The 56,435-nt window shown below is 70.7% G+C and carries 51 protein-coding genes, 7 tRNA genes and 1 pseudogene (1 of these 59 running past the window's edge); 43 read left to right on the plus strand and 16 right to left on the minus strand.

Annotated features, from left to right (window positions below):
- The first annotated feature begins 89 nt into the window (after positions 1-89).
- From cobT to ACFC96_RS24250, 3 genes are all read left to right on the plus strand, one after another.
- Positions 90-3,584, plus strand: coding sequence for a nicotinate-nucleotide--dimethylbenzimidazole phosphoribosyltransferase (cobT, locus tag ACFC96_RS24240; RefSeq protein WP_376614063.1), 3,495 nt, complete (start codon positions 90-92; stop codon positions 3,582-3,584).
- A gap of 167 nt (positions 3,585-3,751) precedes the next feature.
- A complete protein-coding gene (gene cobA, locus ACFC96_RS24245) occupies positions 3,752-4,987 on the plus strand; it encodes a uroporphyrinogen-III C-methyltransferase (RefSeq protein ID WP_376614065.1) in 1,236 nt (411 codons plus the stop codon).
- Between the two features lie 88 nt (positions 4,988-5,075).
- Complete coding sequence (locus ACFC96_RS24250; protein ID WP_266566453.1) at positions 5,076-5,903, plus strand: RNA methyltransferase; 828 nt, start codon at positions 5,076-5,078, stop codon at positions 5,901-5,903.
- A 7-nt stretch (positions 5,904-5,910) separates the two neighbouring features.
- Here ACFC96_RS24250 and ACFC96_RS24255 read toward each other — a convergent pair whose 3' ends face one another.
- The gene (locus ACFC96_RS24255) at positions 5,911-7,176 is read right to left on the minus strand and encodes a serine/threonine-protein kinase (RefSeq protein WP_376614067.1); all 1,266 of its coding nucleotides are present in this window, start codon (positions 7,174-7,176) and stop codon (positions 5,911-5,913) included.
- A gap of 196 nt (positions 7,177-7,372) precedes the next feature.
- On the opposite strand from ACFC96_RS24255, the gene ACFC96_RS24260 reads away from it, so the two are divergent.
- From ACFC96_RS24260 to ACFC96_RS24275, 4 genes are all read left to right on the plus strand, one after another.
- Complete coding sequence (locus ACFC96_RS24260; RefSeq protein WP_376614069.1) at positions 7,373-7,648, plus strand: hypothetical protein; 276 nt, start codon at positions 7,373-7,375, stop codon at positions 7,646-7,648.
- 208 nt (positions 7,649-7,856) lie between these two features.
- Positions 7,857-8,063: a hypothetical protein gene (locus tag ACFC96_RS24265; RefSeq protein WP_376614071.1), complete on the plus strand. Its 207-nt coding sequence runs from the start codon at positions 7,857-7,859 to the stop codon at positions 8,061-8,063.
- Positions 8,064-8,262: 199 nt separating this feature from the next.
- On the plus strand, positions 8,263-9,210 hold the full coding sequence (locus tag ACFC96_RS24270) for a phosphotransferase family protein (protein WP_376614072.1): 948 nt from the start codon (positions 8,263-8,265) through the stop codon (positions 9,208-9,210).
- Positions 9,211-9,279: 69 nt separating this feature from the next.
- On the plus strand, positions 9,280-9,564 hold the full coding sequence (locus ACFC96_RS24275) for a zf-TFIIB domain-containing protein (protein ID WP_116503309.1): 285 nt from the start codon (positions 9,280-9,282) through the stop codon (positions 9,562-9,564).
- A gap of 54 nt (positions 9,565-9,618) precedes the next feature.
- Here ACFC96_RS24275 and ACFC96_RS24280 read toward each other — a convergent pair.
- The 5 genes from ACFC96_RS24280 to ACFC96_RS24300 form a co-directional block, all read right to left on the minus strand.
- Positions 9,619-9,690, minus strand: a tRNA-Val gene (locus ACFC96_RS24280).
- 42 nt (positions 9,691-9,732) lie between these two features.
- A tRNA-Val gene (locus tag ACFC96_RS24285) sits at positions 9,733-9,804 on the minus strand.
- A 42-nt stretch (positions 9,805-9,846) separates the two neighbouring features.
- A tRNA-Val gene (locus tag ACFC96_RS24290) sits at positions 9,847-9,918 on the minus strand.
- Position 9,919: 1 nt separating this feature from the next.
- A tRNA-Cys gene (locus ACFC96_RS24295) sits at positions 9,920-9,993 on the minus strand.
- 37 nt (positions 9,994-10,030) lie between these two features.
- A tRNA-Gly gene (locus ACFC96_RS24300) sits at positions 10,031-10,103 on the minus strand.
- 145 nt (positions 10,104-10,248) lie between these two features.
- On the opposite strand from ACFC96_RS24300, the gene ACFC96_RS24305 reads away from it, so the two are divergent.
- From ACFC96_RS24305 to ACFC96_RS24315, 3 genes are read left to right on the plus strand one after another with little or no spacing between them, the layout of a single operon-like run.
- A complete protein-coding gene (locus ACFC96_RS24305; RefSeq protein WP_376257373.1) occupies positions 10,249-11,304 on the plus strand; it encodes a chorismate-binding protein in 1,056 nt (351 codons plus the stop codon).
- The gene (locus ACFC96_RS24310) at positions 11,301-12,122 is read left to right on the plus strand and encodes an aminotransferase class IV (RefSeq protein WP_376257375.1); all 822 of its coding nucleotides are present in this window, start codon (positions 11,301-11,303) and stop codon (positions 12,120-12,122) included. Before ACFC96_RS24305 ends, ACFC96_RS24310 begins: the two co-directional genes overlap by 4 nt.
- A gap of 58 nt (positions 12,123-12,180) precedes the next feature.
- Positions 12,181-13,005: a GNAT family N-acetyltransferase gene (locus tag ACFC96_RS24315; protein WP_376257377.1), complete on the plus strand. Its 825-nt coding sequence runs from the start codon at positions 12,181-12,183 to the stop codon at positions 13,003-13,005.
- Positions 13,006-13,024: 19 nt separating this feature from the next.
- Here the strand turns inward: ACFC96_RS24315 and ACFC96_RS24320 are convergent, their stop codons facing one another.
- Positions 13,025-13,546 (minus strand): DsbA family protein, encoded by a 522-nt coding sequence (locus ACFC96_RS24320; protein WP_376614074.1) that lies wholly within the window; start codon positions 13,544-13,546, stop codon positions 13,025-13,027.
- Positions 13,547-13,777: 231 nt separating this feature from the next.
- On the opposite strand from ACFC96_RS24320, the gene ACFC96_RS24325 reads away from it, so the two are divergent.
- Together ACFC96_RS24325 and ACFC96_RS24330 are read left to right on the plus strand one after the other, a co-directional pair.
- Positions 13,778-14,215: a hypothetical protein gene (locus ACFC96_RS24325; RefSeq protein ID WP_376614076.1), complete on the plus strand. Its 438-nt coding sequence runs from the start codon at positions 13,778-13,780 to the stop codon at positions 14,213-14,215.
- A 167-nt stretch (positions 14,216-14,382) separates the two neighbouring features.
- Complete coding sequence (locus ACFC96_RS24330; protein ID WP_376257383.1) at positions 14,383-14,562, plus strand: hypothetical protein; 180 nt, start codon at positions 14,383-14,385, stop codon at positions 14,560-14,562.
- A 13-nt stretch (positions 14,563-14,575) separates the two neighbouring features.
- On the opposite strand, the gene ACFC96_RS24335 is transcribed toward ACFC96_RS24330, so the two are convergent.
- Both ACFC96_RS24335 and ACFC96_RS24340 read right to left on the minus strand, forming a co-directional pair.
- On the minus strand, positions 14,576-15,136 hold the full coding sequence (locus tag ACFC96_RS24335; RefSeq protein ID WP_116503331.1) for a CGNR zinc finger domain-containing protein: 561 nt from the start codon (positions 15,134-15,136) through the stop codon (positions 14,576-14,578).
- A 252-nt stretch (positions 15,137-15,388) separates the two neighbouring features.
- Entirely contained in the window at positions 15,389-15,802 is a 414-nt protein-coding gene (locus ACFC96_RS24340; protein ID WP_003959770.1) for an SsgA family sporulation/cell division regulator, read from the minus strand.
- A gap of 190 nt (positions 15,803-15,992) precedes the next feature.
- Here ACFC96_RS24340 and ACFC96_RS24345 point away from each other — a divergent pair, with 190 nt between their 5' ends.
- From ACFC96_RS24345 to ACFC96_RS24360, 4 genes are all read left to right on the plus strand, one after another.
- Complete coding sequence (locus ACFC96_RS24345) at positions 15,993-16,439, plus strand: TIGR02611 family protein (RefSeq protein ID WP_376257385.1); 447 nt, start codon at positions 15,993-15,995, stop codon at positions 16,437-16,439.
- 85 nt (positions 16,440-16,524) lie between these two features.
- Positions 16,525-16,596, plus strand: a tRNA-Val gene (locus ACFC96_RS24350).
- A 325-nt stretch (positions 16,597-16,921) separates the two neighbouring features.
- Positions 16,922-17,368: an SRPBCC family protein gene (locus ACFC96_RS24355; protein WP_376257387.1), complete on the plus strand. Its 447-nt coding sequence runs from the start codon at positions 16,922-16,924 to the stop codon at positions 17,366-17,368.
- 53 nt (positions 17,369-17,421) lie between these two features.
- A tRNA-Val gene (locus ACFC96_RS24360) sits at positions 17,422-17,493 on the plus strand.
- A gap of 75 nt (positions 17,494-17,568) precedes the next feature.
- On the opposite strand, the gene ACFC96_RS24365 is transcribed toward ACFC96_RS24360, so the two are convergent.
- Positions 17,569-18,294, minus strand: coding sequence for a 3'-5' exonuclease (locus tag ACFC96_RS24365; RefSeq protein ID WP_376614078.1), 726 nt, complete (start codon positions 18,292-18,294; stop codon positions 17,569-17,571).
- Positions 18,295-18,463: 169 nt separating this feature from the next.
- Between ACFC96_RS24365 and ACFC96_RS24370 the strand changes: the two genes are divergently transcribed.
- The 3 genes from ACFC96_RS24370 (at position 18,464) to thrS (ending at position 22,451) form a co-directional block, all read left to right on the plus strand.
- The gene (locus tag ACFC96_RS24370; RefSeq protein WP_376257391.1) at positions 18,464-19,030 is read left to right on the plus strand and encodes a DUF4365 domain-containing protein; all 567 of its coding nucleotides are present in this window, start codon (positions 18,464-18,466) and stop codon (positions 19,028-19,030) included.
- A 63-nt stretch (positions 19,031-19,093) separates the two neighbouring features.
- Positions 19,094-20,311, plus strand: coding sequence for a hypothetical protein (locus ACFC96_RS24375; protein WP_376257393.1), 1,218 nt, complete (start codon positions 19,094-19,096; stop codon positions 20,309-20,311).
- A gap of 163 nt (positions 20,312-20,474) precedes the next feature.
- Positions 20,475-22,451 (plus strand): threonine--tRNA ligase, encoded by a 1,977-nt coding sequence (gene thrS, locus ACFC96_RS24380; protein WP_376257395.1) that lies wholly within the window; start codon positions 20,475-20,477, stop codon positions 22,449-22,451.
- Positions 22,452-22,482: 31 nt separating this feature from the next.
- On the opposite strand, the gene ACFC96_RS24385 is transcribed toward thrS, so the two are convergent.
- Positions 22,483-23,148, minus strand: a complete 666-nt coding sequence (locus ACFC96_RS24385; RefSeq protein WP_340459687.1) for an ion channel — start codon at positions 23,146-23,148, stop codon at positions 22,483-22,485.
- Positions 23,149-23,214: 66 nt separating this feature from the next.
- Here ACFC96_RS24385 and ACFC96_RS24390 point away from each other — a divergent pair, with 66 nt between their 5' ends.
- Positions 23,215-23,781, plus strand: a complete 567-nt coding sequence (locus tag ACFC96_RS24390) for an HIT domain-containing protein (RefSeq protein ID WP_116503347.1) — start codon at positions 23,215-23,217, stop codon at positions 23,779-23,781.
- Positions 23,782-23,836: 55 nt separating this feature from the next.
- Here the strand turns inward: ACFC96_RS24390 and ACFC96_RS24395 are convergent, their stop codons facing one another.
- Together ACFC96_RS24395 and ACFC96_RS24400 are read right to left on the minus strand one after the other, a co-directional pair.
- On the minus strand, positions 23,837-25,504 hold the full coding sequence (locus ACFC96_RS24395) for a hypothetical protein (protein ID WP_376257398.1): 1,668 nt from the start codon (positions 25,502-25,504) through the stop codon (positions 23,837-23,839).
- A gap of 190 nt (positions 25,505-25,694) precedes the next feature.
- Positions 25,695-27,902, minus strand: a complete 2,208-nt coding sequence (locus ACFC96_RS24400; protein ID WP_376614080.1) for an elongation factor G-like protein EF-G2 — start codon at positions 27,900-27,902, stop codon at positions 25,695-25,697.
- A 269-nt stretch (positions 27,903-28,171) separates the two neighbouring features.
- Between ACFC96_RS24400 and pgsA the strand changes: the two genes are divergently transcribed.
- The 15 genes and pseudogenes from pgsA to ACFC96_RS24475 form a co-directional block, all read left to right on the plus strand.
- Positions 28,172-28,846 carry a phosphatidylinositol phosphate synthase gene (gene pgsA / locus ACFC96_RS24405; protein WP_376257402.1) on the plus strand — a complete coding sequence of 225 codons (675 nt, stop codon included), beginning with the start codon at positions 28,172-28,174 and terminating at the stop codon, positions 28,844-28,846.
- Positions 28,843-29,748 (plus strand): phosphatidylinositol mannoside acyltransferase, encoded by a 906-nt coding sequence (locus ACFC96_RS24410; protein ID WP_376614082.1) that lies wholly within the window; start codon positions 28,843-28,845, stop codon positions 29,746-29,748. The genes pgsA and ACFC96_RS24410 overlap by 4 nt, the downstream gene beginning before the upstream one ends.
- Entirely contained in the window at positions 29,745-30,905 is a 1,161-nt protein-coding gene (locus tag ACFC96_RS24415) for a glycosyltransferase family 4 protein (RefSeq protein ID WP_376257406.1), read from the plus strand. Before ACFC96_RS24410 ends, ACFC96_RS24415 begins: the two co-directional genes overlap by 4 nt.
- 99 nt (positions 30,906-31,004) lie before the next feature.
- The gene (locus ACFC96_RS24420; protein ID WP_376257408.1) at positions 31,005-31,550 is read left to right on the plus strand and encodes a hypothetical protein; all 546 of its coding nucleotides are present in this window, start codon (positions 31,005-31,007) and stop codon (positions 31,548-31,550) included.
- 153 nt (positions 31,551-31,703) lie between these two features.
- Positions 31,704-32,609 (plus strand): pyridoxal 5'-phosphate synthase lyase subunit PdxS, encoded by a 906-nt coding sequence (pdxS, locus tag ACFC96_RS24425; RefSeq protein WP_116503359.1) that lies wholly within the window; start codon positions 31,704-31,706, stop codon positions 32,607-32,609.
- Positions 32,609-33,214: a pyridoxal 5'-phosphate synthase glutaminase subunit PdxT gene (gene pdxT / locus ACFC96_RS24430; protein ID WP_376614084.1), complete on the plus strand. Its 606-nt coding sequence runs from the start codon at positions 32,609-32,611 to the stop codon at positions 33,212-33,214. The genes pdxS and pdxT overlap by 1 nt, the downstream gene beginning before the upstream one ends.
- A 75-nt stretch (positions 33,215-33,289) precedes the next feature.
- Positions 33,290-34,042: a YebC/PmpR family DNA-binding transcriptional regulator gene (locus ACFC96_RS24435; protein WP_116503363.1), complete on the plus strand. Its 753-nt coding sequence runs from the start codon at positions 33,290-33,292 to the stop codon at positions 34,040-34,042.
- A gap of 105 nt (positions 34,043-34,147) precedes the next feature.
- Positions 34,148-34,696 carry a crossover junction endodeoxyribonuclease RuvC gene (gene ruvC / locus ACFC96_RS24440; protein WP_376614085.1) on the plus strand — a complete coding sequence of 183 codons (549 nt, stop codon included), beginning with the start codon at positions 34,148-34,150 and terminating at the stop codon, positions 34,694-34,696.
- On the plus strand, positions 34,693-35,301 hold the full coding sequence (ruvA, locus tag ACFC96_RS24445; protein ID WP_376614087.1) for a Holliday junction branch migration protein RuvA: 609 nt from the start codon (positions 34,693-34,695) through the stop codon (positions 35,299-35,301). Before ruvC ends, ruvA begins: the two co-directional genes overlap by 4 nt.
- Before the next feature lie 52 nt (positions 35,302-35,353).
- Positions 35,354-36,427: a Holliday junction branch migration DNA helicase RuvB gene (gene ruvB, locus ACFC96_RS24450; protein ID WP_376257414.1), complete on the plus strand. Its 1,074-nt coding sequence runs from the start codon at positions 35,354-35,356 to the stop codon at positions 36,425-36,427.
- A 165-nt stretch (positions 36,428-36,592) separates the two neighbouring features.
- On the plus strand, positions 36,593-37,093 hold the full coding sequence (gene yajC, locus ACFC96_RS24455; protein WP_376257416.1) for a preprotein translocase subunit YajC: 501 nt from the start codon (positions 36,593-36,595) through the stop codon (positions 37,091-37,093).
- Between the two features lie 139 nt (positions 37,094-37,232).
- On the plus strand, positions 37,233-39,002 hold the full coding sequence (secD, locus tag ACFC96_RS24460) for a protein translocase subunit SecD (RefSeq protein ID WP_376614089.1): 1,770 nt from the start codon (positions 37,233-37,235) through the stop codon (positions 39,000-39,002).
- Position 39,003: 1 nt separating this feature from the next.
- Positions 39,004-40,131 (plus strand): protein translocase subunit SecF, encoded by a 1,128-nt coding sequence (secF, locus tag ACFC96_RS24465; protein ID WP_376257420.1) that lies wholly within the window; start codon positions 39,004-39,006, stop codon positions 40,129-40,131.
- The gene (locus ACFC96_RS24470) at positions 40,128-40,676 is read left to right on the plus strand and encodes an adenine phosphoribosyltransferase (RefSeq protein ID WP_376257422.1); all 549 of its coding nucleotides are present in this window, start codon (positions 40,128-40,130) and stop codon (positions 40,674-40,676) included. The genes secF and ACFC96_RS24470 overlap by 4 nt, the downstream gene beginning before the upstream one ends.
- A 169-nt stretch (positions 40,677-40,845) precedes the next feature.
- Positions 40,846-43,446, plus strand: a pseudogene (locus ACFC96_RS24475) (RelA/SpoT family protein); the annotation flags it as partial.
- Between the two features lie 75 nt (positions 43,447-43,521).
- Here ACFC96_RS24475 and ACFC96_RS24480 read toward each other — a convergent pair.
- Together ACFC96_RS24480 and ACFC96_RS24485 are read right to left on the minus strand one after the other, a co-directional pair.
- Positions 43,522-44,754, minus strand: a complete 1,233-nt coding sequence (locus ACFC96_RS24480) for a DUF349 domain-containing protein (RefSeq protein WP_376614184.1) — start codon at positions 44,752-44,754, stop codon at positions 43,522-43,524.
- Positions 44,755-44,888: 134 nt separating this feature from the next.
- Positions 44,889-45,701 carry a peptidylprolyl isomerase gene (locus ACFC96_RS24485; protein WP_376614091.1) on the minus strand — a complete coding sequence of 271 codons (813 nt, stop codon included), beginning with the start codon at positions 45,699-45,701 and terminating at the stop codon, positions 44,889-44,891.
- A gap of 216 nt (positions 45,702-45,917) precedes the next feature.
- Between ACFC96_RS24485 and ACFC96_RS24490 the strand changes: the two genes are divergently transcribed.
- The 5 genes from ACFC96_RS24490 (at position 45,918) to rpsD (ending at position 51,214) form a co-directional block, all read left to right on the plus strand.
- The gene (locus ACFC96_RS24490; RefSeq protein WP_376257430.1) at positions 45,918-46,628 is read left to right on the plus strand and encodes an MBL fold metallo-hydrolase; all 711 of its coding nucleotides are present in this window, start codon (positions 45,918-45,920) and stop codon (positions 46,626-46,628) included.
- A 12-nt stretch (positions 46,629-46,640) separates the two neighbouring features.
- Entirely contained in the window at positions 46,641-47,903 is a 1,263-nt protein-coding gene (gene hisS / locus ACFC96_RS24495; protein ID WP_376614092.1) for a histidine--tRNA ligase, read from the plus strand.
- 218 nt (positions 47,904-48,121) lie between these two features.
- The gene (locus ACFC96_RS24500) at positions 48,122-48,766 is read left to right on the plus strand and encodes a vitamin K epoxide reductase family protein (RefSeq protein WP_376257434.1); all 645 of its coding nucleotides are present in this window, start codon (positions 48,122-48,124) and stop codon (positions 48,764-48,766) included.
- A gap of 69 nt (positions 48,767-48,835) precedes the next feature.
- Positions 48,836-50,221: a replication-associated recombination protein A gene (locus ACFC96_RS24505; RefSeq protein ID WP_376614094.1), complete on the plus strand. Its 1,386-nt coding sequence runs from the start codon at positions 48,836-48,838 to the stop codon at positions 50,219-50,221.
- A 378-nt stretch (positions 50,222-50,599) separates the two neighbouring features.
- Complete coding sequence (gene rpsD / locus ACFC96_RS24510; protein ID WP_100597404.1) at positions 50,600-51,214, plus strand: 30S ribosomal protein S4; 615 nt, start codon at positions 50,600-50,602, stop codon at positions 51,212-51,214.
- A gap of 30 nt (positions 51,215-51,244) precedes the next feature.
- Here the strand turns inward: rpsD and ACFC96_RS24515 are convergent, their stop codons facing one another.
- On the minus strand, positions 51,245-53,449 hold the full coding sequence (locus ACFC96_RS24515) for a regulator (protein WP_376614096.1): 2,205 nt from the start codon (positions 53,447-53,449) through the stop codon (positions 51,245-51,247).
- 147 nt (positions 53,450-53,596) lie between these two features.
- On the opposite strand from ACFC96_RS24515, the gene ACFC96_RS24520 reads away from it, so the two are divergent.
- The 3 genes in view from ACFC96_RS24520 to alaS are tightly spaced (at most 7 nt apart) and all read left to right on the plus strand, a layout consistent with a single transcriptional unit that may run on beyond the window.
- Entirely contained in the window at positions 53,597-54,067 is a 471-nt protein-coding gene (locus tag ACFC96_RS24520; protein ID WP_376257438.1) for a DUF948 domain-containing protein, read from the plus strand.
- A 7-nt stretch (positions 54,068-54,074) separates the two neighbouring features.
- Positions 54,075-54,434: a DUF6167 family protein gene (locus ACFC96_RS24525; RefSeq protein ID WP_227293643.1), complete on the plus strand. Its 360-nt coding sequence runs from the start codon at positions 54,075-54,077 to the stop codon at positions 54,432-54,434.
- Positions 54,434-56,435, plus strand: the 5' portion of a protein-coding gene (alaS, locus tag ACFC96_RS24530) for an alanine--tRNA ligase (protein WP_376257440.1). The gene runs 668 nt beyond the window's last position; the window shows 2,002 of its 2,670 coding nt (coding positions 1-2,002); it begins with the start codon at positions 54,434-54,436; its stop codon lies off the right edge, out of view. The genes ACFC96_RS24525 and alaS overlap by 1 nt, the downstream gene beginning before the upstream one ends.

The following is a 56,435-nucleotide window of genomic DNA, read 5'->3' on the forward strand; positions in this document are numbered from 1 at the left end:
CGGTGCGCCGCTCCGGTCACTGGGGTCGCATCCCCGGCCGACGGCCGGGGGCTGCCGAAGAAGCACTAACCGATGGGCGAGGGGTACGCATGACCGACACCGGCCAGGTTCCGGGCGAGGGGCTGCCGGAGAACGCAGGCACGGTGGAACAGCCGGGCGTCCCCGCCCCGGGTGCGTACACCTTCCTCGACCCCTCCGAAACCCCCACCGAAGACGACGATCTGCTGCTGATGCCGGGTTCGCAGGGCGCCTGGGGCGAGCCGCAGGCCGCCCCGATGCCCGCTCCGCACGAGCCGGGCCCGCACGAGACGGCGGGCCGGGACAGCGGCCAGGTGGACCTGAACGGCGTCCGAGTGCCGGGGCCCTCGCCCGCCCCGCACGCCGGGCCCGCGCGTCGCCCGCTGCACATGGGCCCGCCGGTGCCGGACGGCACGGGCAGCCCGGTCCGTTCGCTCGCCGACCGCGGCCCCGCGCACACACCGCCGAACCCCACGCCGGTACCTCAGGCGGGCCCGCCCGCCACGGAGCCCGAGTACCTCGACATCCCGCGCGACGAGAGCGGCGCCCCGGTGCCGCAGCTCGGTGAGATCCCGCCGCAGGGTGCCGCTCCCTGGGGCGCGCAGGCGCCGCAGCAGGGCTTCGAGGCGCCCGCCGTGGAGGTCGCGCAGGAGCTCGCACCGGACGCCGCAGCAGAAACGGTCGTCCCGGACGCCACTCCCGTCACACCGGCCGCCCCGACGCAGCAGACCGTCGGCGACGCCCCCGTGTTCGCCCAGGCGCCGCAGCACCCGCAGGACCCGCGCGCCGCGCAGGCCCAGCAGACGCCGGAGGGCGCGGTCGCCCCGGAGTTCGCCCTTCCCGAGGAGGTGCCGGTGTACGCGGCGGCTCCCGACGGTGTCCTGTTCGCCGAGGAGCAGGCCGCACCGGCCGAGTACGCCGTCGACTACTCCTCCGCTCCGAACGGTGTGCAGTTCGCGCCGGTCGGGCAGGGACCCGAGAGCGCGCAGTTCGCGGTGCAGCCCGAGCCGGTGGCCGCCTACGCAGGGCATCAGCGGATGGCCGCGCACCCCGGTGAGCTGCCCGTCGACCCGCACTCCGGCCAGTTCGCCATGGCGCCCGAGGCGGTTGAGGGCCAGCACTTCCCGCAGGCTCCCGGCGAGGATCCGGCGGACCGGGCGGCGCAGCCGCTCGGCCAGTTCGTGCCCGTCGAGGGGACGGTCCCCACCACGCCGCACCTGGCGCCGACGCCGCCGCAGCACATGGTCGTGCCACCGCTGCCCGAGCCCGAGGCCGAGTTGCCCGAACCGGCGGCGCCCGAAGCTCCGGCTCCCGTCCTCATCGACGAGACCCCCGAAACGCCCGACGCGGACCAGGTCCCCCCAGCGCAAGAAGCACACGAAGTCCACGTGGTACCCGAGACACACGAAGCACACGCGGTCGACGACGCGGCGCACGCGATGAACGAAACGCACGCGACGAACGAGCCGCAGGCGACGCACGAAGCCTCTGAGATCCCCGAGGTGGCAGAGATCCCGGAGGCGGCAGAGCTCTCCGAGGCGGCAGAGCTCTCCCGGAGCGCCGGGGCGAACGAGGCGCCCGAGTCGTTCGAGGCGGCCGCCGAGGTTCCTCCCGTGCTCCCCGACGCCGTCGTCGAGGCCCCCGCCCCGGCCGACGCGCAGCCGGAGACCGCTCCCGAGGCCGCCGAGCCCGTCGCGGAGACGGAGCAGGCGCTCGTGGAGGCTGAGCAGGAGACCCTCGTCCCCGCCCCCCGCGAGGCCGTCGACCTCGCCCCCCAGGGCGTGCCGGACGTGACCCCCGAGACGCCGCCGGCCCCGGCCGACGACCTCGTGGGCCCGGCCGCTCCCGGCTACGACGAGGCCGAGCGCGAGGCCGTCCTGCGCGTCATGCGCGAGCGCCGCGACATCCGTAACGGCTTCCGCAGCGACCCGATCCCGCACGACGTGCTGCTCCGTGTCCTGGAGGCCGCCCACACGGCGCCGTCCGTCGGCCACTCGCAGCCCTGGGACTTCGTGGTCATCCGCTCCGCGGAGACCCGGCGCACGATGCACGAACTGGCCATGCGTCAGAAGGACGCGTACGCCAAGTCCCTGCCCAAGGGCCGCGCGAAGCAGTTCAAGGAACTGAAGATCGAGGCCATCCTCGACACCCCGGTGAACATCGTCGTCACCGCCGACCCGACGCGCGGCGGCCGCCACACGCTCGGCCGCCACACGCAGCCGCAGATGGCCCCGTACTCCTCCGCGCTCGCCGTCGAGAACCTGTGGCTCGCGGCCCGCGCCGAGGGGCTCGGCGTCGGCTGGGTCAGCTTCTTCGACGAGCGCGAGATGGTCCGCACCCTCGGCCTGCCCGACCACCTCGAGGTCGTCGCCTACCTCTGCGTGGGCTACGTCGACGAGTTCCCGGACGAGCCCGAGCTGATGCAGGCCGGCTGGTCCAAGCGGCGCCCGCTGTCCTGGGTCGTCCACGAGGAGACGTACGGCCGCCGCGCCCTGCCCGGCGAGGACCCGCACGACCTGCTCGCCGAGACCGTCTCCAACATCCGCCCGCTGGACGCCAAGGCGCTCGGCGAGGCGTGGGAGCGCCAGAAGCGGATGACGAAGCCGGCCGGCGCGCTCGGCATGCTGGAGATCATCTCGGCCCAGCTCTCCGGCCTGTCCCGGATGTGCCCGCCGCCGATCCCCGAGCCCGCGGCCGTTGCGATCTTCGCGGGCGACCACGGCGTGCACGCCCAGGGCGTCACCCCGTGGCCGCAGGAGGTCACGGCCCAGATGGTCGCCAACTTCCTGGGCGGCGGCGCGGTCTGCAACGCGTTCGCGAACCAGGTCGGCGCCGAGGTCTGCGTCATCGACGTGGGCGTGGCGAGCGAACTCCCGGCGACCCCGGGCCTGCTGCCTCGCAAGGTCCGGGCGGGCACCGCCGACATGACCACCGGGCCCGCCCTGAGCCGTGAGGACGTCAAGGCGGCCATCGAGGTCGGCATCGAGACGGCCCGCGACCTCGTCGCGGCCGGCAACAAGGCGCTCCTCACCGGCGAGATGGGCATCGCCAACACCACGGCGTCGGCCGCCCTGATCTCGGTCTACACGGGTGTCGACCCGTCCGAGGTGACCGGCCGCGGCACGGGCATCAACGACGAGACCCATGCCCGCAAGGTCGAGGTCGTCCGCCGCGCGCTCGACCTGCACCAGCCGGACCCGGCCGACCCGATCGGCGTCCTGGCCGCGGTCGGTGGCCTGGAGCACGCGGCGATGGTCGGCCTCCTCCTGGGCGGCGCGTCGCTGCGCACCCCGGTGATCCTGGACGGCGTCAGCGCCGGAGCGGCCGCCCTGGTCGCCCGCGCCGTGGCCCCCGAGGTCCTCGCGGCCTGCATCGCCGGCCACCGCAGCGCGGAGCCCGGCCATGTGGCGGCCCTGAACAAGCTGGGCCTGCGCCCCCTGATCGACCTGGACCTCCGCCTCGGCGAGGGCACGGGAGCGCTCCTCGCCCTGCCGATCGTCCAGAGCGCGGCCCGTGCGATGCACGAGGTGGCGACGTTCGACTCGGCGGGCGTCACCGAGAAGTAGCAGGGCCGAGGGCAGCGGCCCTCACTGCCGCAGGGGCGGGCCGGGACATGCGTCCGGCCCGCCCCGTACGCTGAACCCGCACGTCAAAGGCCCGCTCCAGCGCCGAAGCGAGCCTCGTACAGGCATCACCCGTCACACGCGCCACCCGCACGAGGAGCCGCACGCCCATGGCCGCAGAACACCCCGCGTACCCCGTAGGCCTCCGTCTCACCGGCCGCCGCGTAGTCGTGCTCGGCGGCGGCCAGGTCGCCCAGCGCCGCTTGCCGGCCCTGATCGCGGCGGGCGCCGACATCCACCTGGTCTCGCCCAGCGCGACGCCCTCGGTGGAGGCCATGGTGGACGGCGGTGAACTCACCTGGTCGCGGCGCCCGTACGCGGACGGCGACCTGGCCGACGCCTGGTACGCCCTGATCGCCACCGGCGACCGCACCGCGAACGAGGCGGCCTCCGCCGAGGCCGAGCGCCACCGTGTCTGGTGCGTCCGCTCCGACGACGCCGACGCGGCCACCGCCTGGACGCCGGCCACCGGCCGCTCCGAGGGCGTCACCGTCGCCGTCCTGACCACCGACGCCGCCGGCCGCGACCCCCGCCACACGGCGGCCGTGCGCGACGCGATCGTGGAGGGCCTGCGCGACGGCTCGCTGGTCGCCCCGCACCACCGCACCCGTACCACCGGCGTCAGTCTGGTCGGCGGCGGACCCGGCGACCCCGACCTGATCACCGTCCGCGGCCGCCGTCTCCTCGCCGAGGCGGACGTCGTCATCGCGGACCGGCTCGGTCCCCGCGACCTGCTCGACGAACTCCCGCCGCACGTCGAGGTGATCGACGCGGCGAAGATCCCGTACGGCCGCTACATGGCCCAGGAGGCCATCAACAACGCGCTCATCGAGCACGCCAAGCAGGGCAAGGCGGTCGTCCGTCTCAAGGGCGGCGACCCGTACGTCTTCGGCCGCGGCATGGAGGAGGCCATCGCGCTGGAGGCCGAGGGCATTCCGTACACGGTCGTCCCCGGCATCTCCAGCTCGATCTCCGTCCCCGGCGCGGCCGGCATCCCGGTCACCCATCGCGGCGTCGCCCATGAGTTCACCGTGGTCAGCGGCCATGTCGCGCCGGACGACGAGCGCTCTCTCGTCGACTGGCCCGCCCTCGCCAAGCTGCGTGGCACCCTCGTCGTCCTCATGGGCGTCGACAAGATCGGCAGGATCGCCGAGACCCTCGTCGCGCACGGCAAGTCCGCGCAGACGCCGGTCGCCCTGGTCCAGGAGGGCACCACGGCCGCCCAGCGCCGCGTGGACGCGACCCTGGAGACGGTCGAGGAAGCCGTCCGCACCCATGAGGTGAGGCCCCCGGCCGTCATCGTCATCGGCGACGTCGTCGCGGTGGGCCCGCAGCACACCGCGTAACCCCTCACCCGCCCCCACGCGTAACCAGCGGTAACAGAACTCGCTCCGAGCCGTTGGCACCGCACCCAGGACAAGGCAGTATCAACCTGTGGCTGAAGCTCAAGGTCTCATCACCATCGAAGATCCCGACGACCCGCGCCTGCGCGACTACACGGGCCTGACCGACGTCGAGCTCCGCCGCAGGCGCGAGCCCGCCGAGGGCCTCTTCATCGCCGAGGGCGAGAAGGTGATCAGACGGGCCAAGCAGGCCGGGTACGAGATGCGGTCCATGCTGCTCTCCGCCAAGTGGGTCGACGTCATGCGCGACGTCATCGACGAGGTTCCGGCCCCGGTCTACGCCGTGAGCCCGGACCTCGCCGAGCGCGTCACCGGCTACCACGTGCACCGCGGCGCCCTCGCCTCGATGCAGCGCAAGCCGCTTCCGACCGCCGACGAACTCCTCGCCACGCAGCGCCGCGTCGTCGTCATGGAAGCGGTGAACGACCACACGAACATCGGTGCCATCTTCCGCAGCGCGGCAGCGCTCGGCATGGACGCGGTCCTGCTCTCCCCGGACTGCGCCGACCCGCTCTACCGCCGCTCGGTGAAGGTCTCCATGGGCGCCGTCTTCTCGGTCCCGTACGCGCGCCTCGAATCCTGGCCCAAGTCCCTGGAGTCGGTGCGCGAGGCGGGTTTCAGCCTGCTCGCGCTCACCCCCGACGAGAAGGCGAAGAGCCTCGACGAGGTGGCCCCGCACAAGATGGACCGCGTGGCCCTGATGCTCGGCGCCGAGGGCGACGGCCTCTCCACCCAGGCCCTGGTCGCCGCCGACGAATGGGTGCGCATCCCGATGGCCCACGGCGTCGACTCGCTCAACGTGGGAGCGGCGGCCGCGGTCGCGTTCTACGCGGTGGCCACCGGCCGCCCCCGGTCCTGACCGGACCTCAGAGGTAGGGGCGGGGCAGCGTCTCCTGCGCGTGCACGCCGCCGCGCGGCTCACCGAGCCCGCGCGACGGCCCCTGGCAGCCCTGCGCCGCCGCGATCGCGAGTGCCACGAGCAGCGTCACCACCACGAACACGAAGAGCCGCTGGCGCAGCAGCCGCGGATTGGCGGGTCGGCGCTTCCCGGTCCCTGTCGTACGCGGCCCCTGCCGCCCGCCGTTGCTGCGGGGCGCGGGGCGCGCGCCCGGACGCGTCGTGTTGCGGGGCGCGCCCGGCCGTGTGCTGCCGCCGGTCCGCGAGGAACCGTTGCTCGGCCGGGGCGGGGGAGTGCCCTGCGGAGCGCGGCGCTGCGTGCGCTGCTCCGAGTACTGCTCGGCGAGCCGGCCCGTGGGCCGGTCGATCTCCCCGCGCGGCGCGGGCGGCCTGGCGTCGCCGAGGCCCTGCGCCTCACGGGCCGCGATCTCCTTGAGCCGCAGCGACAGTTGGAGCGTGCTGGGCCGCTCCTCGGGGTCCTTGGCGAGGCAGGCCCGGATCAGCGGGGACAGGGCGTCCGGTACGCCGTGCAGCTGGGCCTCCTCGTGCACGACCCGGTACAGCATCACTTCGGAACTGCCTTGCCCGAAGGGTGAGTCGGCCATCGCCGCGTACGCGAGGGTGGCACCGAGCGCGAAGACGTCCGTGGCGGGTGTGACAGCGGCGCCCCGTACCTGCTCGGGGGCGAGGAACCCGGGGGAGCCGACGGCCGTACCGACATGGGTGAGCGTGGAGGCGCCGGTCGCCCAGGCGATGCCGAAGTCGATGATGCGCGGGCCCTTGGGCGACAGCAGGATGTTCGACGGCTTGAGGTCGCGGTGCACGACGCCCGCCTCGTGCACGGCGACGAGCCCCTCGGACAGCGCCGCGCCGACCGCGGCCACGTCGGAGGCGGCCAGCGGCCCCTCCTCGGCGACCTTGTCGTGCAGCGAGGGGCCGGGGACGTACTGGGTGGCGAACCACGGCTTGTCGGTGTCGAGATCGGCCGCCACCAGGCGGGCCGTGCAGCCGCCCCTGATCCTGCGGGCCGCGGAGACCTCGCGCGCGAAGCGTGACCTGAACTCCTGGTCCTCCGCGAGATCGGGCCGGATCACCTTCAGTGCGACCCGCTGCCCACGGCGGTCGGAGCCCAGATAGACGACGCCCATCCCGCCCGCGCCGAGCCGCCGGTGAATCCTGAACGAGCCGACGACACGCGGGTCCTCGCGCCTCAGGCGCATCATCGCCATGTCCATCCCCGCTGCCCGGTCCGTTTGACGAGCGACAGCTTACGTTTCCACGGCCGGGTGCGCGCATAGGCCGCGCCCTCGCGATCCGATCGATTGTCAGTGCCCGGTGGGAAACTTGAGAGGTGGTCAGGGAAAGCGGGAGCGCTGCGGCCCAGGCCTGCCCTGACAGCCAACCGTCCGTCGTAGAAGGGGGATTGGGCCTGTGAAGGGTGATCGAGTGGAGATAGTCGTGGACGCGGGGGACACGACGCGCACGTACGAGGTGGTGGCGAGCCGGGCGGGCCGCCGGGTCGAGACGGCGGTCCGCAGGGGCGTGGTGGAAGTGAGCGAAGTCACCCGCTCCGGCACTGTCGTGCGTACGGCACGATTCATGGCGACCCGGGTGCTCGCCCTGGTCGAGCAGCCGGTACCCAGGGAGGAGCCCTCGGAGGCGGAGGCCCGCGCCGCGCGTCCCCTCCGGGAAGACCCCGAGACCTAGCCCGAGACCTAGGTCCTTTTCTCCACCCAGGGGAGTAGGCGGGACGGCGGCGGTCATCCTCCGGGAGGCCCGGCAATCGGTACGAGGGCATGACGACCGTGGCTCCCGACGCGCCTAGATTTGAGGTCAAGCGGCGGGTGCAAGCACTCGTCCCCCGAGGTCAGGTGCCCGCCGCTGCAAACCGAAGATCTTGACCGGGAGAGGAACCATGGCGGACACGGCACCGCGGACGATGGTCCGCACGCAGGGACGCAGGGCGTTCGCCGCGTTCGGCGGCCGTCGTTCCGAGCGCCGTCACCCCTTGGTGGCGGCGGCCATGGTTCTTCCCCTGGCGGCCCTGCTCGTATTCGTCTTCGGCGGCTGGGAGGCAGTGGTCACACAAGCGTCGTCCGTGGGCGTGATGCTGGGGCGCTGAGCGGCGCCCCAGGCCCGGAAGAGCGGTCCGGGCGGGGACATCCGGCCATGAAACCCCGTGGGGACGGGGGTGCGGCGGACGGCACATGATGGCCGCGCAGCTGGGGAGCTGCGCGGCCATTGTTCTGCCCGCGCACCCGTAAGACCCATGGCCGGTTTCTGCGTACGCTCGCGGTGACACCGTCCGGGGGGAACCACCGATGACCGCACCCGTCCTGCTGCCCGCACTCACCGCCACGGCACATGGCGCGGCGCACCGCACTCAGGGACCCTGCGCCTGCCCGGCCGCGGGAGACGTACTCGCCGACCGGGCGGACGGCACGGTCGTGCGTCACGGGGACATCGTCGCCAAGGCCCACGCCCCCGGCACGGATCCCGCCGAGCTCAACGCCCGCCTTGCCGCGGCTGCGGCGCTCCCCGGCGTCCTGTTGCCGCCCCTCACGCCGGGCGCGGCCCATCTGCACGACCGGCTCGTCACGTTCTGGCCGCACGGCAGTCCCGTGGACCCCGACGCTCCCGGACGCGCGCCGTGGGAGGACGCGGCCACGCTGCTGGCCCGCCTCCACACCGTGCCCACGGCGGAACTCCCGGGCCCGCTCCCGCCGATGCGCGGCCCCGCCAAGGCGGCCCTCGCCGTCGCGCGGCTCTTGGCCGCCGGCCCGCACCCGGCGTCCGTCCCGATCCTGCGCGCCTGGTCGGGTCTGCCGCCGTGGGCCCGCGCCGAGACCCCCGCCCGGCACGCGTCGGCCCTGTGCCACGGTGACCTGCACCTCGGCCAGCTCGTCCGCCGCCCCGCGGACATCGGTCCCTGGCTCCTGATCGACGTGGACGACCTCGGCACCGGAGACCCGGCCTGGGATCTCGCCCGCCCCGCCGCGTGGTTCGCGTGCGGCCTGCTTCCGGCACAGGAGTGGACGAGGTTCCTCACCGCGTACCAGGAGGCGGGCGGCGCTCCGTCGCTCCAGGGCGACCCGTGGTCCGCCCTCGATGCCCCGGCCCGTGCCCTCACCGTCCAGACCGCGGCGCTCGCCGTGGCCAAGGCCGTCGCGGCCGGCCGGGCGCTCGACGAGGCGGAGGAGGCATTGGTCGACGCCTGTGACCGAATGGCAGCAGTACCGGCCGAGTTGGCGCACGGCGTGGCGAAGTAGGGTGCAACGGACCGCTGCCGGGAAGTGTTCCGGCGAAGAAGTGCCCAACGGCGAGGAGTTGAGCCGACGATGCAGTGCCCCAAGTGTCATGCACCGATGCACACGTACAACCGCAATGGCGTCCAGATCGAGCAGTGCAGTGGCTGCCGGGGGATATTCCTCGACTACGGCGAGCTGGAGTCCCTGACGCGCCTCGAGTCCCAGTGGCAGCAGCAGGTGCCGCCGGCGCCGCCGGCCCCGCAGGCGTACCCGTCGGCCCCGGCCCCGGCCTGGGGCGCCCCGCACCACGGCGGGCACCACGGCCACCACGGTCACCACAAGGGCGGCTTCGGCCGGATGCTCTTCTCCTCCTGAGCCGCCCGGTACATGAAGAAGCCCCCGGCCGAAAGGCTGGGGGCTTCTTGACTGTGCGCGATACTGGGATTGAACCAGTGACCTCTTCCGTGTCAGGGAAGCGCTCTCCCGCTGAGCTAATCGCGCGGGACGGACCAGACTGTATCAGGACCCGTGAGTGGTACTGCGTGCGCGATACTGGGATTGAACCAGTGACCTCTTCCGTGTCAGGGAAGCGCTCTCCCGCTGAGCTAATCGCGCGGGTTTCGGACCGTCGAGAAGATGACCTTCGTGATGATCCAGTGGACGATACTGGGATTGAACCAGTGACCTCTTCCGTGTCAGGGAAGCGCTCTCCCGCTGAGCTAATCGTCCTTGGAGGTGGAGACGGGATTTGAACCCGTGTAGACGGCTTTGCAGGCCGTTGCCTCGCCTCTCGGCCACTCCACCAGGAGTGTGGGGGTTCGGGAAGATCCCCCACTTCCTGAGCGGACGACCAGGTTCGAACTGGCGACCTCAACCTTGGCAAGGTTGCGCTCTACCAACTGAGCTACGTCCGCTTGTCGTTTCCGTTTCGCTTGCGCGTCCCGGCGACGTGTTGAACTCTAGCGGATTCCTGGGCCAGTACAAAAACGCGTTTGCGCAGCGTGCTGCGGTGCGACTGCCCCAGGTCACGCGGGGGACACCCGCCATAGACTCGAAGACGTGCGCGACCTCCCTCACGACCTGCCCCCTCTGGCCCGCTTCGGCGCTCTCGTAGCGACCGAGTTGCGCGACGTGACCAGCGATCCCGAGGCTCTGGACTCCGCCGGCTTCTGGGCCGTGTCCGCGGACTTCGAGGGCCGTCTCGTATGTGCCCGCTTCGACTCCGTACGGGAGGAGCCCGTGCCCGCCCCGGTCCCCGGGGCCTGGCAGGGGCCCGCGGCCGAGGACTGGACGTCGTCCCTCGACCGGGCCGCCTACACCGAGGGCGTCCGCAGGATCCGCACCCGCATCGCGGCCGGCGACGTCTACCAGGCCAACCTCTGCCGCGTCCTGTCCGCGCCCCTTCCCCCGCGCGCGGACGTGGACGCCCTCACGGCGCTCCTCGCGCGCGGCAACCCGGCCCCCTACGCGGGGACCATCCGCCTTCCCGAGCACGGTGTGGAGATAGCCACCGCGTCCCCCGAGCTCTTCCTCAGCCGCACCGGGCGGATCGTCGAGTCCGGGCCGATCAAGGGCACGGGCCGCACCGAGGCGGACCTCCTGGAGAAGGACTACGCGGAGAACGTGATGATCGTGGACCTGGTCCGCAACGATCTCGGACGCGTCTGCGCGACCGGTTCCGTGACCGTCCCGGAGCTGTGCGTCGTGGAGAAGCACCCGGGCCTCGTCCACCTCGTCTCCACCGTCCGCGGTGAACTGCGCGACGGCGCGGGCTGGCGCGAACTGCTCGACGCCGCGTTCCCGCCCGGCTCGGTCACCGGAGCGCCCAAGTCCAGCGCCCTGCGCATCATCGAGGCCCTGGAGACGGCGCCCCGCGGGCCGTACTGCGGCGGCATCGGCTGGGTCGACGCCGACCGGGGCACCGGCGAGCTGGCCGTCGGCATCCGCACGTTCTGGGCCGACCGGGCCGAGGGCGTCCTGCGGTTCGGCACCGGCGCCGGCATCACCTGGGGATCGGACCCCGAAGGTGAGTGGCGGGAGACCGAACTGAAGGCTTCTCGGCTGCTCGCGGTAGCGTCGGGTACGTACCAGGAAAGTGGAGGGATCCCTACGTGAAGATCTGGCTCGACGGCACACTGCAGGACCTCGAGGCCGCCCGTGTCTCGGTGTTCGACCATGGCCTGACCGTGGGCGACGGCATTTTCGAGACCGTGAAGTCGGTCGACGGGAAGCCGTTCGCGCCGACCCGCCACCTGGACCGGCTCGCCCGCTCCGCGCGCGGCCTCGGTCTGCCCGAGCCCGACCTCGACGAGGTGCGCCGGGCCTGCGACGCCGTCCTCGAGGCCAACCCGATGCCGCTCGGCCGGCTGCGGATCACGTACACCGGAGGGCTCTCCCCCTTGGGGTCCGACCGCGGTGAGCAGGGGCCGACGCTGGTGGTCGCCCTCGGCGAGGCCGCCCGGCGTCCCGACTCCACCGCGACGGTCACGGTCCCGTGGACACGCAACGAGCGCGGCGCGCTCACCGGCCTGAAGACCACCTCGTACGCGGAGAACGTCGTCGCGCTCGCCCGCGCGCGCGAACAGGGCGCTTCCGAGGCGCTGTTCGCCAACACGGTGGGTCAGCTCTGCGAGGGCACGGGGTCGAACGTCTTCGTCGTCCTCGACGGCGAGATCCACACCCCGCCGGTCGCCTCCGGCTGTCTGGCGGGCATCACCCGCGCGCTGGCCGTCGAGTGGACCGGCGCCAAGGAGACCGATCTGCCGCTGGACGTCCTGGAGCGCGCCGACGAGATCTTCCTGACGTCCACCCTGCGCGACGTGCAGGGTGTGCACCGGGTCGACGGACGCGAGCTGCCCGGCGCGCCTGGTCCCGTCACGGCCAAGGCGATGCGCGTCTTCGACGAGCGCGCGGCGGACGACCTCGACCCGTAGAACGGACGACTGCCAATCCGGGTGACGCGGTGGTCACAGGGCGGGTAGAACACCCCTGATGACCACCACCCTGCGGCCGTCCGAGCCGCTTCAGCGCGATGCCGACGGGACGCGGTCACGCCACTACAAGGTGTGCGTGAACAGCCGCCCCGTCGGCGAGCTGCGTCTGGGCACCCACCCCGTCTACGGCGAGGGAGTGGCCCGGATCCGTGATCTTCGGATCGACGAGGAGGACCGCGGGCGGGGCCGCGGCACCGTCGCCGCGCTCGCCGCCGAGGAGGTGGCGCGCGGCTGGGGCTGCGGCCGGATCGAGGTCTCGATCCCCGCGCCGGCCCAGCGTGCCCTCGCCCTGGCCACCGCCCTCGGCTACGTCGAGCGCAACCGCAACATGGAGAAGGAGCTCCCGGCCGAGCCCCCCACGCTCCCGGCGGGCAGCGCGGGACGGCGCATGACCGGCCCCGAGTACACCGCATGGGAGGCGCACACGCAGGCCGGTTACGTGCGCACCCTGGTCGAGCGGGGCGTCTCGCAGGCGCAGGCACACGCCAAGGCCGAGGCCGATCACGCGGCGACGCTCGCGGAAGGGCTCGCCACACGGGACGCGGTCCTGAGCGTGCTCGAGGCGGACGGCGCGGTCGTGGGCACGTTGTGGGTCGCGCTGCGCGGCGAGAGCGCCTACGTCTACGACGTCGAGGTCGCGGCCGAGCACCGCGGGCACGGCCACGGGCGGTCGCTGATGCTCCTCGCGGAGGCCGAGTCGCACGCCGCGGGCGTCACCCGCCTGGGGCTCAACGTCTTCGCGGGCAACACCCCGGCCGTCCGTCTGTACGAGTCGCTCGGATACCGGGCGACCGAGTTCCACCTGTACAAGCCGCTGCTCTGAGCGGCCCGCGGGCCGTCGGCTACGAGCCGAGCAGTCGGTCGGCGATCTCCTCGACGCGCTCACGCAGGCCGTCCTGGCTCTTGCCGCCGTCGAGCCGCTCGCCGCCGATGACGTACGTGGGTGTGCCCGTGACGCCGATGGCCTTGCCCTCGGCCTGATCCGCGTCGACGATCAGGATGTGCCGGCCGTCGATGAGCGCTGTGTCGAACTCCTCGGCGTCCAGGCCCAGTTCACGCGCGATCTCGACGAGGAACGGCTCGCCCTTGCGGTCGAGCTCCTCGACCCGGCCGAGCACCGCCTCCACGTAAGGCCAGCCCTGTCCCTGCTCGAAGGCCTCCTCCGCGGCCTGCGCGCCGGCGAAGGCGTGCTTGTGCTTCTCCAGCGGGAAGTGCCGCAGACGCAGGTCGATGCGGTCGCCGTAGCGGGCCCGCAGCGCGCGCACGTCGTCGAGAGCGGTGCGGCAGTCGGGGCACTGGAGCTCGCACCAGACGTCGAGGACGGGGCGGCCCTGAGGGGCGGAGGCGGGAGAGGCGTCGTTCATGGGACCAGTCTTCCAGCCGGGCGCCGGGGACCCCAACCGGCACCTGGGGGCAGACCCCCGGGTCGGACCGTGGCAGGACCCCTGACAGGCCCCGGACCGGCACCTGCGGAGGAGGCCGTACCCGGAAATGTCCCTGAGGTCGGCCTGGACCGTGGCCTGCGGGCCCCGGGGCGGTGCACGATGGAGAGGACGGAATGCTCCGTCGCCCGCTGCCCGTGCCAGGAGGACCGGATGATTGCCGAGACCGTCTGTTCCGCCGTTTCCGTGGCCGGGCTGGGCATCGCCGCGGTCACCGCGTACCGGAAGCGTTTCCTCGCGGCGGCGCGCATAGCGGCGTATTCACTGGTGCCGATCGGTCTGGTGATGACCGGCGCGGTCGGCTGGCTGGCGAACACCGCGTTCAGCCCGACGGCGTGGGCCGGATTCGTGGTGCTCGGTGGCGCCTGGCTCCTGTTCATGGTGACCCGCGCGGTGGAGCGCCGCAGAGGTGGCACCCGTAAGGAGCGCAACGCGGCGAAGGCGGCCGCCGAGACCCAGGCCGTGGCACCCGCAGCCTCCGCCCCCTCGCTGGGGCAGACCACCGGGCCCGCGGCGGCCCGCCCCGCCGCGAAGCCCGCTTCCGAGGACTTCAGCGACATCGAGGCGATTCTGAAGAAGCACGGGATCTGACCCGAGGAGACTCCCGGGCGATCGGTCGACCCCGGTCGGAAAGCGGCCGCCGCCGGACCCTCTCGGTCCACCTCGCACCACCCATGTCACGGGATCCGGCGAACTCCCGCTTCTTTTGAGCGTGTTGATCGACTGCGGCGTGTCGGCTGCGTCATCATCGCCGCGAGATGCTGGACACAACACAGGGCGGTTCCGCCCCGCAGGCCGACGAGCGAGACGACGCCCTCACGGCCGACGAACGCCGAGGCTGCCTCTTCGCACTGTCGCAGCCGCCCTTGATGATCTTTCTGGCGGTGATCGGCTGCCTGCTGCTCCTGGCGTCGCTGCACGATCTGTTCCTGCTGTGAGGCGCCGGGCGGGTCAGCCCGCCGCCTCCTTGCGGCGCGCCCGGTACGCCGCCACGTGCAAGCGGTTTCCACAGGTGCGGCTGTCGCAGTACCTGCGGGACCGGTTACGGGAGAGGTCCACGAAGGCCCGCCGGCAGTCCGGGGCCTCGCACCGTCGCAGCCGCTCCTGCTCCCCGGCGACCACGAAGAAGGCGAGCGCCATCCCGCAGTCGGCCGCCAGGTGGTCGGCCACGGACGCGCCGGGCGCGAAGTAGTGCACGTGCCAGTCGTAGCCGTCGTGGTCCGTCAGGCGCGGCGTGGTGCCCGCGGCGGCGACCAGCTCGTTGATGAGCGAGGCGGCGGCGTGCGGATCGGGGGCCGCGAACACGGCGGCGAACCGTCCCCTCACGCTCTGTACACCGTCGAGGTCACGTTCCGTGAGCACCCCGACGTCGCTGATGTCGTTCCTTCGCACGAATTCGCCCAGGGCTGCCACATCGGCCAGCCCGTCGACGGCCTGCTCGTCGTCCGGTGCGGTGTTCACCAGATCGACCACGGTGTCGAGGGCGCACCGGGTGTCGTGGGTGATCAGCACGATTTGCTCCCTGGCCTGGGGGTCGGGCCTGTGCCCGCCGATGCTGGCCGATGTTATAGGGCCGCCCGGCCGTGTGGCGCCTGGCCGTCGGCCCATGGACGCGCCGACGCCACCGCCGTGGGGTCCCACGGCGGCGGCGCCGGTGTATGCCGTATGCAGTTGTTATGGCTCGGTCCGTCTCCCCGAGTGGACGGCATCGAGCGGCTCTCGCGGTGCGTGACTCCGGCGATGCGCCGGCGTCGGCTCCAGGCCTTAGCTTTCGGCCAGGATGTGTGAGAGCTCGGTGTCGAGATCGAAGTGGCGGTGTTCCGTGCCGGGTGGCACGGCCGCGTCGGTCCTCTTCAGGAACGACTCCAGCGCCCGCGCAGGGGCTTCGAGCAGAGCCTCGCCCTCCGGAGAGCTCAGTGCGATGCAGACGACGCCTTGGCCGTGACTACGGGATGGCCAGACTCGGACGTCGCCGGTGCCGGTGGGCCGGTGCAGGCCCTCGGCGAGCAGATCGCGGGCGAACACCCACTCGACCGTCTCTTCTGCTCCGGTGTGGAAGGTGGCGTGCACGGCGTAGGGATCGGCCGTGTCATACCGCAGTCCTGCGGGTACAGGCAGTGAGGACTCGCTCGACACAACGAGGCGCAGGTGCAGCTCGCAGCTGACCGTGGTGTTCATAAGCGCCAGGGCCTTTCGCTCAGTGTGCGCTCGGGGATTCGCACGTCGGCGAAATCGACATGCCACCTACGGTGCCGTTGTAAACCCCTCTGAGTGTTTTGAGTGCCTTTAGGTAGCTCGGACGGCGGAGTGTTTCTCTGTCCGGAGCGTCCATTCCGGTGACGAGATTCCGTCGGGTAGGTTTGGTTGTATGAATACGGGGAGTGACGAGGCGGCCGAGTCCGCATCCGTGGCCGCGACGACGGGGGACGGGGCGAAGGCCGAGCCGGAGCTCGGCTCGCGGGCGCCGGAGTTCATCAAGGCCCGCAGGGCCCTGCATCTGAGCTGGCAGGTCGGCGTCTTCGTGGTCGGGCTCGCCGTGGTGGTGGCGGGCGTGATCATGCTGCCGCTGCCGGGCCCGGGCTGGCTGGTGATCTTCGGTGGCATGGCGATCTGGGCGACCGAGTTCGTCTGGGCGCAGCTGGTGCTCCGCTGGACGAAACGCAAGGTCACCGAAGCCACGCAGCGCGCGCTCGACCCCGCGGTGCGCCGGCGGAACATCATCCTGACGTCGGTCGGCGTGGTGATCATCGCGGTGCTCGTGGCGATCTACGTGTGGAAGTTCGGCTTCGAGATGCCGTGGAAGATCAAGGAGTGAGCCGGGTGGCCCGCGAGGGTCGCGCCGGGGGCGTCAGGGCTGGTCGGAGCACCTGCTGACATGCGGTAATGTTCTCTCTGCGCCCGGGCGATTAGCTCAGTGGGAGAGCGCTTCGTTCACACCGAAGAGGTCACTGGTTCGAACCCAGTATCGCCCACCCCGGACCGAGTGCCCCGGAGGCTTCAAGCCTCCGGGGCACTCGGCGTTTCCGTGTCCGGCCACCGTGATCAGCAAGCGCTTTCTGGCTGCGGCGCGTTCCTGGTGTCCGGCGACCGGAAAAGGAATCCCATAATCCGTACGGATGCCTGGGATATAAAATCCGCGGGCCTCTTCGGAAATTCGACGGGCGGTGAACCTGACCGCGTTTCAGATTTCCCGGACTTCACCGGAAAACCGGAAGTTCTGACGGCGAATCAATAGCCGTCGACATCAGGTCAATTCGCGATCAGATGGGTCACCGGGTAACGGGGGAGACTCGCACCATGGACTGGAACCACTACCGCTTCCGCAGTGTCTGGGACATGCCCGCGGGGCCCGCCGACGTGTTCGCGGCCCTCGAGCGCGCCGAGGACTACCCCCTGTGGTGGCCCCAGGTACGCGAGGCGACCCCCCTTGACGAGCGCCGCGGCACCGCACGTTTCCGCTCGCTCCTCCCGTACGACCTGTTCGTGACGGCCACCGCCCTGCGCCGCGACACCGAGGCCGGGGTCCTGGAGATCGCCATGTCCGGCGACCTGGAGGGCTGGGTGCGGTGGACCGTGGGCGTGTATGGGGACGGGACGCGCGCGCTGTACGAGCAGGAGGTGGAGGTGCGCAAACCCCTGTTGCGGCGGTTCGCCCGCGTCGGCAGGCCGGTGTTCCTCGTCAACCATGCGCTGATGATGCGGGGTGGGCGGCGCGGGCTCGTCGCGCATCTGCGGCGGCGCTGACCGAACCGGTTTGTTGGAAACCCGCCGGGCCCTGTATGGTTCAACCCGTTCCCGGGCGATTAGCTCAGTGGGAGAGCGCTTCGTTCACACCGAAGAGGTCACTGGTTCGAACCCAGTATCGCCCACCCGGAAGAAGGCCGGTCCGTCAGCAGACGGACCGGCTTTTCTGTGCCCGGGGCCCGAGTCCGAACGGGCAACTGTCAGGCGGCCTCCCGCAGTTCCGTGCGCATGGGCCACGCCGGATCCACCGTCTCCGGATTGCCGCTGCGCGCGAACCACGCCTGCAGCCCACGCGCCTGCGCGGCGTGCCACACCGCCTGAAGGGTGTGCAGCTCGGCGGGGGACAGGCGCTCCAGACGGGACGCGAAGCGGCGCCCCACGGCCCGTACGACATCCAGGGACGCCTGCGCGTCCGCGGCCGCGTCGTGCGCGCCCTCCAGCTCCACCTCGTAGTGCGCGCACAGGTCTGTCAGGGTGCGGCGGCCCTTGCGGTAGCGGTCGAGGTGTTTGTCGAGGACGCGCGGATCGAGGACGCACAGCGACGAGCTCTCCATGTAGTGCCCGAGCGCGGAGGCGCGATGTCGCCGCAACTCCCGGTCCAGGAGCGTCAGATCGAACGGCGCGTTCATCACCACGAGTGGGCGGCCCGCCGCGGCCTGCTCGCCCAGCAGCCGGGCTATCTCCTCCATCACGGGAGCCGGCCAGCGGCCGTTGCGCTGGAGGTGCTCGTCCGTCAGGCCGTGCACCTCCGTCGCCCCGGCCGGCACCGGCACACCCGGATTCACGAGCCAGCGTGAGACGCGCGGCCGGCTCCCCGCCGCGTCCTGCACCACGATCGCGGCCGACACGATGCGATCGCTCTCCACGTCCACGCCGGTGGTCTCGGTGTCGAAGGCGGCCAGAGGACCCTCGTACCAGCACGTCATGTCAATGCAACTCCTCGTTCACACCTGGCAGATGGCCCCTCGCTGCTGCCCGTTTCGGTGATACCCGGGCTGTTTGCGTCGTACGCCGACCGGAGACAACACAGATACGGGTCACGGCAGTTCAGCGGCCCGCCCAGGGGATTCGCCTGTCTCGGAAGGTCAGTTGGACATGGCGCTCGCGCAGCCCGAACAGGGTGGGCTGCTGCCCGAGCGGATCGCACCGCCGCGCGGCACACTCGCCACCACCGCCTGCATGGAGACACTCCAGGTGGGCTATCTGCACGCCGTAGCGGCAGCCGCGGGCTGTTCGCTCTCTCAGCCGTTCCCCGACAACGGAATCGACTGGCACGTCAGCCACAGCGCCCCCGGGCACACGGTCGACGACGAGGTCACCATCAAGGTGCAGCTCAAGTGCACGTACCAGCTCCCGCCGAAGCCGCCGGGGCCGTCCTTCTCCTTCACGCTCGACAACGCACATCTGGAGAAGCTCGCCCGCACACCGGTGTCGGTGCACAAGATCCTGGTCGTGATGATCGTGCCGCGCTCACAGGACGACTGGCTGCGGGCCGGTCACGACCGGCTCGACCTGCGGCACTGCTGCTACTGGATCAACCTGGCCGGCCACCCCGTGACAGGTAGGCGCCGCACCACCGTGCGTATCCCGACCTCGCGGATCTTCGACGACCGCGCCCTCTGCGAGATCATGACGCGGATCGGGACGGGTGGAAGGCCCTGAAGGACGCGGGAGGCCCTGAGGGGCGACGCGCGAGGCCCTGACGGACAGGGAGGGAGACCCCTGATGCAGCACCGCCCGACCGACGAGCGCCTTCGCGCCCTGAACACCGCCCGATCCCACCCCGTCGACCTCGAAGGCCCCGGACCTGAGCAGGTCGATCCGGTCGTGCTCAACGCACTGCTCGACCGGCACGGCTGGGAACGCCGCGGCGGCGCCACCGGGCGCTATGTGCGCTGGACGCTGCCCGGCGGCTCCGGGCGCACCAGCCTGCTCGTGCCGGAGACCCGTGCCTTTCCCGACAGCGACGACCTGCTCGGCGAGGCGCTCGAGGCCCTGGAGCGCAGCGGGGCGCCCTCCGCGCGGGAGGTCCTCGTCTCCCTCGCCGTGCCGAGCGACGAGATCCGCTGGTGGCGTGATGTGCCGGCCGGGCCCGCGGGCAGCGCCGCCTGGCCGGTGGAGGAGCACCTGCGTGCCGCCGCCCGCCGGATGCTCCTGGCCGCCGCACTCGCCGCCCGGAGCAGGGCCGGCTACTACGGCGCCCGTCACCGCAGGCCCGCCGCCGCGTCGCTGGAGACCGTCCTCGTCGGTGACGCCCCCGGCGGCCGCAGGCTCACCGCGTTCGTGCCCGTCGCCGCGGGCCGCGCGCTCGCGGTCCGTCTCCACCAGGCGCTGTACGCGGCCCGCGAGGCCATCGACTACCGGCGGGCCACCGGCGGCATGGACGCCTTCGACGGTGCGGTCGAGGCGGGGGTGAGCCACGAACTCGTCGAAGCGCTCGTCGCCCTCGTCCGCGGTACGGAGGGGGCCCGGGTCGGCGTCGAGTGGTCACCGGCGGCCGGGGTGCCCGACGAGTGCACGGCCGGGGACGCGCCCGTCGAGTTCTCGCCCGGCGACCTGGTGGTGCTGCGGGAGGCGAGCGCCCGCTATCTGCAGTCCGAGCCGTCCATCGCCGTACGGATCACCGGGACCGTCGTGCGCATGCGCAGATCGGGACCGCGCGGAGAGGGAACGGTGCGGCTGCATGTCATGGGGGGCGCCGATGTGCCACACGTCCGGATGACGCTGGACGAGGAGGCGTATCGGACGGCGGGCCACGCGCATCTCGTGGGGCTGCCGATCAGGGTGCACGGGCGGCTGGAGAGTCGGGGCGGCTTCCGGCGGCTGACCGGGGCGAGCGAGGTGGTGCCCGTTCAGGTCGAGGAGGCCGAGCGGGACCGGCTGATGAAGTCGCTCCAGGAGAATCTGGACTTCTTCGAGGAGGCGTGCAGCGGGGACGACTGAGCTCACGGGCTCGTGAGCGGGGGGCTCCCGGCGTGTGCACGGGGAACGCGGCGCGGGCCGCGTCGATACCGTTTCGCGAGTCGGGCCCAGGGCTCGGTACGATCCTCTGTGTATTGCGCGCGTGGCCAGATCATCGCGTGCCCCCTTCAGGCAGGAGAGTCCGGTGTCAGACGTCCGTGTGATCATCCAACGCGATTCCGAGCGGGAAGAGCGCGTGGTGACGACGGGCACTACGGCCGCCGAGCTCTTCGCCGGCGAGCGCACCATCGTCGCCGCCCGTGTGGCCGGCGAGCTGAAGGACCTCGCGTACGCCGTGCAGGACGGGGAGGAGGTCGAGCCCGTCGAGATCTCCTCCGAGGACGGCCTCAACATCCTGCGCCACTCCACCGCCCACGTGATGGCCCAGGCCGTGCAGGAGCTGTTCCCCGACGCCAAGCTGGGCATCGGCCCGCCGGTCAAGGACGGCTTCTACTACGACTTCGACGTGGAGAAGCCCTTCACGCCCGAGGATCTCAAGGCCATCGAGAAGAAGATGCAGGAGATCCAGAAGCGCGGGCAGCGTTTCTCGCGCCGTGTCGTCACCGACGAGGACGCCCGCGAGGAGCTGGCCGACGAGCCGTACAAGCTGGAGCTCATCGGCATCAAGGGCTCCGCGTCCACCGACGACGGTGCGAACGTCGAGGTGGGCGGCGGCGAGCTGACCATCTACGACAACCTCGACGCCAAGACCGGCGACCTGTGCTGGAAGGACCTCTGCCGCGGTCCCCACCTGCCCACCACCCGCAACATCCCCGCGTTCAAGCTGATGCGGAACGCGGCGGCGTACTGGCGCGGCAGCGAGAAGAACCCGATGCTCCAGCGCATCTACGGCACCGCCTGGCCGTCGAAGGACGAGCTGAAGGCGCACCTGGAGTTCCTCGCCGAGGCCGAGAAGCGCGACCACCGCAAGCTGGGCAACGAGCTGGACCTGTTCTCCATCCCCGACCAGATCGGTTCCGGTCTGGCCGTCTTCCACCCCAAGGGCGGCATCGTCCGCCGGGTCATGGAGGACTACTCGCGCCGCCGGCACGAGGAGGAGGGCTACGAGTTCGTCTACACCCCCCACGCCACCAAGGGGAAGCTCTTCGAGACCTCGGGCCACCTGGACTGGTACGCCGACGGCATGTACCCGCCCATGCAGCTCGACGAGGGCGTGGACTACTACCTCAAGCCCATGAACTGCCCGATGCACAACCTGATCTTCGACGCGCGCGGCCGTTCGTACCGTGAACTGCCGCTTCGCCTCTTCGAGTTCGGCACCGTGTACCGGTACGAGAAGTCGGGCGTCGTGCACGGCCTCACCCGCGCCCGCGGCTTCACGCAGGACGACGCGCACATCTACTGCACCAAGGAGCAGATGGCGGAGGAGCTCGACAAGACGCTCACCTTCGTCCTCGGTCTGCTGCGCGACTACGGCCTCACCGACTTCTACCTGGAGCTGTCCACCAAGGACCCGGAGAAGTTCGTCGGCTCCGACGAGATCTGGGAAGAGGCCACCGAGACGCTGCGCCAGGTCGCCGAGAAGCAGGGCCTCCCGCTGGTCCCGGACCCGGGCGGCGCCGCGTTCTACGGCCCGAAGATCTCCGTCCAGGCGAAGGACGCCATCGGCCGCACCTGGCAGATGTCGACCGTGCAGCTCGACTTCAACCTGCCGGAGCGCTTCGACCTGGAGTACACCGGCCCCGACGGCACCAAGCAGCGTCCGGTCATGATCCATCGTGCGCTGTTCGGCTCCATCGAGCGGTTCTTCGCGGTGCTCCTCGAGCACTACGCGGGCGCCTTCCCGGCCTGGCTCGCGCCGGTGCAGGCGGTCGGCATCCCGATCGGCGACGCGCACATCCCGTACCTCGAGGAGTTCGCGGCCAAGGCGAAGCGCAAGGGGCTGCGCGTCGACGTGGACTCTTCGTCGGACCGGATGCAGAAGAAGATCAGGAACGCGCAGAAGCAGAAGGTGCCGTTCATGATCATCGCTGGCGACGAGGACATGGCGGCCGGCGCCGTCTCCTTCCGCTACCGCGACGGCTCGCAGGAGAACGGCATCCCGGTCGACGAGGCGATCGAGAAGATCGTCAAGGTCGTCGAGGAGCGCGTGCAGGTCTGACGCCCGCCGCTGACGGCAGCGGCGTACGACATCAAGAGGCCCCCGGGAAGTCCCCCGGGGGCCTCTCGTCGTCGCGCCTGAACACCTGGAACATCCAGGACGAGAACGCACCCGTGATCGCTCCGAGCAGCGCCACACCGCACCCCATCAGAGCCACCGCCACCAGACGCCCGAGCGGGGTCACCGGCACCACGTCCCCGTATCCGACGGTCGCCAGTGTCGAGCAGGCCCACCACACGGAGTCCCCGAACGTACGGATCGTGGCGTGCGGCTGCCCGCGCTCGACCTGGTACACGGCCAGTGCCGCCGCGAATCCGAGCAGCGTGGCGGACATCCCGGCGTAGGTCGCCACGCGCGCGTGCAGGCTGAGCCGCGGTTGTGCGTGCCGCCGCCGCACGGCGTCGTAGGTCCGCACGACCTGCAGCGGGCGCAGCAGCGGCAGTACCGTGACCACCGCGTCCAGCCAGTGGTGGCGCACGAACGAGAGCCCTTTGCCGCTGTGGCGCCACCGGACGGCGAAGTCCAGCGCGAAGACGGCCCAGGCGGCGGAGGTCACCGCCAGACACGCGTCGCGCACCGCGTCCGGAAGCCCGTGCCCCAGGACTCTGACCGCGTACGACGCGAGGAACAGCAGGGACGCCAGCGTCAGTGGGGTCTCCATCCGGTGCTCCCACGGCGTGCGCCGTCTCTCGTCCATCGATCAAGGATCGCGGGCGGGGACCGGGACCTGCCCCGCCGACACGCTCCGAACGGGCGAAGCCATATGCTGCACCTCATGACGAGTGAGCCGGAGCAGCACACGGGGCCGGTGGGTGAGCCGGACGGGTTCGGGCGCCTTTGGACGCCGCACCGGATGGCCTACATCCAGGGGGAGAACAAGCCGACCGGACCGGGAGCCGACGACGGCTGTCCGTTCTGTGCCGCACCCGGCATGACCGACGAGGAAGCGCTGATCGTGGCGCGCGGCGCGAGCGTCTACGCGATCCTCAACCTCTATCCGTACAACGGCGGCCACCTGATGGTGCTGCCGTACCGGCACGTCGCCGACTACACGGATCTGGACGACGGCGAGACCGCCGAGCTGGCCCTCTTCACCAAGCGCGCGATGGCCGCGCTGCGCACCGCTTCCGGGGCGCACGGCTTCAACATCGGCATGAACCAGGGCGCGGTGGCGGGGGCCGGTATCGCCGCGCACCTGCACCAGCACATCGTTCCGCGCTGGGGCGGCGACACCAACTTCATGCCCGTGGTGGGGCACACCAAGGTGCTGCCGCAGCTGCTCGGCGACACCAGGACCGCGCTGGCCAAGGCCTGGCCGGACGCCGACTGAGACGATCGTGACCGGCCGGCCCCGGGCCTGGACGCCCGGGGCCGGCCGCGCCCGGCTACGCGTCGTACACGTCGGCGTTCATGGGCGTCGGGGCCTGGACCAGGTTGCTGAGGAACGACGAGCGCGTACCGAACTTCTCCGTGTCCACGCCGTTCTCCTCGAGCACCTTGATCGCCGCCGCGTGCACCACGCGCAGGACCGGGGTGGCCGTGCGCAGCGCGTCGTCCGCCATGAAGCGGTGCCGCCACGGCTTGTCCGCCCAGGCGTGCCGCAGTCCGAAGGGCTCGGGCAGGACCAGCTTGCCGCCGATGAAGTCCAGGAGCGGCGGGTACCAGGTGAAGGGCGCGCGCACCGCGAGGCGGACCACCTCGTCGGGCTCGATGAGGGGGAGCTTCTTCTCCACCGTCTCCCAGAACTTGATGGCCTTGGCGACTTCCTTCACCTTCGGCTCGGGCTTCGTCGTGAACAGGGAGTGCACCGGGCCGAGCGCATGGCCCGTGATCTCGATGCGCAGCGTCTCGTGCAGCACCGTCACCGTGATCAGCATCGTGATGACCAACTGGCCGTCCCAGAGCGTGAACTGCACGCCCAGGTAGTGACGGTCGCCGCTGCCGAACTGCTGCTCGTTGCAGATCCGCTGTATCTCGTGGTTCTTGATCTGGAAGGCTTCGACGTCGGTGCCGCTGGGCCGGGCCACCTTGTTCGCGTTCTCCCCGATCGGCGAGACGATCCAGTGCTTGATCGACGGCGTCGGGAATCCGCCCGTGTGCAGCGGGCCGCGCTCCAGGAGCCGCAGCTTGTCGTGGATCGCCCGTATGACGTCCCAGCTGCGGAAGGGGTGGATCTCCGCGCCCTCGTCGCGGGGAATCAGCTCCTCGGCGAGCTGCCAGCTGCCCCAGCGGGTGCCCATGCCGAGGATGCCCTTGGGGCCCGCGTAGAACACGGCGTTCGACTGCTGCTCGGCGGTCAGCTTGGCGAGGCTCTGGCGCAGTCGCTCGGCGGCCGTCTCGCCGGGGCTGCCGGGCACGGCCTCCGGGATCTTGGCGCCGATACCGCCGCCCGCGAGCAGGCTGTCCCAGCGCTCCCGCATGTCCTGCGCCGTGCGCTCGCAGATCTGCCGGGCCCACAGCCATCCGACCACGGGCGCCACGATCGCCGCCCGCAGATACCAGGCCCAGAAGCCCGTGAACGGCAGCCGGACCATGAAGATCACGCCGACGGCCGCGACCGCCACCATCAGTGTCGTGAACAGCGCGGCCATGCGCTTGTTCTCGTGGCCGGCGATCATGCGGCGGATCTGGAAGACGAGCAGCCACACGATCAGGCCGGGCAGGAAGAGCAGGCCGCACAGCGCCATCACGGCCGTCAGCCAGCTGTCCCGCTGCTTGCGGATCCGGTTCGCCGCGAGACAGTGCTCGACGACGACCTGCGGCTCGGTGCCGAAGGACTGGATGAGCGGCTTGCGGGCGCCGCCGAGCAGCCGGCCCTGGACGGCCCGCGAGAACGCCTCGCCCAGATTCGGCGCGGCCAGCGACCAAAGGCCCTTCTTCACATCGGACTTGTGCCACTCGCTGTTGGCGGCGAGCAGATCGTCCACCTTCGCGTCCCGGTACGCCGCCGAAGCGAGGGCGTACGTGGCCGCGGTCTGGCCCGCGGAGCCGTGCAACGGCACCTGCGCCCCGGGCCTGAAGTCGAATACGTCGTCCGCCACTGCCGCCCCCATCGCCGCGCGCCTTCGCTCCTGCGGCTTTCCCGACTTCCTTGCCCCGCACACCTGTTGATCAGGTCATCGGCTTGATCAGGTCTTCAGCGTATCCGGGCGCACCGACATCCGTCAGGGGACGGCCGAAGCCGCCCGCCCGGAAGGGGATCGGGCGGGCGGCCCGGCTGTCGATCGGCCGGGGAAGGGTCAACTACGAGACGTCCTGCGCCTGTTCGCGCATCCTGTCGCCCAGCTGCGAAGGCATCGGCTCGTGCCGCGCGTACGCCCGGCTGAACCGCCCCGTGCCGTGCGACAGCGACCGCAGGTCCACCGCGTACCGGCCGATCTCGATCTCCGGGATCTCGGCCCGTACGAGCGTGCGAGACCCCGGCGCCTGTTCCGTGCCGACCACGCGGCCGCGCCGCCCCGACAGGTCGCTCATCACCGAGCCCACATAGTCGTCCGCGACGAGCACCTGCACCTCGGCCACCGGCTCCAGGAGGTGGATCTTCGCGTCCGCCGCCGCCTCCCGCAGAGCCAGCGCGCCCGCCGTCTGGAACGCTGCGTCGGAGGAGTCCACCGAGTGCGCCTTGCCGTCGAGCAGCGTGATCCGCACGTCGATGAGGGGATAGCCCGCGGCCACGCCCTTCGCGGCCTGTGCCCGTATCCCCTTCTCCACGGACGGGATGAACTGCCGAGGCACCGCGCCGCCGACGACCTTGTCCACGAACTCGATGCCGGAGCCGTTCGGCAGCGGCTCCACCTCGATCTCGCAGATCGCGAACTGTCCGTGCCCGCCGGACTGCTTCACGTGGCGTCCGCGCCCCGTCGACCTGCCGGCGAACGTCTCCCGCAGCGAGACCTTGTGCGGGACGACGTCGACCTGGACGCCGTACCGGTTGCGCAGCCGCTCCAGGGCGACGTCGGCGTGCGCCTCACCGAGGCACCACAGGACGACCTGGTGGGTGGCCTGGTTCTGTTCGAGCCGCATCGTCGGGTCCTCGGCGACCAGTCGGGACAGGCCCTGCGAGAGCTTGTCCTCGTCCGGCTTGCTGTGTGCCTGGATCGCCAGCGGCAGCAGTGGGTCCGGCATGTCCCACGGCTCCATGAGGAGCGGGTCGTCCTTGGCGGAGAGAGTGTCGCCGGTCTCCGCCCGGCCGAGCTTGGCCACGCACGCCATGTCACCGGCGATGCAGTGGGAGAGTACGCGCTGCTGTTTCCCGAAGGGTGACGTGAGGGCGCCGATGCGCTCGTCGACGTCGTGGTCCTCGTGCCCGCGGTCGGCGAGGCCGTGCCCCGACACATGCACCGTGTCGTCGGGGCGCAGGGTTCCGGAGAAGACCCGCACCAGCGAGATCCGGCCCACGTACGGATCGGACGCGGTCTTCACGACCTCGGCGACCAGGGGGCCGTCCGGATCGCAGACGTCCACCGTGCGCGCGTCGCCCGACGGGGTGGTGACCACGGGGGCCGCGCGCTCCAGGGGAGTGGGAAAACCGCCCGTGATGAGGTCGAGCAGCTCGACCGTGCCGATGCCCTGCCGGGCGCCCGGAGCAGCGGGGGCCGCGGCGAGCACCGGGTGGAAGACACCGCGTGCGACGGCCCGCTCCAGGTCCCCGACCAGCGTCTTGATGTCGATCTCCTCGCCGCTCAGATAGCGGTCCATGAGGGTCTCGTCCTCGCTCTCGGCGATGATCCCCTCGATCAGGCGGTTGCGTGCCTCCTCGATGAGCGGGAGCTGATCGGGAGCCGGTTCGGACTCCTTGCGCTCGCCCGACGCGTAGTCGAACACGCGCTGCGACAGGAGGCCGACCAGGCCGGTGACCGGCGCGTGGCCGTCGGGCCCCGGCTCCCCGTGCAGGGGCAGGTAGAGCGGGATGACGGCGTCCGGGTCGTCGCCGCCGAAGAACGTCTCGCAGGTCCGCGTCATCTGTTCGAAGTCGGAACGCGCCGCCTCCAGATGCGTCACCACGATGGCGCGCGGCATGCCGACCGCCGCGCACTCGTCCCAGACCATGCGCGTGGCGCCCGCCATGGTCTCGGGCCCGTCGGACGCCGAGACGACGAAGAGGGCCGCGTCCGCCGCCCGCAGACCGGCCCTCAGCTCCCCGACGAAATCCGCGTATCCCGGGGTGTCCAGAAGATTGATCTTGTACCCGTCCCATTCGAGGGGTACCAGGGAGAGCTGCACCGAGCGCTGCTGCCGGTGCTCGATCTCGTCGTAGTCGGAAACGGCGGTCCCGTCCTCCACCCGGCCCGCCCTGTTCACCGCCCCCGCGGTCAGCGCGAGGGCCTCCACCAACGTCGTCTTGCCCGATCCGCTGTGGCCGACCAGCACCACATTCCTCACGGATGCGGGGTGGTCGGCCGCCGTAGCCCTGCCGGCGGCTCCGGTGTGTGTGTTCGCCTTGTCGCCCATGCCTTGCCTCCCGGTTACTTGCACGGTGAGGTGGCACCCCTGCTGAAGAGGGGGTCCCATTGGGCGCGGACACGAGGGACCCGCGATGGCGGCTCCGACGACGCCCGCGGTGTCTTCGAGCTTTCCACTCGCTTCACGGTGCGTCCATACGTCGTGCGTGATCCCCGGGGGCACGCGGGTGCCCGTAGGCCGTCCACGCGCGCGCGTGACTACGATGGGCCAGCCGGTGGCCAGAAGGGCCGCGCGGCCATCCGACCCTCGGGAAGGCCATGCTGAACAAGTACGCGCGTGCATTCTTCACGCGTGTCCTCACACCGTTCGCCGCGTTTCTCATCCGTCGCGGGGTCAGCCCCGACGCGGTCACGCTCCTCGGTACGGCCGGGGTCGTGGCGGGCGCGCTGGTCTTCTTCCCCCGCGGGGAGTTCTTCTGGGGCACGATCGTCATCACGCTGTTCGTGTTCTCGGACCTCGTGGACGGCAACATGGCGCGCCAGCTCGGCCGCACCAGCCGCTGGGGCGCTTTCCTCGACTCCACGCTCGACCGCGTCGCCGACGGCGCGATCTTCGGCGGCCTCGCCCTCTGGTACGCGGGATCCGGCGACGACAACATGCTGTGCGCCGTCTCCATCTTCTGCCTCGCCAGCGGCCAGGTCGTGTCGTACACGAAGGCCCGCGGTGAGGCCATCGGTCTGCCCGTGGCGGTCAACGGCCTGGTGGAGCGCGCCGAGCGGCTCGTGATCACCCTCGTCGCCGCCGGCCTCGCGGGGCTGCACACGTTCGGTGTGCCCGGCATCCAGGTCCTGCTGCCGATCGCGCTGTGGGCCGTCGCCGCGGGCAGCCTCGTGACGCTGATCCAGCGGATGGTGACCGTCCGCAGGGAGTCGGCCGAGGCCGACGCGGAGACCGCCGCCGAGGCGTCCCAGGAGAGCGGGACCGCATCGTGAGCACCGCGCGCGAACGACTCGTCGACGCCCTCTACGGAGCGGGCTGGAGCACGGTCAAGAAGCTCCCCGAGCCCGTCGCCGCCGGCCTGGGCCGCACCATCGCCGACCTCGCGTGGAGGCGGCGAGGCAAGAGCGTCCTGCGCCTGGAGTCCAACCTCGCGCGCGTGGTGCCCGACGCCTCCCCGGAGCGCCTCATGCAGCTCTCCAGGGCGGGCATGCGCTCGTACCTGCGGTACTGGATGGAGTCGTTCCGGCTGCCGTCCTGGAGCGCGGACCGGGTCAGGAACGGCTTCGACATCGACGACGTCCACCACCTCACCGACGGCCTCGCCTCCGACAGGGGCGTCATCCTCGCCCTGCCCCACCTGGGCAACTGGGACCTCGCGGGCGCCTGGGTCACCACCGCGCTGGAGACCCCGTTCACGACGGTCGCCGAACGCCTCAAGCCCGAGACCCTCTACGACCGCTTCGTGGCCTACCGCGAGAGCCTGGGCATGGAGGTCCTGCCGCACGAGGGCGGATCCGCCTTCGGCACGCTCGCGCGCCGGCTGCGCGCCGGCGGCCTGGTCTGCCTGGTCGCCGACCGCGACCTGTCCGAGTCCGGCGTCGAGGTGAAGTTCTTCGGCGACACCGCGCGCATGCCCGCGGGCCCCGCGATACTCGCCCAGCAGACCGGCGCCCTGCTTCTCCCGGTCACCCTCTGGTACGACGAGTCGCCCGTCATGCACGGACGCGTCCACGCCCCGATCGAGGTGCCCGAGACAGGTACCCGCGCCGAAAAGACGTCTGTCATGACGCAGGCGCTGGCCGACGCCTTCGCCACAGGGATCGCCGACCACCCGGAGGACTGGCACATGCTGCAGCGCCTGTGGCTCGCTGACCTCGAGGAGCGCCGACCGTGAAGATCGGCATCGTCTGCCCGTACTCCTGGGACGTGCCCGGCGGCGTCCAGTTCCACATCCGCGACCTCGCGGAGCACCTCATCGCCCTGGGGCACGAGGTGTCCGTCCTCGCCCCGGCCGACGACGAGACCCCGCTGCCGCCGTACGTCGTCTCGGCCGGCCGGGCCGTGCCCGTGCCGTACAACGGCTCGGTCGCCCGGCTCAACTTCGGCTTCCTGAGCGCCGCGCGCGTGCGCCGCTGGCTGCACGACGGCACGTTCGACGTGATCCACATCCATGAGCCGGCCTCGCCCTCGCTGGGGCTGCTCTCCTGCTGGGCCGCGCAGGGCCCGATCGTCGCCACGTTCCACACGTCGAACCCGCGGTCCCGCGCCATGATCGCCGCGTATCCGATCCTCCAGCCCGCCCTGGAGAAGATCAGCGCGCGGATCGCGGTCAGCGAGTACGCGCGCCGCACGCTCGTGGAGCACCTCGGCGGGGACGCCGTCGTCATCCCGAACGGTGTCGACGTGGACTTCTTCGCCCGCGCCGAGCCCAAGGCCGAATGGCAGGGCGGCACCATCGGCTTCATCGGGCGCATCGACGAGCCCCGCAAGGGTCTTCCCGTACTGATGAAGGCCCTGCCGAGGATCCTTGGCGAGCGGCCCGGGACCCGGCTGCTCGTGGCCGGACGCGGTGACGAGGAGGAGGCCGTCGCGAGCCTGCCGGTCGAGATGCGCGAACAGGTCGTGTTCCTCGGCATGGTCAGCGACGAGGACAAGGCGCGGCTGCTGCGCAGTGTCGACGTGTACGTGGCCCCCAACACCGGCGGCGAGAGCTTCGGCATCATCCTGGTCGAGGCCATGTCGGCGGGCGCGCCCGTCCTGGCCTCGGACCTCGACGCGTTCGCCCAGGTCCTCGACCAGGGCGGCGCGGGGGAGCTGTTCGCCAACGAGGACGCGGACGCTCTGGCGGACTCCGCCGTCCGGCTCCTGGGCGACGCCGACCGGCGCGAGGAGCTGCGGGAGCGCGGCAGCAAGCATGTGCGGCGCTTCGACTGGTCGACCGTGGGAGCGGACATCCTGTCCGTGTACGAGACGGTGACCACGGGCGCAGCGGCCGTGGCCACCGACGAACGCACCGGACTTCGGGCCCGGTTCGGGCTCGCCCGCGACTGACGGGGCGTACCGGTGCGCCGCACGCACGAACCGGTACGTCCCTCCCGTCCCGCACGCGGCTGATCGCCGGTGCGGCGCACGGCTGTAGCCTTTGCGCCCGTGACCTCCACTTTGATCTGGATCGCGGTCTTCCTCATCGCGGTCGGCCTCTACCTGAGCTGGACGGCGGGCCGTCTCGACCGGCTGCACGCCCGGATCGACGCGGCCCGCGCCGCCCTCGACGCCCAACTGCTGCGCCGCGCCTCGGTGGCACAGGAGCTGGCCACCTCCGGAGTGCTCGACCCCGCCGCCTCGATCGTCCTGTACGAGGCCGCGCACGCGGCGCGGCAGGCCGAGGAGGACCACCGTGAGGTCGCCGAGAGCGAGCTGAGCCAGGCGCTGCGGGCCGTGTTCGGCGAGGCCGGGCAGATGGAGGCGGTGCACGCCGCCCCGGGCGGCCCCGACGCGGCCGAGGAACTCGCTCAGGCCGTCCGCAGGGTGCCGATGGCCCGGCGCTTCCACAATGACGCCGTACGGGCCGCACGTGCCCTGCGCCGGCACCGCACGGTGCGCTGGTTCCGGCTCGCGGGCCACGCGCCGTTCCCCTTGGCCTTCGAGATGGACGACGAGCCGCCCGTCGCGCTCGCCGACAGGCCCACCACGTGAGCGCCGGCGGATCGGCGCGGCACGTATGTAGTGATCAGGCGTAATCGCGAAGAATGAGCCACCGGTCGGACATTGGCCCTTGATGTGGACTGGTCGCGGGGCGTTTCCTCTGTGGAGTAGCAACCCCCCTTTTCCCATCGAGCGAGGTCACCCGTGTCCAGCACCCCCCAGTCCGTCGAAACCACCGGCACCGCGCGCGTGAAGCGCGGCATGGCCGAGCAGCTCAAGGGCGGCGTGATCATGGACGTCGTCAACGCCGAGCAGGCGAAGATCGCCGAGGACGCCGGCGCGGTGGCCGTCATGGCGCTCGAGCGGGTGCCGGCCGACATCCGCAAGGACGGCGGAGTGGCCCGGATGTCCGACCCGAACATGATCGAAGAGATCATCGAGGCCGTCTCCATCCCGGTCATGGCCAAGTCCCGCATCGGTCACTTCGTCGAGGCCCAGGTCCTGCAGTCGCTCGGCGTCGACTACATCGACGAGTCCGAGGTGCTGACCCCGGCCGACGAGGTCAACCACAGCGACAAGTTCGCGTTCACGACCCCCTTCGTGTGCGGCGCCACCAACCTGGGCGAGGCCCTGCGCCGCATCGCCGAGGGTGCGGCCATGATCCGCTCGAAGGGCGAGGCCGGCACGGGCAACGTCGTCGAGGCCGTCCGCCACCTGCGCCAGATCAAGAACGAGATCGCCAAGCTGCGCGGCTTCGACAACAACGAGCTCTACGCCGCCGCCAAGGAGCTGCGCGCCCCCTACGAGCTCGTCAAGGAGGTCTCCGAGCTCGGCAAGCTGCCGGTGGTGCTGTTCTCCGCCGGTGGTGTCGCCACGCCCGCCGACGCCGCCCTGATGCGTCAGCTCGGTGCCGAGGGCGTCTTCGTCGGCTCAGGCATCTTCAAGTCCGGCGACCCGGCCAAGCGCGCCGCCGCCATCGTGAAGGCCACCACCTTCTACGACGACCCCAAGATCATCGCGGACGCCTCCCGCAACCTGGGCGAGGCCATGGTCGGCATCAACTGCGACACCCTCCCCGAGACCGAGCGCTACGCGAACCGGGGCTGGTGATGACCTCTCCCGTAGTGGGCGTCCTTGCGCTCCAGGGCGACGTACGGGAGCACCTCGTCGCCCTGGCCACAGCGGACGCCGTGGCCAGGCCCGTGCGGCGGCCCGAGGAACTCGCCGAGGTGGACGGCATCGTCCTGCCCGGCGGGGAGTCGACCACCATCTCCAAGCTGGCCGTCCTGTTCGGGCTCATGGAGCCCCTTCGCGCGCGCGTGCGGGAAGGCATGCCGGTGTACGGCACCTGTGCGGGCATGATCCTTCTCGCCGACAAGATCCTCGACCCGCGTTCGGGCCAGGAGACGGTCGGCGGGATCGACATGATCGTGCGGCGCAACGCCTTCGGACGTCAGAACGAGTCCTTCGAGGCGGCGGTCGACGTACGCGGCGTGGAGGGCGACCCCGTGGAGGGCGTCTTCATCCGCGCCCCCTGGGTGGAGTCGGTGGGCGCCTGTGCCGAGGTACTCGCGGAGTACGACGGGCACATAGTTGCTGTACGGCAGGAAAACGCCCTCGCCACGTCCTTCCACCCCGAGCTGACCGGCGACCACAGGATGCACGCCCTGTTCGTCGACATGGTGCGGGCGAAGCTGGTGGCCGGGTCCTTGTAGGATCTCGGGGGGTCCCCCGGCCCTTGAGGCCAGGGGGAGTTCGTACTGGGTTGGTTACGCGAAGGAGACAGGCAGATGTCCGGCCACTCTAAATGGGCTACGACGAAGCACAAGAAGGCCGTGATCGACGCCAAGCGCGGCAAGCTCTTCGCGAAGATGATCAAGAACATCGAGGTCGCTGCCCGCACGGGCGGCGCCGACGTGTCCGGCAACCCGACGCTCTTCGACGCCATCCAGAAGGCCAAGAAGAGCTCGGTCCCGAACAAGAACATCGACTCCGCGGTCAAGCGCGGTGCCGGCCTCGAGGCCGGTGGCGCCGACTACGAGACGATCATGTACGAGGGCTACGGTCCCAACGGCGTCGCGGTGCTCATCGAGTGCCTCACCGACAACCGCAACCGTGCCGCGTCCGACGTGCGTGTCGCCATGACCCGCAACGGCGGCAACATGGCCGACCCCGGCTCCGTCTCGTACCTGTTCAACCGCAAGGGTGTCGTGATCGTCCCCAAGGGTGAGCTGTCCGAGGACGACGTCCTCGGTGCCGTGCTCGACGCGGGCGCCGAAGAGGTCAACGACCTCGGTGAGTCCTTCGAGGTGCTCAGCGAGGCCACCGACCTGGTCGCGGTGCGCACCGCGCTCCAGGAGGCCGGCATCGACTACGACTCGGCCGACGCCAACTTCGTCCCGACCATGCAGGTCGAGCTGGACGAGGAGGGCGCCCGCAAGATCTTCAAGCTCATCGACGCGCTCGAGGACAGCGACGACGTGCAGAACGTCTTCGCCAACTTCGACGTGAGCGACGAGGTCATGGAGAAGGTCGACGCCTGACACGCAGGCAGCGCACGGGCCGACGGGACACACACCCCGTCGGCCCGTCGCATTGTCAGCGGTACCCGATAGCCTGCACAAACTGGCTATCGAAGGAGGGGCGGGGTGCGCGTACTCGGCGTGGACCCGGGGTTGACCCGGTGCGGTGTCGGCGTGGTCGAGGGGGTCGCGGGGCGGCCCCTGACGATGCGTGGTGTCGGCGTCGTACGGACCCCGGCCGACGCGGAGTTGGGTCACCGCCTCGTCGCCATCGAGCAGGGCATCGAGCAGTGGCTCGACGAGTACCGGCCCGAATTCGTCGCCGTGGAGCGGGTGTTCAGCCAGCACAACGTGCGGACGGTCATGGGGACGGCCCAGGCGAGCGCCGTCGCCATGCTCTGCGCTAGCCGCCGCGGCATCCCCGTGGCCCTCCACACGCCCAGTGAGGTCAAGGCCGCCGTGACGGGCAGCGGACGGGCCGACAAGGCCCAGGTGGGCGCCATGGTGACCCGCCTGCTGAGGCTGGACGCACCCCCCAGGCCCGCCGACGCGGCCGACGCCCTGGCCCTCGCCATCTGTCACATCTGGCGCGCCCCCGCGCAGAACAGACTCCAGCAGGCCGTCGCCCTGCACGCATCGAAACCCGCCACAGCATCGAAAGGCCGTATCGCATGATCGCCTTCGTCAGCGGCCCGGTGGCCGCCCTCGCCCCTGACACCGCGGTGGTCGAGGTCGGCGGCATCGGCATGGCCGTCCAGTGCACCCCGAACACGCTCTCCGGGCTCCGCATCGGCCAGCAGGCCAAGCTCGCCACCTCCCTCGTCGTACGCGAGGACTCGCTCACGCTCTACGGCTTCGCCGACGACGACGAGCGGCAGACCTTCGAGCTGCTCCAGACCGCCAGCGGCGTCGGACCCCGGCTCGCGCAGGCCATGCTCGCCGTGCACAGTCCCGACGCCCTGCGCCGCGCGGTGGCCTCCGGCGACGAGAAGTCGCTCACCGCCGTGCCCGGCATCGGCAAGAAGGGCGCCCAGAAGCTGCTCCTCGAACTCAAGGACCGGCTCGGCGCGCCTCTCGGCACCGGTACGGGCGTGGGCGCCCCCGTGACCTCCGGCTGGCGCGACCAGCTGCACGCCGCGCTCATCGGGCTCGGCTACGCCACCCGTGAGGCCGACGAGGCCATCGAGGCGGTCGCTCCACAGGCCGAGGAGGAGGGCGGCACGCCACAGGTCGGCAAGCTGCTCAAGGCCGCGCTCCAGACACTGAACCGCACCCGCTGACCGGGCCGCGCCCGCTCCCCGCCCGAACCACCACCACCGCGAGGCACACCTCATGAACTGGGACGACACGACCGACGCGACGCCCGACACCGAGCGGCTCGTGGGCTCTGTCGCCGACCGCGAGGACCAGGCGGTCGAGGCCGCCCTGCGCCCCAAGGACCTGGGCGAGTTCATCGGTCAGGAGAAGGTCCGCGAGCAGCTCGACCTGGTTCTCAGGGCGGCACGCGCGCGTGGTGCCACCGCCGACCACGTCCTGCTCTCGGGGGCGCCGGGCCTCGGCAAGACCACGCTGTCCATGATCATCGCGGCCGAGATGGGTGCCCCCATCCGGATCACCAGCGGCCCGGCCATCCAGCACGCCGGCGACCTGGCCGCGATCCTCTCCTCCCTCCAGGAGGGCGAGGTCCTCTTCCTCGACGAGATCCACCGCATGTCCCGCCCCGCCGAAGAAATGCTCTACATGGCGATGGAGGACTACCGGGTCGACGTCATCGTCGGCAAGGGCCCCGGCGCCACGGCCATTCCGCTGGAGCTGCCCCCGTTCACCCTCGTCGGCGCCACCACCCGTGCGGGCCTGCTGCCCCCGCCGCTGCGCGACCGCTTCGGCTTCACGGCGCACATGGAGTTCTACGAGCCGGCCGAGCTGGAGCGCGTCATACACCGCTCCGCGAACCTCCTCGACGTGGAGATCGACGCCCAGGGCGCCGCCGAGATCGCCGGCCGCTCCCGAGGCACCCCCCGTATCGCCAACCGACTGCTGCGCCGAGTCCGTGACTACGCGCAGGTCAAGGCCGACGGGCGCATCACCCGTGACATCGCCGGGGTGGCCCTCGGTGTCTACGAGGTGGACGGGCGTGGCCTCGACCGGCTCGACCGCGCCGTCCTCGAGGCGCTGATCAAGCTCTTCGGCGGCGGCCCCGTCGGCCTCTCGACCCTCGCGGTCGCCGTGGGGGAGGAGCGCGAGACGGTCGAGGAGGTCGCCGAGCCCTTCCTCGTACGGGAAGGCCTGCTGGCCCGTACCCCGCGTGGCCGCGTCGCCACGCCCGCGGCGTGGGCGCACCTCGGTCTCACGCCGCCCCAGCAGACAAGGGGCACAAGCGGACAACAGGACCTGTTCGGGGCGTGATAGCGCAGCGTAATCGCGAGGTCAGGAACCCTGGTGCCATGTCGAGCGTTGTTCCTTGAGCGTGGACTCGCTTAGACTCCGCCGATGCCGCCCTTGTGGACGGCGTGCCCACCCCCATCCAACAGGCCGCTTACGTGCGCGGTCGTGCGAAGGAATTTCCGTCCCGTGAATATCGTGACCCTCCTCCCGTTCATCGTGCTCATCGGGGCCATGTTCCTGATGACCCGCTCCGCCAAGAAGAAGCAGCAGGCGGCAGGCCAGATGCGGGACCAGATGCAGCCCGGTTCCGGCGTCCGCACGATCGGGGGCATGTACGCCACCGTCAAGGAGGTCCACGACGAGATGGTCCTTCTGGAGGTGGCCCCCGGCGTCCACGCCGTCTACGCGAAGAACGCGATCGGCGCCGTCCTCGCGGACGACGAGTACAACCGCATCGTCCACGGCACCGAGAGTGATGACAACGATGACCACGACGCCCTGGGCGCCGATGGTGCGATCGTGCCGGACGACGCTTCCTCCCTCACCGAGAACGACGAGCCCGCCGGCGCTTCCGACGACTCGCGCATCGACCTCGGCAAGAAGGACGAGGCTGCCGCCGCTGACGCAGCCCCCGAGGCCGACGGCGCCGAGCCGAAGAAGACCAACGGCGAGTCCGACGCGAAGTAGTCACGCCCCCAGGACCGTGCGCGCCCGCTCGCGCGCCGCGGTCCCGGACGTGTGATTTCCGCACGGATTCTCGACACCATTTCATGGCCGTCCGGGCACGTACCCCGCTGCTGGACGGATGGAGAGGGAGAACGAGAAGGTGGCAGCACCCAAGAAGGGCAGAAGTCACGGCGCCCAGAGCAGGCCGGGCCGCACACTGGCCTTCATCCTGATCGTCATGGTGGCGCTGACCGGCGGGATGTTCCTGTCCGGCCACACCACGCCGCGCCTGGGCATCGACCTCGCCGGTGGTACGAGCATCACGCTCAAGGCGAAGAGTGAGCCGGGTCAGAAGAACGCGGTCAACCAGACCAACATGAACACGGCCGTGAGCATCATCGAGCGCCGCGTCAACGGTCTGGGTGTCACGGAGTCCGAGGTCCAGACCCAGGGCAACGACAACATCATCGTCAACATCCCCAAGGGGACGAACGAGGCGCAGGCGCGCGAGCAGGTCGGCACGACCGCCCAGCTCTACTTCCGCCCCGTGCTCACCGTGGCCGCCGGTGCGCCCACTCCCGAGCCCTCCGCCAGCTCTTCGGGCTCGGGCAAGGGCAAGGCGACCGACAAGGCCACGGACGGCGGCAAGGGCAAGGCGTCCAGCACGCCGACCCCCACGCCGACCGCCTCCCAGACCTCGCAGGGCCGTGCTGTCACCGACGCCCTGAAGGCCGACACCTCCCCGACGCCGAGCGCCGGCTCCTCCGCGAGCGGCAAGCCCACCCCCTCGGCGAGCTCCACCCCGGACGCGGCCACCGCCGCGCTGCAGAAGAAGTTCACGGACCTCGACTGCACCGACAAGGCCGCCCGCAGCCAGGTCACCGTGGGCGTCAGGCCCGAGGACCCCACCGTGGCGTGCGGCAAGGACTCGTCCGGCCAGTGGGAGAAGTACATCCTCGGCCCCGCCGAGGTGAACGGCAAGGACGTCGACAAGGCGCAGGCCACGATCAACCAGCAGACCGGTGCCTGGGTCGTCAACATGGACTTCACGGGCGGCGGCTCGAAGAAGTTCTCGAAGATCACCAGCAAGCTCTCGCAGCAGCAGCCGCCGATGAACCAGTTCGCCATCGTGCTCGACGGCGACGTGGTCTCGGCTCCCAGCGTCAGCTCGACCCTGAGCGGCAGCGCGGAGATCTCCGGCAGCTTCGACCAGCAGTCCGCCCAGGACCTCGCCAACGTGCTGTCCTATGGTGCGCTCCCGCTCTCCTTCCAGGAGCAGAGCGTCACGACGGTCACCGCGGCCCTCGGTGGTGAGCAGCTGCACGCCGGCCTGATCGCCGGCGCCATCGGTCTCCTGCTGGTCGTGATCTACCTGGTGGTCTACTACCGAGGCCTGTCCCTGATCGCGCTCGCCTCGCTCCTGGTGTCGGCGGTCCTCACCTACGTGATCATGACGCTCCTCGGCCCGGCCATCGGCTTCGCGCTGAACCTGCCGGCGGTCTGCGGTGCGATCGTGGCGATCGGTATCACGGCCGACTCGTTCATCGTGTTCTTCGAACGCATCAGGGACGAGATCCGTGAGGGTCGCTCGCTGCGGCCCTCCGTCGAGCGGGCCTGGCCGCGAGCCCGGCGCACGATCCTGGTCTCGGACTTCGTGTCGTTCCTCGCCGCAGCGGTGCTGTTCGTCGTCACCGTCGGCAAGGTCCAGGGCTTCGCGTTCACGCTCGGCCTGACCACCGTGCTCGACGTGGTCGTCGTCTTCCTGTTCACCAAGCCGCTGATGACGATCCTGGCCCGCAGGAAGTTCTTCGCGAGCGGACACCCGTGGTCCGGGCTCGACCCGAAGCGCCTCGGCGCCAAGCCGCCACTGCGCCGCACGCGCCGTGCCCCCGGCTCTTCCGTAGGCCCTGCCAACACGAAGGAGGCGTGAGATGTCGAAGCTCGGCCATCTCGGCGCCCGGCTCATCCGCGGTGAAGTCGGCTACGACTTCATCGGCAAGCGCAAGATCTGGTACGGCATCTCGATCCTGATCACCATCACGGCCATCGTCGGCCTGGCGGTGCGTGGTCTGAACATGGGCATCGAGTTCGAGGGCGGCGCGGTCTTCACCACTCCGAAGACGAGCGTCTCCGCGGGCACGGCGGAGCGCTCCGCCGAGGCGGCCTCCGGGCACGACGCGATCGTCCAGGAGCTCGGCACCGGCGGTCTGCGCATCCAGATCTCCGGCGTGGACACGGCGAAGTCCGACCAGATCAAGACCGAACTCGCCAAGGACCTGAACGTCCCCGAGGCGAAGATCAACGCCGACCTCGTCGGACCCAGCTGGGGCGAGACGATCGCCAACAAGGCATGGACCGGCCTGATCGTGTTCATGATCCTCGTGGTGATCTATCTGGCCATCGCCTTCGAGTGGCGCATGGCCATCGCGGCCCTGGTCGCACTGATCCACGACATCACGATCACGGTCGGGATCTACGCCCTCGTCGGCTTCGAGGTCACCACGGGTACGGTGATCGGTCTGCTGACCATCCTCGGTTACTCGCTCTACGACACGGTGGTCGTCTTCGACTCCTTGAAGGAGGGCACGAAGGACATCACCAAGCAGACCCGCTACACGTACAGCGAGATCGCCAACCGCTCCATCAACGGCACCCTGGTGCGTTCGATCAACACCACGGTCGTCGCGCTGCTGCCGGTCGCGGGCCTGCTGTTCATCGGCGGCGGTTTCCTCGGCGCCGGCATGCTCAACGACATCTCGCTGTCGCTGTTCGTCGGTCTCGCGGCCGGTGCGTACTCGTCGATCTTCATCGCCACTCCGCTCGTCGCCGACCTCAAGGAACGCGACCCGCAGATCAAGGCCCTGAAGAAGCGCGTGCTCGCCAAGCGCGCGGCGGCGGCCGCCAAGGGCGAGTCCGCCGAGGCCCCTGAGCCGCAGGGCGAGGGAGACGACTTCGACGACGACCCGTCGGACGACGAGGCCGCCGCGGTCGTCGGCCCCCGTCACCAGCCCGCTTCGCGCAACCGCGGCCGCGGCCGGCCCTCGGGGAAGCGTCGATGACCGACCTCGCAGAACTCTCGGCGCTGCTCCACAGCCGCATCCGCGACGTGCCGGACTACCCGGAGCCGGGCGTGATGTTCAAGGACATCACCCCGCTCCTGGCGGACCCGTCGGCCTTCACGGCACTCACCGACGCCTTCGCGGAGCTCTGCGTCGCGAACGGCGCCACCAAGGTCGTCGGCCTGGAGGCGCGCGGGTTCATCCTGGGTGCCCCCGTCGCCGTACGCGCCGGGCTCGGCTTCATCCCCGTACGCAAGGCCGGCAAGCTCCCCGGGGCGACGCTCAGCCAGTCGTACGACCTGGAGTACGGGTCGGCCGAGATCGAGGTGCACGCCGAGGACCTGGTCGCGGGCGACCGCGTCATGGTGATCGACGACGTCCTCGCCACCGGCGGGACGGCCGAGGCGTCGGTGGAGCTCATACGGCGTGCGGGCGCCGAGGTCGCCGGCATCGCCGTCCTGATGGAGCTGGGTTTCCTGGGCGGCCGCGAACGGCTGCTTCCGGCCCTTGACGGCGCCCCGCTGGACGCCTTGCTCGTGGTCTGAACACCTGGTCACAGGCGTAAGGGCGGGCCCGGAGGAATCCGGTGCCCGCCTTTTGCGTTTGCCCTGTTGAAAGCCGTCCCACCGGCCGAAGGCGAGCGGGCGGCCCAGTGTCGATACCATGGGCTCTCCGGGACCTGAACGGGGGACCCGTCGCGCACGAGGAGCGCCGTTGCCAGACGAGGCCAAGCCACTCTCTCCCAGCGCCGAGCGCGTGGGGGTACCCACAGCCGCCAAGCCCGACCAGAAGGCCGACCAGGCCGCGGCCCCCGCAGGCGCGCCCGCGAAGCCCGGGAAGCCCGGCCGGAGCGGGGCGACCCCCACCGGTGCCCCGGAAGGCAGGACGGCCGAGCAGCAGCAGCCGCGCCCCAAGCCCCCCGCCGGCAAGAGCCCGGCCCCCGGCCCCGCTCCCGCCGCCCCGGCTCCGGCCGCACCGCCCACGCCGCCCGTGGTGCGCCCTGCGGCGGGCCAGCCCGCCCGCTCCGGCTCCTCGAACCGCGTCCGCGCCCGCCTCGCCCGTCTCGGCGTGCAGCGCTCGAACCCGTACAACCCCGTTCTCGAGCCGCTGCTGCGGATAGTGCGCAGCAACGACCCGAAGATCGAGACGTCCACGCTGCGTCAGGTCGAGCGCGCCTATCAGGTCGCCGAGCGCTGGCACCGCGGCCAGAAGCGCAAGAGCGGCGACCCGTACATCACGCACCCGCTGGCCGTGACGACGATCCTCGCCGAGCTCGGCATGGACCCCGCGACGCTCATGGCGGGCCTGCTGCACGACACCGTCGAGGACACCGAGTACGGCCTGGACACCCTGCGCCGCGACTTCGGTGACCAGGTCGCCCTCCTCGTCGACGGCGTCACCAAGCTCGACAAGGTCAAGTTCGGCGAGGCCGCCCAGGCCGAGACCGTGCGCAAGATGGTCGTCGCCATGGCCAAGGACCCGCGCGTCCTGGTCATCAAGCTCGCCGACCGCCTGCACAACATGCGCACGATGCGTTACCTCAAGCGCGAGAAGCAGGAGAAGAAGGCCCGCGAGACGCTGGAGATCTACGCTCCGCTGGCGCATCGCCTGGGCATGAACACCATCAAGTGGGAGCTGGAGGACCTCGCCTTCGCGATCCTCTACCCCAAGATGTACGACGAGATCGTGCGTCTGGTGGCCGAGCGCGCGCCCAAGCGCGACGAGTACCTCGCCATAGTGACCGACGAGGTGCAGAGCGACCTGCGCGCCGCCCGCATCAAGGCGACCGTCACCGGCCGCCCGAAGCACTACTACAGCGTCTACCAGAAGATGATCGTCCGCGGCCGTGACTTCGCGGAGATCTACGACCTGGTGGGCATCCGTGTCCTGGTCGACACGGTGCGGGACTGCTACGCGGCCCTCGGTACGGTGCACGCGCGATGGAACCCGGTCCCCGGCCGGTTCAAGGACTACATCGCGATGCCCAAGTTCAACATGTACCAGTCGCTGCACACGACGGTGATCGGCCCCAACGGCAAGCCCGTCGAACTCCAGATCCGTACGTTCGACATGCACCGCCGCGCCGAGTACGGCATCGCCGCGCACTGGAAGTACAAGCAGGAGGCCGTCGCCGGCGCCTCCAAGGTGCGCAGCGACCAGCCGAAGGCCACCGGCAAGGACGACCACCTCAACGACATGGCGTGGCTGCGCCAGTTGCTCGACTGGCAGAAGGAGACGGAGGACCCGGGCGAGTTCCTGGAGTCCCTGCGCTTCGACCTCTCGCGCAACGAGGTCTTCGTCTTCACGCCGAAGGGCGACGTCATAGCGCTCCCGGCCGGAGCGACCCCCGTCGACTTCTCCTACGCGGTCCACACCGAGGTCGGCCACCGCACCATAGGAGCGCGGGTCAACGGGCGGCTCGTACCGCTCGAATCGACCCTGGACAACGGCGACCTGGTGGAGGTCTTCACCTCCAAGGCGGCCGGCGCCGGACCCTCGCGGGACTGGCTGGGCTTCGTCAAGTCGCCCCGCGCGCGCAACAAGATCCGCGCCTGGTTCTCCAAGGAGCGCCGCGACGAGGCGATCGAGCAGGGCAAGGACGCCATCGCGCGCGCCATGCGCAAGCAGAACCTGCCGATCCAGCGCATCCTGACGGGCGACTCCCTCGTCACGCTCGCGCACGAGATGCGCTACCCCGACATCTCGTCCCTGTACGCGGCGATCGGCGAGGGCCACGTCACCGCGCAGAGCGTCGTCCAGAAGCTCGTGCAGGCCCTCGGCGGCGAGGAGGCCGCCAACGAGGACATCGCCGAGAGCGCGCCCCCGTCGCGCGGCCGCAAGCGCCGTGCGAACGCCGATCCCGGCGTGGTCGTCAAGGGCGTCGAGGACGTGTGGGTCAAGCTGGCCCGCTGCTGTACGCCCGTCCCCGGCGATCCCATCATCGGCTTCGTCACGCGCGGCAGCGGCGTATCGGTGCACCGCAGCGACTGTGTGAACGTCGAGTCGCTGTCCCGCGAGCCCGAGCGGATCCTCGAGGTCGAGTGGGCGCCCACGCAGTCCTCGGTGTTCCTGGTCGCCATACAGGTGGAGGCCCTCGACCGCTCGCGACTGCTCTCGGACGTCACCAGGGTCCTGTCCGACCAGCACGTCAACATCCTGTCCGCGGCCGTGCAGACGTCCCGCGACCGGGTGGCCACCTCCCGCTTCACCTTCGAGATGGGCGACCCCAAGCACCTGGGTCACGTCCTGAAGGCGGTCCGGGGAGTGGAGGGCGTCTACGACGTCTACCGCGTGACGTCGGCGCGCAGGCCGCGGGAACTGGCATGGCGAAACCCTAAGCGCGGCGCCCCCGGCGCCGAGCGCCGGGGGCCCCTCTCATGTGATGACTGCTCAGCCGCCGAACTCGTGCAGGCCCTTGAGCGCCTGGTCGAGCAGCGCCTGACGGCCGTCGAGCTCACGCTGGAGCTTGTCGGCCTTCGCGTTGTTGCCCTGCGCGCGGGCCGTGTCGATCTGGCCCCGCAGCTTGTCGACCGCGGCCTGGAGCTGACCGGTGAGCCCCTCGGCACGCGCGCGTGCCTCCGGGTTCGTACGGCGCCACTCGGTCTCCTCGGACTCCTGAAGAGCCCGCTCCACGGCGTGCATCCGGCCCTCGACCTTCGGACGCGCGTCGCGCGGCACGTGGCCGATGGCCTCCCAGCGCTCGTTGATCGAGCGGAAGGCGGCGCGGGCCGTCTTCAGGTCCCCGATCGGCAGGAGCTTCTCGGCCTCGTCGGCGAGCTCCTCCTTGAGCTTGAGGTTCTCGCTCTGCTCGGCGTCCCGCTCGGCGAAGACCGAGCTGCGCGCCGCGAAGAACACGTCCTGGGCGCCGCGGAAGCGGTTCCACAGATCGTCCTCGTGCTCGCGCTGGGCGCGGCCCGCGGCCTTCCAGTCCGTCATCAGCTCGCGGTACCGGGCGGCCGTGGCGCCCCAGTCGGTCGAGCCCGACAGCGACTCGGCCTCGGCGACCAGCTTCTCCTTGGCCTGGCGGGCCTCCTCGCGCTGAGCGTCCAGCGAGGCGAAGTGCGCCTTGCGGCGCTTCGAGAACGCCGAGCGCGCGTGCGAGAAGCGGTGCCACAGCTCGTCGTCCGACTTGCGGTCCAGACGCGGCAGACCCTTCCAGGTGTCCACCAGCGCCCGCAGCCGCTCGCCGGCCGCGCGCCACTGCTCGCTCTGGGCGAGCTCCTCGGCCTCGGCGACCAAAGCCTCCTTGGCGTGCCGCGCCTCGTCGGACTGCTTCGCCTTCTGGACCTTGCGCTCCTCGCGGCGCGCGTCGACGGTCTCGACGAGCTTGTCCAGGCGCTTGCCCAGAGCCTCCAGATCGCCGACGGCGTGCGCGTCCGTCACCTGCTCGCGCAGATGCTCGATGGCGGTCGTGGCGTCCTTCGCCGACAGGTCGGTCGTCTGCACCCGGCGCTCGAGGAGCCCGATCTCGACGACCAGGCCGTCGTACTTGCGCTTGAAGTAGGCGAGGGCCTCGTCAGGAGAACCTGCCTGCCACGAACCGACTTCACGCTCGCTGCCGTCGGCCGAACGCACGTACACGGTCCCCGTCTCGTCGACGCGGCCCCACGGGTCGCTGCTCACAGCGCCTCCTCCACATGATGCCTGCGGGGCGCCTTGGGGCCCCGGGCATCGTCCACAGTTTCGTCACGGCCAACATAGGCGACCGGCGGGGCGGCTGTCCGCATCCCGCGCGACCGAAATTTCACCGCCGGCGGTCAGGATTTCGTCACGGTCGCCTTGTCGATCACGACGGTGGCGTTCGGGGCGCCGTCGCCCTGCCCGGTGCTCTCACCAGCGGCGGCGATCTTCTTGAGCACCTTCATGCCGGAATCGGAAATGGTCCCGAACGGTGTGTAGCTCGGCGGCAACTGACTGTCCTGGTACACGAGGAAGAACTGGCTGCCGCCGGTGTGCTTCTGGCCCGTGTTCGCCATCGCGATCGTGCCCGCCGGGTACACGTTCCCCTTCAGGCTTTTGTCCTTCAGGTTCTCGTCCGGGATCGTGTAGCCCGGGCCGCCCGCGCCGGTGCCCTTCGGGTCACCGCACTGCAGGACGTAGATGCCGTTGGTGGTGAGCCGGTGGCACTTGGTGTGGTCGAAGAAGCCCTTGCCGGCCAGGAAGTCGAAGGAGTTCACCGTGTGCGGCGCCTCCTTCGTCTTGAGGTCGATGCCGATGTCGCCGCACGTGGTCGCGAGGTTCATCGTGTAGTCCGCCGCCTTGTCGACGGTGAGAGCCGGCTCCTTCTTCCAGCTGAGCGACTTCACCTTGCCCGCGGCGGGCTTCTTGCACGGGTCGGCGGCCTTGGAGGGGCTCGCGCTCGGCTCGGCGGCCGCGGAGTCCTTCTTGTCCTTGCCGTCGAAGGCCCCGGCGGCGAAGGCGCCGACGCCCGCCACCACGACCACGGCCAACGCCGACGCGATCACTGTGTTGCGTGTGCGCGACCTGCGCCGCGCGGACTCCCGCCGCTGCTGCTGCCGCAAGAACTTCTCCCGGGCGAGCTGCCGCCGCCGCTGATCGTTGCTGACCACCGGGTCTACTCCTCGTACGTCGCGAGACCTGATTCCGAACCGATGCGAAGTGATCCGAACGGGACGAACCTGGTCTGAACTGGACCTGTTACGACCGCCTGCTGTGTGCCCCGTACCGTATATGGGTTAGCTGTGGAATCGGCAGCGCCGGTAGGCTCTGATCTGCCGCATTCTTCTGCGGACACACTTCCGCCGGACGACATACGAAGGACGATCGTGCTGATTGCCGGGTTCCCCGCCGGGGCCTGGGGCACCAACTGTTACCTGGTTGCCCCCGCCGCGGGTGAGGAGTGCGTGATCATCGACCCCGGCCACCAGGCCGCCCAGGGAGTCGAGGAAGCGCTCAAGAAGCATCGGCTCAAGCCGGTCGCGGTCATCCTCACGCACGGCCACATCGACCACGTCGCCTCCGTCGTCCCCGTGTGCGGGGCCCACGACGTCCCGGCGTGGATCCACCCCCGTGACCGCTACATGATGAGCGACCCGGAGAAGGCGCTCGGCCGCTCCATCGGCATGCCGCTGATGGGCGAGCTGACCGTGGGGGAGCCCGACGACGTGCGGGAGCTGAGCGACGGTTCCGAACTGAAGCTGGCCGGCCTCGACCTGACCGTGGCGCACGCGCCGGGTCATACCAAGGGGTCGGTGGCCTTCAGGATGCCCGAGAGCGCGGACGTCCCGTCCGTGTTCTTCTCCGGGGATCTGCTCTTCGCCGGCTCCATCGGACGCACCGATCTGCCCGGTGGCTCCATGGACGACATGCTCGAATCGCTGGCACGCGTGTGCCTGCCGCTCGACGACTCGACCGTGGTGCTCTCCGGGCACGGCTCCCAGACGACCATCGGCCAGGAGCGCGCCACCAACCCGTATCTGCGGCAGGTGGCCGCCGGCCAGGGAACCTCGTTCGAGGCTCCCCGACGAGGAATGTGACGAGAGACTTCCGTGAGCACCTTTCAGGCCCCCAAGGGCACGTACGACCTGCTTCCCCCCGACTCCGCGAAGTACCTCGCGGTGCGCGACGCCATCTCCACCCCGCTGAGGAACTCCGGCTACGGCTACGTCGAGACGCCCGGCTTCGAGAACGTCGAGCTGTTCGCGCGCGGTGTCGGTGAGTCCACCGACATCGTCACCAAGGAGATGTACGCCTTCGAGACGAAGGGCGGCGACAGGCTCGCCCTGCGCCCCGAGGGCACCGCGTCCGTGCTGCGTGCCGCCCTGGAGGCCAACCTCCACAAGGCCGGCAACCTCCCGGTGAAGCTCTGGTACTCCGGCTCGTACTACCGCTACGAGCGCCCCCAGAAGGGCCGCTACCGGCACTTCTCGCAGGTCGGCGCCGAGGCGATCGGTGCAGAGGACCCGGCGCTCGACGCCGAGCTGATCATCCTGGCCGACCAGGCGTACCGCTCGCTCGGGCTGCGCGACTTCCGCATCCTGCTGAACTCGCTCGGCGACAAGGAGTGCCGGCCGGTCTACCGCGCCGCGCTCCAGGACTTCCTGCGCGGTCTCGACCTCGACGAGGACACCCTGCGCCGCGCCGAGATCAACCCGCTGCGCGTCCTCGACGACAAGCGCCCCGAGGTCCAGAAGCAGCTCGTCGGCGCACCCTCGCTGCGCGACTACCTGTGCGACGGCTGCAAGGCGTACCACGAGCAGGTCCGTGAGCTCCTGACCGCCGAGGGCGTCGCCTACGAGGACGACGAGAAGCTGGTCCGCGGCCTCGACTACTACACGCGCACCACCTTCGAGTTCGTCCACGACGGTCTCGGCTCGCAGTCCGCGGTGGGCGGCGGCGGTCGCTACGACGGCCTGTCCGAGATGATCGGCGGCCCGTCGCTGCCGTCCGTCGGCTGGGCGCTCGGCGTCGACCGCACCGTCCTGGCGCTCGAGGCGGAGGGTGTGGAGCTCGAAATCCCCGCCACCACCAGCGTGTTCGCGGTCCCGCTCGGTGACGAGGCGCGCCGCGTCCTCTTCTCCAAGGTGACGGAGCTGCGCCGGGCCGGTGTCTCCGCCGACTTCTCGTACGGCGGCAAGGGCCTCAAGGGCGCGATGAAGAACGCGAACCGCAGCGGCGCCCGCTTCACGATCGTCGCCGGCGAACGTGACCTCGCCGACGGTGTCGTCCAGCTCAAGGACATGGAGTCGGGCGAACAGGACGCGGTGGCGGTCGACGAGATCGTGGCCGTCCTGAAGGCCAGGCTGGCGTAGCCGGGCCTCTGGAGCAGTCGAAGGAGCGGGGCACTCGCGTGCCCCGCTCCTTCGACGTTCGCACCATGTGCGTCGCCCTGTCAGGGAGCGTCCCGTCGGGGCGAACACTTCGCGACCGTCGGCCGTACATGCTTATGGCCATCGAACGGTGGACACACAGGAGCGTGCGGCAGAATGAGGCAGCCAGCAGCCACCACCCCAAGCGACGGAACGGCGTGATGAGCAAGACGACCACGGCAAGCGACAGCGCCTCCTCCACCGGCGACGACGGAGCGGGCGCCGCCCGCAGCGCCGGGGGTTCCCTGGGTTTCGCCCTGCTTCTGGTGATCACCGGTGCGGCGGGGCTGCTCGCCGCGTGGGTCATCACGATCGACAAGTTCAAGCTGCTGGAGGACCCGAACTTCACGCCGGGGTGCAGTCTCAACCCGGTGGTGTCCTGCGGGAACATCATGAAGAGCGCCCAGGCGTCGGCGTTCGGGTTCCCGAACCCGATGCTGGGGCTCGCGGCCTACGCGGTCGTGATCTGTGTGGGGATGAGTCTGCTGGGGCGGGCGAGGTTCCCGCGCTGGTACTGGCTGACGTTCAACGCGGGCACGCTGTTCGGCGTCGGGTTCTGCACATGGCTGCAGTTCCAGTCGCTGTACCGGATCAACGCGCTGTGCCTGTGGTGCTCTTTGGCGTGGGTCGCCACGATCGTCATGTTCTGGTACGTGACGTCGTTCAACGTGCGCAACGGGTTCCTGCCCGCGCCGTCCTGGCTGCGGTCGTTCTTCGGTGAGTTCACGTGGGTCCTGCCCGTGCTGCACGTCGGGATCATCGGGATGCTGATCCTGACGCGCTGGTGGGACTTCTGGACCAGCTGAGCCGTGGCCGCGGCCCCCGCTTCATGGGGCCGGGCGGGATTGTCAGTGGGGTGACATAGGGTTTTCGACGTGGAGCCCGACCTGTTCACCGCCGCAGCCGAAGACCGCCAGGAAAAAGACCCGTCCAGCAGCCCCCTGGCCGTCCGGATGCGCCCGCGCACCCTCGACGAAGTCGTCGGCCAGCAGCATCTGCTGAAGCCGGGCTCACCCCTGCGCCGCCTCGTGGGGGAGGGCGATCGTGCCTCCGGCGGGTACAGCCCCGCCGGACCGTCGTCGGTGATCCTCTGGGGCCCGCCCGGCATCGGCAAGACGACCCTCGCGTACGTCGTCTCCAAGGCCACGAACAAGCGCTTCGTGGAGCTCTCCGCGATCACCGCGGGCGTCAAGGAGGTGCGGGCCGTCATCGACGGCGCCCGCCGGGCACTCGGCGGCCACGGCAAGGAGACCGTCCTCTTCCTCGACGAGATCCACCGCTTCAGCAAGGCCCAGCAGGACTCCCTGCTGCCGGCCGTCGAGAACCGCTGGGTCACGCTGATCGCGGCGACCACCGAGAACCCGTACTTCTCGATCATCTCCCCGCTCCTGTCCCGCTCTCTGCTCCTCACCCTCGAATCCCTCACGGACGACGACCTGCGCGCCCTGCTCCGGCGGGCCCTCGCCGAGGAGCGCGGTCTCGGCGGCGCGGTCACGCTGCCCGATGAGGCGGAGGCCCACCTGCTGCGCATCGCGGGCGGCGACGCGCGCCGGGCCCTCACGGCGCTGGAGGCGGGCGCGGGCTCCGCCCTCGCCAAACAGGAGAGGGAGATCACCCTCCAGACCCTGGAGGAGTCGGTCGACCGCGCCGCGGTCAAGTACGACCGGGACGGCGACCAGCACTACGACGTCGCGAGCGCCCTGATCAAGTCCATCCGCGGCTCGGACGTGGACGCGGCCCTGCACTATCTGGCCCGCATGATCGAGGCCGGTGAGGACCCCCGCTTCATCGCCCGCCGCCTGATGATCTCCGCGAGCGAGGACATCGGCCTCGCCGACCCGACGGCGCTGCCCACGGCCGTCGCGGCGGCCCAGGCCGTCGCGATGATCGGCTTCCCGGAGGCGGCGCTCACCCTCAGCCACGCGACGATCGCCCTCGCCCTCGCCCCGAAGTCGAACTCGGCGACGACGGCGATCGGCGCTGCCATGGAGGACGTCCGCAAGGGCCTCGCGGGCCCCGTCCCGCCCCATCTGCGCGACGGCCACTACAAGGGCGCGGCCAAGCTCGGCCACGCGCAGGGATACGTGTATCCGCACGACGTCCCCGGAGGCATCGCCGCCCAGCAGTACGCGCCGGACGCGGTCAAGGGCAAGCGCTACTACCAGCCCACCCGGTACGGGGCGGAGGCCCGGTACGCGGACGTGGCCGAGCGCGTCCGCGAGCGCCTCACCGGCGAGCAGCCGGGCGCGACGGACAGCTGAGGCCCCAGGGTCCCGCAGGCCGTGCCCCCCGGTCCGCAGCACTCCTCGTCACCCTGTAAACTTCCCGAAGCGCTGCGTCTCGCGTCCGGCCCCGGCCGGCACCACCAGAGCGGGACATGCAGCCGGAACCCCGACGCCGCGAGGCATGGGGATCCAGGAGCGTCGCGCACCGTCGATAGGTGTCGCGGGCAGCCCACCACCATCCCGGTCCCCGGGAAGCGGTCGGTGGGCCACTCGCGTGCTGCACGTATGTGCCCAGACCAGGGAGCGGCTGCCTGCCCCGTCCGCAAGGACAAGGCGGGTTTCCCCGGCTGCGGATGCGACCTCCCTTAACCCTGGTGAAGCCGTATCCACACAGAACAATGAGGTGTTTGGTTCATGACGAACCAGTCCCGCCCCAAGGTCAAGAAGTCGCGTGCCCTCGGTATCGCGCTGACCCCGAAGGCCGTCAAGTACTTCGAGGCCCGCCCCTACCCGCCGGGCGAGCACGGCCGCGGCCGCAAGCAGAACTCGGACTACAAGGTCCGTCTGCTCGAGAAGCAGCGTCTGCGCGCGCAGTACGACGTGTCCGAGCGCCAGCTCGTCCGCGCCTACGAGCGTGCCGCCAAGACGCAGCTCAAGACCGGTGAGGCCCTGGTCATCGAGCTGGAGCGTCGTCTCGACGCCCTGGTTCTGCGTTCGGGCATCGCCCGTACGATCTACCAGGCCCGCCAGATGGTCGTTCACGGCCACATCGAGGTCAACGGCGGCAAGGTCGACAAGCCGTCGTACCGTGTCCGTCCCGACGACGTCGTGATGGTCCGCGAGCGCAGCCGCGAGAAGCCGCTGTTCCAGGTCGCGCGTGAGGGTGGCTTCGCCCCCGACGGCGAGATCCCGCGTTACCTCCAGGTCAACCTGAAGGCCCTGGCCTTCCGTCTGGACCGTGACCCGAACCGCAAGGAAATCCCCGTGATCTGCGACGAGCAGCTCGTCGTCGAGTACTACGCCCGCTGATCATCCGGCGGACGTAGCACTTCCTGCGTTTCAGCCCGTCGTCTCCCCGCCCTGCACGGTCGGGGAGGCGGCGGGCTCGCGCGTTTCCGGGGCCGGATGCGCGGTACGCGGTCCCGGCACCACGGCCTGCCGGGACGCGGTGTCCCGTCCGAGCGCCCGCTGCACGGCCTCCGCGGGCTCCAGGCGCGCCCCGGCCGCCACGAACGACTCGAACCGCGCGTCGCCGAGGATGGCCCGGGCGTCCGACGCACACCGCTCGTGCGGCGCGTTGTAGTGCGCCGAGCCGAACAGCGGCAGCCCCACGGACGGCCAGATCCGGCCCGCCGCGCCCTGGAGCAGCGCCGCCTCACCCGCGTCCCCCTCCGTCACGGTGACGAGCGCCAGCAGCTCGATCGTCAGGACCGTGCCCAGCAGGTCGTGGAACCTGTCCTGGATGACGAGGCACTCGCGCAGCAGCTGCCGAGCCCGCACCAGATCGCCCTTGGTCCACTCCGCGTACGCCAGGACGAACAGCGCGTACGCCAGCGTCCACCGCTCGCCGTGGTCCTCGCAGACCAGTCGCACGTCCTCGCACAGCTCGACCGCCGCGGCCAGATCACCCTGGAACGCCACAGCCATCGCCAGCTCGACCTGGCCCATCAGCACGCTGCTGTTCAGCTCACCGACCTCCCGGTACCCGGTGAGCGCGGTCCGCAGCAGCTCCTCGGCGCGCGGCAGATCGTCCGTGACCAGGGCCAGGCAGCCCCTGCGATGCACCGCGTACGCGACCGCCGTGGCGTCGCCGATGCGTTCCGCCTCGTCGCGGCACTCCTGGAGTGCCGCGAGCGCGGGCACCGTGTCGCCCTGGAGGATCGCCACATAGCCGAGCACCCACAGGGCCTTCAGCCGGGACCGGGTGTAGTCGCCGTCCTCGGTCTCCGGGTCGAGTTCCACGCTGCGCTCCAGCCAGAGCCGCCCCTCGGACAGGTGGCCGCAGCCCGCCCAGTAGAACCACAGCGTGCCCGCGAGGTACTGCCCCAGGTGCGTCTCGCCCGGTTCCGTCAGGCAGAACTCCAGCGCGGCCCGCAGATTCGGCAGCTCCGCCCCGATCTGCGCCGCCACCTGCGCCTGCCGCGGCGAGAACCAGTCGAGTTCGCACCACGTGGCGAGACCCATGTACCAGTCGCGGTGCCTGCGCCGCATGCGCGCGGTGTCGCCCGACACCTCCAGCCAGTCCGCGCCGTAGGCCCTGACCGTGTCGAGCATCCGGTAGCGCACCACGGAGTCCGCCTCCTCGCGGATCACCACGGACTGCGCGATCAGCTCGGAGAGCACATCGAGGACCGCGTCGGCGTGCAGCCCGTCCCCGCTGCAGACGTACTCCGCGGCGTCCAGGTCGAACTGTCCGGAGAACACCGACAGCCGCGCCCACAGCAGCCGCTCCTGCGCCGTGCACAGCTCATGGCTCCAGCCGATCGCCGTCCGCAGCGTCTGATGCCGCGGCAGCGCACCGCGCGTGCCGCCCGTCAGCAGTTTGAACCGGTCGTCGAGCCGGTCGAGCAGGTCCGCCGGCGACAGCGCCCGCAGCCGCCCCGCCGCCAGTTCCACCGCGAGCGGCAGACAGTCGAGCCGCTCGCACACCTCGACGACGTCCGTCCGGTTCCCGTCGTCCACGGTGAAGCCCGGCAGCAGCGCGGCGGCCCGGTCGGCGAAGAGGTCGGCCGCGTCGGAGGTGTCGAGCGGCGCCAGCGGGAAGATCCGTTCCCCTTCCACGGACAGGGGCCGGCGCCCCACCGCGAGGACCCGCAGATCCGGCGAGGCGCCGAGCAGTTCGGTCACCAGCGAGGCGCACGCGTCGACGAGATGCTCGAACCCGTCGATGACGAGCAGGAGTTGGCGTTGCCCGAGATGGTCGAGAAGGACCTCGCGCTGCGGGCGGCTCGTGTGGTCGGTCAGCTCGAGGGCCGTGGCGAGCGCGTACTCGACCAGGTCCGGCTCGCGCACCGCGGCGAGGTCCACCCGCCGGACGGCGTCGCAGCCCAGATGCCCCGCGGCCGGGGCGGCCGCTCTCACGGCGAAGCGGGACTTGCCGACTCCACCGGCTCCGGTCACCGTGACCAGGCGAGCCGCCTCGAGGGCCCTCGTGAGCTCCGTGAGTTCGGCGGCCCGACCGACGAAGCGGTTGAGCTCGACGGGGAGGTTGCCGGGCGGGGTGGAACCCTCGGGCCTGCCGGCAGGGCGCAGTTCGCGTCGCATCAGGTACGGAGCGTACTCATGCGTATGCAGTCCGTACAATCGGTACGCGTAACTCCGCCCGCGGTGAGCGGTAATCCGGTACGGAGCGCGGACCCCGGCGCGATAGGCTCGGGGGACGACTTTTCGATGTTCAGGAAGCGGTGCTAAGTGTCCGGTGGAGAGGTGGCCGGGATCCTGGTGGCCGTCTTCTGGGCGATCCTGGTCTCCTTCCTCGCGGTGGCTCTGGCGAGGCTGGCCCAGACGCTCAGGGCGACCACCAAGCTCGTGGCGGATGTGACCGAGCAGGCGGTCCCGCTGCTTGCCGACGCCTCCGCGGCCGTGCGCTCCGCGCAGACACAGATCGACCGGGTCGACGCCATCGCGTCGGACGTCCAGGAGGTCACGTCGAACGCGTCGGCGCTGTCCTCCACCGTCGCCTCCACCTTCGGTGGCCCGCTCGTCAAGGTGGCCGCCTTCGGCTACGGCGTGCGCCGGGCGATCGGTCGCAAGTCCACGGGTGCCTCCGCAGCCGAAGCGCCCGCCAAGCAGTCCCGCCGTACCGTGATCGTGGGCCGCACCGTCCCGTCGGCGCGGCGCAGCAAGCGGGACGCGCGGAACAACCCGAACAAGAGGGACTGACGCAGCGATGTTCCGCCGTACGTTCTGGTTCACCGCGGGCGCAGCCGCCGGCGTTTGGGCCACCACCAAGGTCAACCGCAAGCTGAAGAAGCTGACGCCGGAGAGCCTCGCCGCGCAGGCCGCCAACAAGGCGATCGAGGCGGGTCACCGTCTCAAGGACTTCGCCCTCGACGTCCGCGACGGCATGGCCGAGCGCGAGGCCGAACTCGACGACGCGCTGGGCCTCAACGCCCCGGTGGACGCCGAACTGCCCGCGCAGCGCCGCTTCGCCGTCATCGAGAACCACGTGAAGAACAACCACGTGAAGAACAATCCCAAGTACCTCGACAACACGACGTACTCGTACAACCGGAATGAGGACCACTGATGGAGTCGGCTGAAATCCGCCGCCGCTGGCTGAGCTTCTTCGAGGAGCGTGGCCACAAGGTCGTGCCCTCGGCGTCGCTCATCGCGGACGACCCGACTCTGCTGCTGGTCAACGCGGGCATGGTCCCGTTCAAGCCGTACTTCCTCGGCGAGGTCAAGCCGCCCGCCCCGCGCGCCACCTCGGTGCAGAAGTGCGTGCGCACGCCGGACATCGAAGAGGTCGGCAAGACCACGCGCCACGGCACGTTCTTCCAGATGTGCGGCAACTTCTCCTTCGGCGACTACTTCAAGGAAGGCGCCATCAAGTACGCCTGGGAGCTGCTCACCAGCTCCGTGGCGGACGGTGGTTACGGCCTCGACCCGGAGAAGCTCTGGATCACCGTCTACCTCGACGACGACGAGGCCGAGCGCATCTGGCACGACGTCGTCGGCGTGCCCAAGGAGCGCATCCAGCGCCTGGGCAAGAAGGACAACTTCTGGTCCATGGGCGTCCCCGGCCCCTGCGGCCCGTGTTCCGAGATCAACTACGACCGCGGCCCCGAGTTCGGTGTCGAGGGCGGCCCGGCCGTCAACGACGAGCGGTACGTGGAGATCTGGAACCTGGTCTTCATGCAGTACGAGCGCGGCGCCGGCATCGGCAAGGAGGACTTCGAGATCCTCGGCGACCTGCCGTCGCAGAACATCGACACGGGTCTCGGCCTCGAGCGTCTCGCCATGATCCTGCAGGGCGTACAGAACATGTACGAGACGGACACCCTGCGGGTCGTCATGGACAAGGCCACCGAACTCACCGGTGTCCGGTACGGCGAGAAGCACGGCACCGACGTCTCGATGCGCGTCGTCTCCGACCACATCCGCACGTCCGTGATGCTCATCGGCGACGGCGTCACCCCCGGCAACGAGGGGCGTGGCTACGTCCTGCGCCGCATCATGCGCCGCGCCATCCGCAACATGCGTCTCATGGGCGCCACCGGTCCGGTCGTCAAGGACCTCGTCGACGTCGTGATCGACACGATGGGCCAGCAGTACCCGGAGCTCATCACCGACCGCAAGCGCATCGAGACCGTCGCCCTCGCGGAAGAGGCCGCCTTCCTCAAGGCTCTCAAGGGCGGCACGAACATCCTCGACACCGCCGTCATCGACACCAAGGCCGCGGGCGGCACGGTCCTCGCCGGCGACAAGGCGTTCCTGCTCCACGACACCTGGGGCTTCCCGATCGACCTCACCCTGGAGATGGCCGCCGAGCAGGGCCTGTCCGTGGACGAGGACGGCTTCCGGCGTCTGATGAAGGAGCAGCGGGAGCGCGCCAAGGCCGACGCCCAGGCCAAGAAGACCGGCCACGCCGATGTCGGCGTCTACCGCGAGATCGCGGACGCCGCCGGTGCCACGGACTTCATCGGCTACACGTCGACCGAGGGTGAGTCCACGATCGTCGGCCTGCTGGTCAACGGCGTCTCCTCCCCGGCCGCCTCCGAGGGCGACGAGGTCGAGGTCGTCCTCGACCGCACCCCCTTCTACGCCGAGGGCGGCGGCCAGATCGGCGACACCGGCCGCATCAAGCTGGACAACGGCGCGGTGATCGAGATCCGCGACTGCCAGAAGCCCGTCCCGGGCGTCTACGTCCACAAGGGCGTCGTCCAGGTCGGCGAGGTCACCGTCGGCGCCCCGGCCCAGGCCGTCATCGACGTGACGCGCCGCCGTTCCATCGCCCGCGCCCACTCCGCCACGCACCTCACGCACCAGGCGCTGCGCGACGCCCTCGGCCCGACGGCCGCCCAGGCCGGTTCGGAGAACCAGCCCGGCCGCTTCCGCTTCGACTTCGGTTCGCCGTCCGCCGTGCCCACGGCCGTGATGACGGACGTCGAGCAGAAGATCAACGAGGTCCTCTCGCGCGAACTCGACGTGCAGGCCGAGGTCATGTCGATCGACGACGCCAAGAAGCAGGGCGCCATCGCCGAGTTCGGCGAGAAGTACGGCGAGCGCGTCCGCGTCGTCACCATCG

It is taken from the genome of Streptomyces sp. NPDC055955 (assembly GCF_042270245.1).
Classification (GTDB): domain Bacteria; phylum Actinomycetota; class Actinomycetes; order Streptomycetales; family Streptomycetaceae; genus Streptomyces.

What these genes read in the sequence shown, in the direction of transcription:
- ruvB (WP_376257414.1), top strand. Translation starts at nt 35,354, where the DNA reads ATGAACTGGGACGACACGACCGACGCGACGCCCGACACCGAGCGGCTC.
- ACFC96_RS24345 (WP_376257385.1), top strand. Translation starts at nt 15,993, where the DNA reads ATGAATACGGGGAGTGACGAGGCGGCCGAGTCCGCATCCGTGGCCGCG.
- ACFC96_RS24375 (WP_376257393.1), top strand. Translation starts at nt 19,094, where the DNA reads ATGCAGCACCGCCCGACCGACGAGCGCCTTCGCGCCCTGAACACCGCC.
- ACFC96_RS24370 (WP_376257391.1), top strand. Translation starts at nt 18,464, where the DNA reads ATGGCGCTCGCGCAGCCCGAACAGGGTGGGCTGCTGCCCGAGCGGATC.
- ruvA (WP_376614087.1), top strand. Translation starts at nt 34,693, where the DNA reads ATGATCGCCTTCGTCAGCGGCCCGGTGGCCGCCCTCGCCCCTGACACC.
- pdxT (WP_376614084.1), top strand. Translation starts at nt 32,609, where the DNA reads ATGACCTCTCCCGTAGTGGGCGTCCTTGCGCTCCAGGGCGACGTACGG.
- pgsA (WP_376257402.1), top strand. Translation starts at nt 28,172, where the DNA reads ATGCTGAACAAGTACGCGCGTGCATTCTTCACGCGTGTCCTCACACCG.
- ACFC96_RS24435 (WP_116503363.1), top strand. Translation starts at nt 33,290, where the DNA reads ATGTCCGGCCACTCTAAATGGGCTACGACGAAGCACAAGAAGGCCGTG.
- ACFC96_RS24325 (WP_376614076.1), top strand. Translation starts at nt 13,778, where the DNA reads ATGATTGCCGAGACCGTCTGTTCCGCCGTTTCCGTGGCCGGGCTGGGC.
- secF (WP_376257420.1), top strand. Translation starts at nt 39,004, where the DNA reads ATGTCGAAGCTCGGCCATCTCGGCGCCCGGCTCATCCGCGGTGAAGTC.
- ACFC96_RS24355 (WP_376257387.1), top strand. Translation starts at nt 16,922, where the DNA reads ATGGACTGGAACCACTACCGCTTCCGCAGTGTCTGGGACATGCCCGCG.
- ACFC96_RS24315 (WP_376257377.1), top strand. Translation starts at nt 12,181, where the DNA reads ATGACCACCACCCTGCGGCCGTCCGAGCCGCTTCAGCGCGATGCCGAC.
- ACFC96_RS24395 (WP_376257398.1), bottom strand. Translation starts at nt 25,504, where the DNA reads ATGGGGGCGGCAGTGGCGGACGACGTATTCGACTTCAGGCCCGGGGCG.
- ACFC96_RS24320 (WP_376614074.1), bottom strand. Translation starts at nt 13,546, where the DNA reads ATGAACGACGCCTCTCCCGCCTCCGCCCCTCAGGGCCGCCCCGTCCTC.
- cobT (WP_376614063.1), top strand. Translation starts at nt 90, where the DNA reads ATGACCGACACCGGCCAGGTTCCGGGCGAGGGGCTGCCGGAGAACGCA.
- ACFC96_RS24330 (WP_376257383.1), top strand. Translation starts at nt 14,383, where the DNA reads ATGCTGGACACAACACAGGGCGGTTCCGCCCCGCAGGCCGACGAGCGA.
- ACFC96_RS24255 (WP_376614067.1), bottom strand. Translation starts at nt 7,176, where the DNA reads ATGGACATGGCGATGATGCGCCTGAGGCGCGAGGACCCGCGTGTCGTC.
- ACFC96_RS24400 (WP_376614080.1), bottom strand. Translation starts at nt 27,902, where the DNA reads ATGGGCGACAAGGCGAACACACACACCGGAGCCGCCGGCAGGGCTACG.
- ACFC96_RS24275 (WP_116503309.1), top strand. Translation starts at nt 9,280, where the DNA reads ATGCAGTGCCCCAAGTGTCATGCACCGATGCACACGTACAACCGCAAT.
- ACFC96_RS24270 (WP_376614072.1), top strand. Translation starts at nt 8,263, where the DNA reads ATGACCGCACCCGTCCTGCTGCCCGCACTCACCGCCACGGCACATGGC.
- rpsD (WP_100597404.1), top strand. Translation starts at nt 50,600, where the DNA reads ATGACGAACCAGTCCCGCCCCAAGGTCAAGAAGTCGCGTGCCCTCGGT.
- ACFC96_RS24390 (WP_116503347.1), top strand. Translation starts at nt 23,215, where the DNA reads ATGCTGCACCTCATGACGAGTGAGCCGGAGCAGCACACGGGGCCGGTG.
- ACFC96_RS24525 (WP_227293643.1), top strand. Translation starts at nt 54,075, where the DNA reads ATGTTCCGCCGTACGTTCTGGTTCACCGCGGGCGCAGCCGCCGGCGTT.
- ACFC96_RS24515 (WP_376614096.1), bottom strand. Translation starts at nt 53,449, where the DNA reads ATGCGACGCGAACTGCGCCCTGCCGGCAGGCCCGAGGGTTCCACCCCG.
- ACFC96_RS24265 (WP_376614071.1), top strand. Translation starts at nt 7,857, where the DNA reads ATGGCGGACACGGCACCGCGGACGATGGTCCGCACGCAGGGACGCAGG.
- ACFC96_RS24365 (WP_376614078.1), bottom strand. Translation starts at nt 18,294, where the DNA reads ATGACGTGCTGGTACGAGGGTCCTCTGGCCGCCTTCGACACCGAGACC.
- ACFC96_RS24500 (WP_376257434.1), top strand. Translation starts at nt 48,122, where the DNA reads ATGAGCAAGACGACCACGGCAAGCGACAGCGCCTCCTCCACCGGCGAC.
- cobA (WP_376614065.1), top strand. Translation starts at nt 3,752, where the DNA reads ATGGCCGCAGAACACCCCGCGTACCCCGTAGGCCTCCGTCTCACCGGC.
- ACFC96_RS24470 (WP_376257422.1), top strand. Translation starts at nt 40,128, where the DNA reads ATGACCGACCTCGCAGAACTCTCGGCGCTGCTCCACAGCCGCATCCGC.
- ACFC96_RS24385 (WP_340459687.1), bottom strand. Translation starts at nt 23,148, where the DNA reads ATGGACGAGAGACGGCGCACGCCGTGGGAGCACCGGATGGAGACCCCA.
- ACFC96_RS24340 (WP_003959770.1), bottom strand. Translation starts at nt 15,802, where the DNA reads ATGAACACCACGGTCAGCTGCGAGCTGCACCTGCGCCTCGTTGTGTCG.